This window comes from Lysobacter sp. 22409 (assembly GCF_052045105.1).
In the GTDB taxonomy this organism is placed as follows: domain Bacteria; phylum Pseudomonadota; class Gammaproteobacteria; order Xanthomonadales; family Xanthomonadaceae; genus Lysobacter; species Lysobacter antibioticus_B.
The window spans coordinates 1-57,671 of record NZ_JBQEOE010000029.1 but is presented as its reverse complement, the minus strand read 5'-3'; the positions used below and the strand labels follow the sequence as shown (position 1 = coordinate 57,671).

Annotated in this window: 44 protein-coding genes and 3 pseudogenes (1 of these 47 running past the window's edge); 25 read left to right on the top strand and 22 right to left on the bottom strand. The window is 63.4% G+C overall.

Going from position 1 to position 57,671, the window contains the following annotated elements:
• The 3 genes and pseudogenes from ACTJJK_RS15195 to coaBC all read right to left on the bottom strand — a co-directional run.
• On the bottom strand, window positions 1–1,848 hold the 5' portion of the coding sequence (locus ACTJJK_RS15195; RefSeq protein WP_440730636.1) for a phosphomannomutase/phosphoglucomutase. Its footprint begins 468 nt before the window's first position; 1,848 of the gene's 2,316 nt are visible here — the first part of the coding sequence; its start codon is at window positions 1,846–1,848; its stop codon lies beyond the left edge, outside the window.
• Window positions 1,849–1,995: 147 nt separating this feature from the next.
• A complete protein-coding gene (dut, locus tag ACTJJK_RS15190) occupies window positions 1,996–2,454 on the bottom strand; it encodes a dUTP diphosphatase (protein ID WP_031371329.1) in 459 nt (152 codons plus the stop codon).
• 47 nt (window positions 2,455–2,501) lie between these two features.
• Window positions 2,502–3,718: pseudogene (coaBC, locus tag ACTJJK_RS15185) on the bottom strand (bifunctional phosphopantothenoylcysteine decarboxylase/phosphopantothenate--cysteine ligase CoaBC).
• A 170-nt stretch (window positions 3,719–3,888) separates the two neighbouring features.
• Between coaBC and radC the strand changes: the two are divergent.
• The 4 genes from radC to ACTJJK_RS15165 all read left to right on the top strand — a co-directional run bounded on the left by radC (window position 3,889) and on the right by ACTJJK_RS15165 (window position 8,175).
• Window positions 3,889–4,563, top strand: a complete 675-nt coding sequence (gene radC / locus ACTJJK_RS15180; RefSeq protein ID WP_031371330.1) for a RadC family protein — start codon at window positions 3,889–3,891, stop codon at window positions 4,561–4,563.
• Between the two features lie 175 nt (window positions 4,564–4,738).
• Window positions 4,739–6,427, top strand: a complete 1,689-nt coding sequence (gene argS, locus ACTJJK_RS15175) for an arginine--tRNA ligase (RefSeq protein WP_440730635.1) — start codon at window positions 4,739–4,741, stop codon at window positions 6,425–6,427.
• Entirely contained in the window at window positions 6,428–7,372 is a 945-nt protein-coding gene (locus ACTJJK_RS15170) for an SPOR domain-containing protein (RefSeq protein ID WP_031371332.1), read from the top strand.
• 80 nt (window positions 7,373–7,452) lie between these two features.
• On the top strand, window positions 7,453–8,175 hold the full coding sequence (locus ACTJJK_RS15165; protein WP_152566145.1) for a hypothetical protein: 723 nt from the start codon (window positions 7,453–7,455) through the stop codon (window positions 8,173–8,175).
• Between the two features lie 174 nt (window positions 8,176–8,349).
• On the opposite strand, the gene ACTJJK_RS15160 is transcribed toward ACTJJK_RS15165, so the two are convergent.
• From ACTJJK_RS15160 to speA, 3 genes are all read right to left on the bottom strand, one after another.
• Window positions 8,350–9,264: an NAD(P)-dependent oxidoreductase gene (locus ACTJJK_RS15160; RefSeq protein ID WP_440730634.1), complete on the bottom strand. Its 915-nt coding sequence runs from the start codon at window positions 9,262–9,264 to the stop codon at window positions 8,350–8,352.
• A gap of 242 nt (window positions 9,265–9,506) precedes the next feature.
• A complete protein-coding gene (locus tag ACTJJK_RS15155; protein WP_440730633.1) occupies window positions 9,507–9,758 on the bottom strand; it encodes a YciI family protein in 252 nt (83 codons plus the stop codon).
• 9 nt (window positions 9,759–9,767) lie between these two features.
• Window positions 9,768–11,657: an arginine decarboxylase gene (gene speA, locus ACTJJK_RS15150; protein WP_440730632.1), complete on the bottom strand. Its 1,890-nt coding sequence runs from the start codon at window positions 11,655–11,657 to the stop codon at window positions 9,768–9,770.
• Window positions 11,658–11,949: 292 nt separating this feature from the next.
• Between speA and speE the strand changes: the two genes are divergently transcribed.
• Entirely contained in the window at window positions 11,950–12,801 is an 852-nt protein-coding gene (gene speE, locus ACTJJK_RS15145; RefSeq protein WP_223621513.1) for a polyamine aminopropyltransferase, read from the top strand.
• Window positions 12,802–13,018: 217 nt separating this feature from the next.
• Here the strand turns inward: speE and ACTJJK_RS15140 are convergent, their stop codons facing one another.
• Window positions 13,019–13,753: a tetratricopeptide repeat protein gene (locus ACTJJK_RS15140; protein ID WP_152566146.1), complete on the bottom strand. Its 735-nt coding sequence runs from the start codon at window positions 13,751–13,753 to the stop codon at window positions 13,019–13,021.
• On the bottom strand, window positions 13,740–14,768 hold the full coding sequence (locus tag ACTJJK_RS15135; protein ID WP_440730641.1) for a YeiH family protein: 1,029 nt from the start codon (window positions 14,766–14,768) through the stop codon (window positions 13,740–13,742). The genes ACTJJK_RS15140 and ACTJJK_RS15135 overlap by 14 nt, the downstream gene beginning before the upstream one ends.
• 145 nt (window positions 14,769–14,913) lie before the next feature.
• Between ACTJJK_RS15135 and ACTJJK_RS15130 the strand changes: the two genes are divergently transcribed.
• Window positions 14,914–15,855, top strand: a complete 942-nt coding sequence (locus tag ACTJJK_RS15130) for a LysR family transcriptional regulator (RefSeq protein WP_036148256.1) — start codon at window positions 14,914–14,916, stop codon at window positions 15,853–15,855.
• A gap of 97 nt (window positions 15,856–15,952) precedes the next feature.
• On the opposite strand, the gene ACTJJK_RS15125 is transcribed toward ACTJJK_RS15130, so the two are convergent.
• Complete coding sequence (locus ACTJJK_RS15125) at window positions 15,953–16,291, bottom strand: P-II family nitrogen regulator (RefSeq protein ID WP_031371341.1); 339 nt, start codon at window positions 16,289–16,291, stop codon at window positions 15,953–15,955.
• A gap of 276 nt (window positions 16,292–16,567) precedes the next feature.
• Between ACTJJK_RS15125 and ubiK the strand changes: the two genes are divergently transcribed.
• The 6 genes and pseudogenes from ubiK to ACTJJK_RS15095 all read left to right on the top strand — a co-directional run bounded on the left by ubiK (window position 16,568) and on the right by ACTJJK_RS15095 (window position 22,089).
• The gene (ubiK, locus tag ACTJJK_RS15120) at window positions 16,568–16,834 is read left to right on the top strand and encodes a ubiquinone biosynthesis accessory factor UbiK (RefSeq protein WP_031371342.1); all 267 of its coding nucleotides are present in this window, start codon (window positions 16,568–16,570) and stop codon (window positions 16,832–16,834) included.
• 8 nt (window positions 16,835–16,842) lie between these two features.
• Window positions 16,843–17,772: pseudogene (locus tag ACTJJK_RS15115) on the top strand (YifB family Mg chelatase-like AAA ATPase); the annotation flags it as partial.
• 308 nt (window positions 17,773–18,080) lie between these two features.
• Window positions 18,081–19,310: a tyrosine-type recombinase/integrase gene (locus ACTJJK_RS15110; RefSeq protein ID WP_440730631.1), complete on the top strand. Its 1,230-nt coding sequence runs from the start codon at window positions 18,081–18,083 to the stop codon at window positions 19,308–19,310.
• Window positions 19,307–19,687: a helix-turn-helix domain-containing protein gene (locus tag ACTJJK_RS15105; protein ID WP_440730630.1), complete on the top strand. Its 381-nt coding sequence runs from the start codon at window positions 19,307–19,309 to the stop codon at window positions 19,685–19,687. Before ACTJJK_RS15110 ends, ACTJJK_RS15105 begins: the two co-directional genes overlap by 4 nt.
• Before the next feature lie 662 nt (window positions 19,688–20,349).
• Entirely contained in the window at window positions 20,350–21,522 is a 1,173-nt protein-coding gene (locus tag ACTJJK_RS15100) for a hypothetical protein (RefSeq protein ID WP_440730629.1), read from the top strand.
• Window positions 21,523–22,089 (top strand): GIY-YIG nuclease family protein, encoded by a 567-nt coding sequence (locus tag ACTJJK_RS15095; protein ID WP_440730628.1) that lies wholly within the window; start codon window positions 21,523–21,525, stop codon window positions 22,087–22,089.
• A gap of 45 nt (window positions 22,090–22,134) precedes the next feature.
• Here ACTJJK_RS15095 and ACTJJK_RS15090 read toward each other — a convergent pair whose 3' ends face one another.
• From ACTJJK_RS15090 to ACTJJK_RS15075, 4 genes are all read right to left on the bottom strand, one after another.
• Window positions 22,135–23,517, bottom strand: a complete 1,383-nt coding sequence (locus ACTJJK_RS15090) for a matrixin family metalloprotease (RefSeq protein ID WP_440730627.1) — start codon at window positions 23,515–23,517, stop codon at window positions 22,135–22,137.
• Window positions 23,518–23,526: 9 nt separating this feature from the next.
• Window positions 23,527–24,327, bottom strand: coding sequence for a hypothetical protein (locus ACTJJK_RS15085; protein ID WP_440730626.1), 801 nt, complete (start codon window positions 24,325–24,327; stop codon window positions 23,527–23,529).
• Window positions 24,328–24,361: 34 nt separating this feature from the next.
• On the bottom strand, window positions 24,362–25,624 hold the full coding sequence (locus tag ACTJJK_RS15080; RefSeq protein ID WP_440730625.1) for a clostripain-related cysteine peptidase: 1,263 nt from the start codon (window positions 25,622–25,624) through the stop codon (window positions 24,362–24,364).
• A gap of 305 nt (window positions 25,625–25,929) precedes the next feature.
• Window positions 25,930–26,217 carry a helix-turn-helix domain-containing protein gene (locus ACTJJK_RS15075; protein WP_440730624.1) on the bottom strand — a complete coding sequence of 96 codons (288 nt, stop codon included), beginning with the start codon at window positions 26,215–26,217 and terminating at the stop codon, window positions 25,930–25,932.
• Between the two features lie 105 nt (window positions 26,218–26,322).
• Here ACTJJK_RS15075 and ACTJJK_RS15070 point away from each other — a divergent pair, with 105 nt between their 5' ends.
• The 9 genes from ACTJJK_RS15070 (at window position 26,323) to ACTJJK_RS15030 (ending at window position 41,355) form a co-directional block, all read left to right on the top strand.
• Window positions 26,323–26,874, top strand: coding sequence for a hypothetical protein (locus ACTJJK_RS15070; protein WP_440730623.1), 552 nt, complete (start codon window positions 26,323–26,325; stop codon window positions 26,872–26,874).
• A 24-nt stretch (window positions 26,875–26,898) separates the two neighbouring features.
• On the top strand, window positions 26,899–27,267 hold the full coding sequence (locus ACTJJK_RS15065) for a hypothetical protein (RefSeq protein ID WP_440730622.1): 369 nt from the start codon (window positions 26,899–26,901) through the stop codon (window positions 27,265–27,267).
• A 199-nt stretch (window positions 27,268–27,466) separates the two neighbouring features.
• The gene (locus ACTJJK_RS15060; protein ID WP_440730621.1) at window positions 27,467–27,856 is read left to right on the top strand and encodes a hypothetical protein; all 390 of its coding nucleotides are present in this window, start codon (window positions 27,467–27,469) and stop codon (window positions 27,854–27,856) included.
• 328 nt (window positions 27,857–28,184) lie between these two features.
• The gene (locus ACTJJK_RS15055) at window positions 28,185–29,810 is read left to right on the top strand and encodes a hypothetical protein (protein ID WP_440730620.1); all 1,626 of its coding nucleotides are present in this window, start codon (window positions 28,185–28,187) and stop codon (window positions 29,808–29,810) included.
• 506 nt (window positions 29,811–30,316) lie between these two features.
• Window positions 30,317–31,846 carry a hypothetical protein gene (locus tag ACTJJK_RS15050; protein ID WP_440730619.1) on the top strand — a complete coding sequence of 510 codons (1,530 nt, stop codon included), beginning with the start codon at window positions 30,317–30,319 and terminating at the stop codon, window positions 31,844–31,846.
• Window positions 31,847–31,890: 44 nt separating this feature from the next.
• Complete coding sequence (locus ACTJJK_RS15045; RefSeq protein WP_440730618.1) at window positions 31,891–32,889, top strand: hypothetical protein; 999 nt, start codon at window positions 31,891–31,893, stop codon at window positions 32,887–32,889.
• Window positions 32,889–38,861: a DEAD/DEAH box helicase gene (locus ACTJJK_RS15040; protein ID WP_440730617.1), complete on the top strand. Its 5,973-nt coding sequence runs from the start codon at window positions 32,889–32,891 to the stop codon at window positions 38,859–38,861. The genes ACTJJK_RS15045 and ACTJJK_RS15040 overlap by 1 nt, the downstream gene beginning before the upstream one ends.
• Window positions 38,861–40,609, top strand: a complete 1,749-nt coding sequence (locus tag ACTJJK_RS15035) for an NERD domain-containing protein (protein ID WP_440730616.1) — start codon at window positions 38,861–38,863, stop codon at window positions 40,607–40,609. Before ACTJJK_RS15040 ends, ACTJJK_RS15035 begins: the two co-directional genes overlap by 1 nt.
• Before the next feature lie 56 nt (window positions 40,610–40,665).
• A complete protein-coding gene (locus tag ACTJJK_RS15030; RefSeq protein ID WP_440730615.1) occupies window positions 40,666–41,355 on the top strand; it encodes a hypothetical protein in 690 nt (229 codons plus the stop codon).
• A 108-nt stretch (window positions 41,356–41,463) separates the two neighbouring features.
• Here the strand turns inward: ACTJJK_RS15030 and ACTJJK_RS15025 are convergent, their stop codons facing one another.
• Genes ACTJJK_RS15025 through ACTJJK_RS15015 form a run of 3 tightly spaced genes read right to left on the bottom strand, consistent with a single transcriptional unit; the run spans window position 41,464 to window position 43,708 of the window.
• Window positions 41,464–41,997: a hypothetical protein gene (locus ACTJJK_RS15025; protein WP_440730614.1), complete on the bottom strand. Its 534-nt coding sequence runs from the start codon at window positions 41,995–41,997 to the stop codon at window positions 41,464–41,466.
• 44 nt (window positions 41,998–42,041) lie between these two features.
• Complete coding sequence (locus ACTJJK_RS15020; protein ID WP_440730613.1) at window positions 42,042–42,503, bottom strand: YunG family protein; 462 nt, start codon at window positions 42,501–42,503, stop codon at window positions 42,042–42,044.
• Window positions 42,504–42,535: 32 nt separating this feature from the next.
• Complete coding sequence (locus ACTJJK_RS15015; protein WP_440730612.1) at window positions 42,536–43,708, bottom strand: hypothetical protein; 1,173 nt, start codon at window positions 43,706–43,708, stop codon at window positions 42,536–42,538.
• Between the two features lie 450 nt (window positions 43,709–44,158).
• Between ACTJJK_RS15015 and ACTJJK_RS15010 the strand changes: the two genes are divergently transcribed.
• The gene (locus ACTJJK_RS15010; RefSeq protein WP_440730611.1) at window positions 44,159–44,701 is read left to right on the top strand and encodes a hypothetical protein; all 543 of its coding nucleotides are present in this window, start codon (window positions 44,159–44,161) and stop codon (window positions 44,699–44,701) included.
• 100 nt (window positions 44,702–44,801) lie between these two features.
• On the top strand, window positions 44,802–46,616 hold the full coding sequence (locus ACTJJK_RS15005; protein ID WP_440730610.1) for an ATP-binding protein: 1,815 nt from the start codon (window positions 44,802–44,804) through the stop codon (window positions 46,614–46,616).
• Window positions 46,617–46,658: 42 nt separating this feature from the next.
• Here ACTJJK_RS15005 and ACTJJK_RS15000 read toward each other — a convergent pair whose 3' ends face one another.
• The 3 genes from ACTJJK_RS15000 to ACTJJK_RS14990 all read right to left on the bottom strand — a co-directional run bounded on the left by ACTJJK_RS15000 (window position 46,659) and on the right by ACTJJK_RS14990 (window position 50,543).
• On the bottom strand, window positions 46,659–48,644 hold the full coding sequence (locus ACTJJK_RS15000) for a Druantia anti-phage system protein DruA (protein WP_440730609.1): 1,986 nt from the start codon (window positions 48,642–48,644) through the stop codon (window positions 46,659–46,661).
• 71 nt (window positions 48,645–48,715) lie between these two features.
• Window positions 48,716–50,296, bottom strand: a complete 1,581-nt coding sequence (locus ACTJJK_RS14995) for an ATP-binding protein (protein WP_440730608.1) — start codon at window positions 50,294–50,296, stop codon at window positions 48,716–48,718.
• 1 nt (window position 50,297) lies between these two features.
• Window positions 50,298–50,543 carry a hypothetical protein gene (locus ACTJJK_RS14990; RefSeq protein WP_440730607.1) on the bottom strand — a complete coding sequence of 82 codons (246 nt, stop codon included), beginning with the start codon at window positions 50,541–50,543 and terminating at the stop codon, window positions 50,298–50,300.
• Between the two features lie 503 nt (window positions 50,544–51,046).
• Here ACTJJK_RS14990 and ACTJJK_RS14985 point away from each other — a divergent pair.
• On the top strand, window positions 51,047–51,592 hold the full coding sequence (locus tag ACTJJK_RS14985) for a hypothetical protein (RefSeq protein ID WP_440730606.1): 546 nt from the start codon (window positions 51,047–51,049) through the stop codon (window positions 51,590–51,592).
• On the opposite strand, the gene ACTJJK_RS14980 is transcribed toward ACTJJK_RS14985, so the two are convergent.
• Window positions 51,553–52,482 (bottom strand): hypothetical protein, encoded by a 930-nt coding sequence (locus tag ACTJJK_RS14980; RefSeq protein WP_440730605.1) that lies wholly within the window; start codon window positions 52,480–52,482, stop codon window positions 51,553–51,555. The two genes, ACTJJK_RS14985 and ACTJJK_RS14980, sit on opposite strands and share 40 nt — an antisense overlap.
• Before the next feature lie 291 nt (window positions 52,483–52,773).
• On the opposite strand from ACTJJK_RS14980, the pseudogene ACTJJK_RS14975 reads away from it, so the two are divergent.
• A pseudogene (locus tag ACTJJK_RS14975) lies at window positions 52,774–53,370 on the top strand (ATP-binding protein); the annotation flags it as partial.
• A 248-nt stretch (window positions 53,371–53,618) separates the two neighbouring features.
• On the opposite strand, the gene ACTJJK_RS14970 reads toward ACTJJK_RS14975, so the two are convergent.
• Together ACTJJK_RS14970 and ACTJJK_RS14965 are read right to left on the bottom strand one after the other, a co-directional pair.
• Window positions 53,619–54,845, bottom strand: coding sequence for a nuclear transport factor 2 family protein (locus ACTJJK_RS14970; protein WP_440730604.1), 1,227 nt, complete (start codon window positions 54,843–54,845; stop codon window positions 53,619–53,621).
• 323 nt (window positions 54,846–55,168) lie between these two features.
• Complete coding sequence (locus ACTJJK_RS14965) at window positions 55,169–57,640, bottom strand: ATP-binding cassette domain-containing protein (RefSeq protein WP_440730603.1); 2,472 nt, start codon at window positions 57,638–57,640, stop codon at window positions 55,169–55,171.
• Between the last annotated feature and the right edge of the window lie 31 nt (window positions 57,641–57,671).

Genomic DNA, 57,671 nt, shown 5'->3' with positions numbered 1-57,671 from the left:
GTGGCCGGTCTTCCACATGAGCGGGCTGCCGCCGTGGCGCAGGATGTGGCCCGGCAAGCGGCCGGTGCACTTGACGTCGTAGATGATCATCGCGCCCGGGTTGCGTTCGAGCACGTCGGCCGCGAACAGCATCAGCAGCCGGTCCGGGAAGATGTTCTGGCCGTCGCGGGTGACCACGCCGAGGCGGTCGCCGTCGCCGTCGAAGGCGATGCCGAGATCGGCGTTCAGGCGCTCGACCATCTTGATCAGGTCGACCAGGTTGTGCGGCTCGCTCGGGTCCGGGTGATGGTTCGGGAACTCGCCGTCGATCTCGCAGTACAGCGGCGTGACCTCGGCGCCGATCGCGGCGAGCACGCGCGGACCGACGTCGCCGGCGACGCCGTTGCCGGCATCGACGACCACCTTGAGCGGACGATCGATCTGGATATCGGAGGCGATGCGCTGGACGTAGTCCTCGGAGATGTCGCGCTGCGACAGCGTGCCGGGCTCGGCCGCGGTGTGCAGACGGCCTCCGACGATGCGCTGGTACAGGTCGGTGATCGTCGCGCCCGACAGGGTCTCGCCGCCGACCACGACCTTGAAGCCGTTGTAGTCCGGCGGGTTATGGCTGCCGGTGACCGAGACGCAGGAACCCGCGCGCAGGTGATAGGCACCGAAGTAGACCAGCGGGGTCGGCGCCAGGCCGATGTCGACGACGTTGCGGCCGGCCTTGCGCAGGCCGGCGATCAAGCCTTCGATCATCGCCGGGCCGGACAGGCGGCCGTCGCGGCCGACGACGATCTCGGTCAGGCCCTGGTCGTGCATCACCGAGCCGATAGCGTGGCCGATCATCTGGGCGACGCCGGGGTCCAGGGTCTGGCCGATCACGCCGCGGATGTCGTAAGCGCGGAAGATTCCGCCATCGATGGCCACGGCCTTGGGCGCGGCGGAGTTCTGGCTTTCGGTCACGTTGGCATCGGTCGCTTCGAGCGGAGAGACCGACATGGTCTCAGCCAAAGTCTGAACCGGGCCTTCGTCTTCGACCGGCACCGTGCGGTAGGCACGTTGACGCAGGCGCATCAGCACGAACGCCAGCAGGCCGAACACCACCGCGGCAATGAAGCAGCTCAGTGCCCCGAGCCCCAGCGGGCCGCCGGGCACGTCCGGCACCGCCGCGGCCAGGCGCAGGTCGCTGCCGGGGATCTTGGCCGCCATCGCCTCGGCGCCGTTGCCGAGCGAGGTGTCGCCGCGTTCGATCACGCTGAAACCGCCCTGGCGCAGGGCCAGGTAGCTGCTGCCGTCGACGTCGGCCTTTTCGATGCCGTCGCTGATGCGCTGCAAGGGCAACTGCAGATAGGCCACGCCGACCAATTGCTCGCCGGCGCGCGCCGGCGCAGCCAGCGACAGCACCGGCTTGCCGCCGTCGCGCACGATCGCCGCGGTCGGCTTGTCGGCGACGATCGCCGCTTCCATCGCCGCGAGCCGGCCGTAGCCGCTCTTCGGCAGTTGCGCGTAGTCGCCGGCCAGGTCGGGCGGCAACACCGCGCCGGCCTTGGCACCGGGCCAGCTCTGGGTCAGCAGGGTCGCGGCGCGCTGCAGGTCGCCGGCTTGCAGCGCAGCCTGCATCTCCGGAGCCGCCATGCGCTCGCGCAGGCGCTTGTGCTCGATGCCGAGGGCGTCGTGGGCGGCGCTGACCGCCTTGTCGCGCGCACTGACCAGATCGGCCCGACGCGAGGCGTCCCGATGTTGCTGGATGCCGCTCCAGCCGAACCACAGGGTCAGCAGCAGGCAGACGAACGCCGCCGGCAGCAGCACGGGCTTGATTTGCGCCAGCGACAGCTGCGGCTTTTCCATTTTCACATCGACCATTGCCAGAACCTTTCCCCTGTCTGTGCCTTGCGCGGGCGATACCCCAGTCTGCACCGGGGCCGCGGATCATTCCGTCGACTGTGCCTCGTGGCGCGGTCGCTCCCGTGGTTGTCTAGCACGATGTGTGCCATGGCACCCGTTATTCGCTCAGCGCACCCCGGTATGGCCGAAACCGCCGCCCCCGCGCGCGCTGCTTTCGAACTCGTCGACCACCTGCAGGCTGGCCCGCACGATCGGCAGGACCACCAACTGGGCGATCCGATCCCCCGGCTGCATCGTAAAAGTCTCGCGGCCCCGGTTCCACACGCTGATCAGCAGCGGGCCCTGGTAGTCGGCGTCGATCAGGCCGGTGCCGTTGCCGAGCACGATGCCGTTCTTATGGCCCAGCCCCGACCGCGGCAGGATCACCGCGCACAAGGTCGGGTCGCCGAGATGGATGGCCAGGCCCGACGGCACCAGCGCGGTGTCGCCCGAGTGCAGGATCAGCGGCTCGTCGAGCGCCGCACGCAGGTCGAGGCCGGCGCTGGCCGGGGTCGCATAGCTCGGCAAGGGCCATTCGTGGCCATGCCGCGCGTCGAGGATCTTGAGTTCGAGCGTGTGGTTCATCGATTTGGAAGTCCGGACAGGGAGGGCGCCGCCGCGGCGCGCAAGGCTTAGGCCGGCCAGCGCGCGAGGATCAGGTCGAGCAGTTCGTCGGCGAGTTGGGTCTTCGGCGCCGGGCCCAGGGCGCGGGCGCCGTCGCGCCAGTAGACGGTGAGCGCGTTGTCGTCGCTTTCGAAACCGCTGCCGGCCACGCCGACGCGATTGGCCGCGATCAGGTCGACCCGCTTCTTTTCCAGCTTGCCGCGGGCGTAGAACTCGACGTCGTGGGTCTCGGCGGCGAAGCCGACGACCAGGGTCGGGCGCTGCGGATGCGCGGCGACCTCGGCCAGGATGTCGGGCGTGCGCACCAGCTCGAGGGTGAGCTGCTCGTCTTTCTTCTTGATCTTGCCGGACGCGACCTGCGCCGGCGCGTAGTCGGCCACGGCGGCGGCGCCGACGTAGGCATCGGCCGGCAAGGCCCCGATCACCGCCTCGCGCATCTGCCGGGCCGAACGCACGTCGATCCGCTCGACCCCTGCCGGGGTCGCCAGGGCGACCGGGCCGGCGACCAGCACCACCCGGGCGCCGCGCCGCGCCGCGGCCTCGGCGATCGCGAAGCCCATCTTGCCGCTGCTGCGGTTGCCGATGAAGCGGACCGGGTCGATGTCTTCGAAGGTCGGGCCGGCGCTGACGACGAGGCGCCGGCCGGCGAGGCTGGCGCCGCTCATGCCATCGCTCCGGCGAGGGCGGCGACCAGTTCCTGCGGTTCGAGCAAACGGCCGGGGCCGGATTCGGGTTCGGCCATGCGGCCCTCGCCCGGGCCGAAGAACGCCACGCCGCGCCCGCGCAGGGTCGCGACATTGGCCTGAGTGGCGGGATGACCCCACATGCGGTGATTCATCGCCGGGGCGATCGCGACCGGCGCTTCCGAGGCCAGGCACAGCGTGCTGATCAGGTCGTCGGCGAAACCGTGGGCCAGCTTGGCGATCATGTCGGCGGTGGCCGGCGCGATCAGGATCCGCTGCGCCCAACGCGCCAGTTCGATATGCCCCATCGCCAGCTCGGCCGCCTCGTCCCACAGCGAGCTGCGGACCGGATGGCCGGACAGGGCCTGGAAGGTCGCGGCACCGACGAAGCGGGTGGCGTTCTCGGTCATGCCCACGCGCACCTGGGCGCCGGCGTCTTGCAGGCGCCGCACCAGGTCGGCCGCCTTGTAGGCGGCGATGCCGCCGCAGACGCAAAGCAGGATGCGCTGGTCGTGCAGCGGCAGGGATTTGTCTTGCGCCATGGGCGGGCCGGAGCTCGTTCGGTTCTCGATGCAGGTTCGGAGACGATGAGTGATGCGGCCGCGACGAACGCCGCGTCGGCGAATCCCTACATCCTCTCGGCGGTCTAGCTTACCCGATGCCCCGCACGCCCCCGATGCCGCCCCTGGCCGGCACCGCACAGGATGCAGCCATGAGAATCCACGAATGGCCGAGCGCGGAACGCCCGCGCGAAAAATTGCTCGCCCACGGCAGCGGCTCGCTGTCGGACGCCGAGCTGCTGGCGATCTTCCTGGGCTCGGGCCTGCGCGGCCAGGACGCGGTCGGCACCGCCCGCGGGCTGCTGACCGAGCACGGCCCCCTGCGCGACCTGCTCGACCAGCCGCCTGCCAAGCTGGTGCGCATGCGCGGCATCGGCACGGCCCGCGCCTGCGCCCTCAAGGCCGCGCTGGAACTGGCCACGCGCTGCCTGCGCGCCGAACTCGACCGCGGCACCGCCCTGACCGACCCGGAATCGGCTGGGCGCTACTTCGCCCAGCGCCTGCGCGGCCTGCAGCACGAGGTGTTCGCAGTCATGTTCCTGGACGCCCGTCACCGCGTGATCGGCTTCGAGGAAATGTTCCAGGGCACCATCAACGGTGCCGAGGTGCATCCGCGCGAGGTGGTCCGGCGCGCCCTGCAGCGCAACGCCGCGGCGGTCATCGTTGGCCACAACCACCCCAGCGGCAACGCCGAGCCCAGCCAGGACGACCGGGCGGTCACCGCCCGCCTGAAGCAGGCCCTGTCCCTGGTCGAGATTCGCCTGCTCGACCATTTCGTGGTCGGCGACGGTCTGCCGATCTCGATGGCCGCGCGCGGCTGGGTTTGAACCCCGGTCGGGACGATGGCCCGGGGGCCGACCGCTCCGCCCCGTACTCACGGCGCCTGGACGTGCCAGGCCGGAATATCCGCGGCCCGACGAAGCCGTCGATCGCCCGCGCAAGCCCGTTCGATACGGGTAAAATGCGCGGTTCCGTAATGCCCTGCGAATCGCAAAGTCCCCTGTGAAAGCCACCCTACATGCGCTCGTCGCGCAGGCCATCGACGCATTGCGCGCAGCCGGTACCGTGCCGGCCGACCTGTCCACGCCCGATTTCGTCATTGAGCGCCCCAAGAGCCGCGCCCAGGGCGACTTCTCGACCAACGCCGCGATGCTGCTGGCCAAGCCGGCGCGCAGCAATCCGCGCGAGATCGCGCAGAAGCTGATCGAGGCCCTGCCCGCCAGCGCCGATCTCGGCCGGGTCGAGATCGCCGGCCCGGGCTTCATCAACTTCCACGTCGACGAAGCGGCCTGGCGCCGCCAGTTCGGCGAGGCGCTCGCCCAGGGTGCGCAGTACGGCCGCAACGCCAGCGGCGCCGGCCGTCGCGCCGGCGTCGAATACGTTTCGGCCAATCCGACCGGCCCGCTGCACGTCGGCCATGGCCGCGCCGCGGTGATCGGCGACTGCATCGCGCGCGTGCTCGGCGCCAACGGCTGGAACGTCGCGCGCGAGTTCTACTACAACGACGCCGGCGTGCAGATCAACAACCTGGCGATCTCGGTGCAGGCGCGCGCGCAAGGGCGCACGCCCGGCGACACCGACTGGCCCGAGGACGGCTATCGCGGCGATTACATCGCCGACGTCGCCCGCGCCTATCTCGACGGCGCCACGGTCGAAGTCGACGGCCACAGCATCACCGGTGCCGGCGACGTCGACGATCTCGACGCGATCCGCCGTTTCGCCGTGGCCTATCTGCGCCGCGAGCAGAACGCCGACCTGGCTGCCTATGGCGTCGGCTTCGACGTGTACTTCCTCGAAAGCTCGCTGTACGAGCAGGAGAAAGTCGAGGAAACCGTGCGCGAGCTGATCGCCCACGGCCACACCTACGAAGAAGGCGGCGCCTTGTGGCTGCGCTCGACCGATTTCGGCGACGACAAAGACCGCGTGATGCGCAAGTCCGACGGCACCTACACCTATTTCGTGCCGGACGTCGCCTATCACCTGAGCAAGTGGCAGCGCGGCTACGAACGCGCGATCACCGAACTCGGCGCCGACCATCACGGCTCGCTGGCGCGCGTGCGTGCCGGCCTGCAGGCGCTCGACGCCGGCATTCCGCAAGGCTGGCCCGAGTACGTGCTGCACCAGATGGTCACGGTCATGCGCGGCGGCGAGGAAGTGAAGCTCTCCAAGCGCGCCGGCAGCTACCTGACCCTCCGCGACCTGATCGACGAAGCCGGCCGCGACGCGGTGCGCTGGTTCCTGATCGCGCGCAAACCCGATTCGCAGCTGACCTTCGACATCGACCTGGCGCGTTCGCAGTCGATGGACAACCCGGTCTATTACGTCCAGGTCTCGCATGCGCGCATGTGCGGCCTGATGCGCCAACTCGCCGAGCGCGGCCTGTCCTATGACGCGGCGCACGGCCTGGCCCAGCCGCTGGACCTGAACGACGCCGCCGCGCACGAGCTGATCGTGACCCTGCTGCGCTATCCGGACGTGGTCGCGGTCGCCGGCCGCGACCTCGAGCCGCACCAGATCGCCGGTTATCTGCTCGAATTGGCGCAGACCTTCCAGACGTATTACAACGACCACCAGTTCCTGGTCGACGACGACGCCCAGCGCCATGCTCGCCTGGTGCTGGCCGCGGCGACGCGCCAGGTGCTCGCGAACGGTCTCGAACTACTTGGGGTGAACGCCCCGGAGGTAATGTAAGTGGCAGCACGACGCGGAAAATCTCAGGCCAAGCGCAACCAGGGCAACGACAGCCTGCCGGGCTGGGCCTGGGGCGTGATCGGGCTGCTGCTGGGTGTCGTGTTGATCCTGGTCGCGCCCAAGTACCTCAAGTCCGACGGCGACGGCTTCTTCCGTCCGCAGCCGAACCCCGACGCCCAGCCGGCCGCGGTCACGGCCGATGAAGAGCCGGTCGCGCCCGAGGACAGCAACGCGGCGGCCAAGCCGGCGCGCAACGCCGATGCGGCCGACGCCAAGGCCAACGACGACAAGACCGGCAAGGACGGTAAGGACGGCACCGACTACGACTTCTACACCCTGCTGCCGGGCAAAGAAGTCGAGATGAGCGATGCCGAACTCGCCGCGACCGAAGCCGCCGAAGAGCAGCGCCGCGCCGCCCAGCAGCGCAGGAGCGCGCAGACTGCGGCGACCCAGCCGCAGCCGGTGCAGGCCGCGACCGCGGTGCAGACCGCGCCGCCGACGCGAACGCCGGCCGCCGCCTCGAGCACCACCGCGACCACCGTCAGCCTGCCCAAGCCGGTCGACACCATCGCCGTCGAGCCGGCCCGCACCGCCGCACCGCCGGTCCAGGTCGCCAGCGCGACCCCGCCGCCGGCCACTTCGGTCACGCCGAAGCCGCCGGCCGTCGCCGCGACCCAGGGCAACGTCGCCAAGCCCGCCGCGGCCAGCGACAACACCCGCTATCTGCTCCAAGCCGGCGCCTTTCAGGCTTCCGGACAGGCCGAGGAAATGAAGGCCAAGATCGCGATGCTCGGCCTTGGCGCGCGCGTGGAATCGGCGCAGATCAGCGGCAAGACCGTGTACCGCGTGCGTATGGGGCCCTACGGCACGGCCAGCGACCTGGCCGACGCCAAGCGCAAGCTCGCCGACGGCGGCCTGCCCGGCATGGCGATCAAGGTGCAGTAAGCCGGCGCCGCTGCGGCGGCGACAGGCGCAAAGGAAACAAGCGCAAAAGAAAAGGCCGGGCCGCAAACCCGGCCTTTTTGTTGGCCGCGATCCCCGCACAAGACCGCGATCCGGTACTCGCGCCATTGACGGCCTGCAACGCTGCATCGCCTTCCACCGCCCATTCGCCTCCGAGCGCGTGCGCATCCGGCGACCGGAGATTCGCCCGGCCCGGCATTCGCCGTACCCGAGTCGCCGACTCGCCGGGCAAAAACTGCCGCGATGCGTCACCGCGCGTCGGCGCAGCGCCACCTTCCGGCAGCGCGCCCGGCCACAGCGCGACGCCGGTCACCCTGCGTCGCACGAGCGTCGAAGTAGACTGCGCCCGCTACGTAGTCGTTGGGGATCGGATGGACAAGCGCATTCTTCTGGGCTGCCTGAGTGCGGCAGGCGTGCTGTTGTTGTTCGGCATTTTCATCAAGTTCCTGGGGTTGGACGCGAGCCAGGCGATCGAGACCGGCGTCGGCGCGATTCCGCTGCTCGACGTGTTCGGGGCCCTGATCGCCATGGGCGTCGGCGGCGCGATCGCGCGCCACGCGCATTTCCGCTGGATCGCCCTGTTGCTGATGGTGGCGATGTGGGTGCTGACCCTGTGGACGATCGTTTCGATGGCCCTCCCCGACAGCCCGCTGCCGATGCGGTCGCTGGCCGGCGCGCTGCGCTACAACGTGCTCGCCATCGTCCTGACCGTCATCGCCGCTTTCGCTGGCGCCATCCTCGGCGAACGCATCGCGCAACGACGCGGCCGGCCGGCCACGCGCTGATCCGCACCTCCACTCGGCCCTCGCGCCGCACGCTCCCAGGTTAGGGGCGGCGCAAGCCGCGACCGCGCACCGCCAGTCGAACGCAACGGTAGCGAACCGTATCCGCCACACAACAAAAAACCCGCACGCTGGCAGCGTGCGGGTTTTCGTTGTTCGCTGGAATCCGGCTAGCGCTCAGGCCTCGATGCTGGCCGCAGCCCCCGGCGCCGCATCCGATTCTTCGACCACCAGCGCCGGCCGCGCGCGCTTGAGCGCGATCAGGGCCGAGGTGTCCGACTCGCCGTAACCGCGTTCGATCAGCTCGGCGTAATCCGCCACGGCCTGGTCGATGGTCTGGGTGCGGATGCCGCTGTCGCGGGCGATGCCCTGGACGATGCGCAGATCCTTGAGCATGTGCAGGCACTTGAAGCCGGGCGCGAACTCGTCGCGCAGCATGGTCGCGCCGCGCTTGTCGAGGAACCAGTTGCTGGCCGCGCCGGCCATCAAGGTCGGCAACAGGCGTTCCGGATCCAGGCCGAGCTTCTCGCCAAGGGCCAGGCCTTCGCAGACCGCCTCGTTGATGCCGGCGACCAGGATCTGGTTGATGGCCTTGGTCGCCTGACCGGCACCGGTCGCGCCCATATGGGTGATGCGCGCGGCATAGGCGTCGATCACGTCGCGCACGCGCTCGAGCTGGGCTTCGTCGCCGCCGACCATGATCGACAGCTTGCCGTTGCGCGCGCCTTCGACACCGCCGGACACCGGCGCGTCGAGGAAGCCGATGTCGTGCACCGCCAACAGCGCGGCGGCGCGGCGTGCGGTTTCGACCGATACGGTCGAATGGTCGACCACGATCGCGCCGGGCTTGAGCACTTCGGCCAGGGCGGCGACGTTCTCCAGCACGTCGGCGTCGAGCGACACGCACAGCACGACCAGATCGCAATCGGCGAAGTTGGCCGCCGAGCGCGCCGCACGCACGTCCAGCTCCGATGCCATCGCATCGGCCTTGGCCTGCGTCCGGTTGCCCACCGCGGTCAGCACGCCCTTGCTATGCACGTAACGCGCCATCGGCGCGCCCATGGCTCCCAGACCGATTACCCCTACTTTCATTTCGACCTTCTGCCCTACGGGCGCTAAATATTTCAAAAAACCATGATGTCGCGCCGTCGGCGGACCGCCCGACCGGATGTGGACAGTACCGCGATCCCGCCCGGCCGTCGTGCGACCGGCGTTGCCGGACGATGTCGATGCGTCCCAGTCTGGGTCTACAGGCTCCCCTGCTGCCTGAACGCGCCAAGCCGCGCGCGGTGAATGCGGCGTCTTGCGCTGCTCAACCCGGGCTCAGCCCTGGCTCAGGCCTGCCATTCGTAGACGTCGAGCCGCGACGAGCCGCTGAGATGCAGCGGATCGCGGAACGCCAACACCCGGGCCTCGTCGAGATCCGACGCGCGCAGCACGTAGGCGCCGCCGCTCTTGTCGCCGAAGCCGCCGGCCAGTTCCAGCCGGCCCTGCCCGCGCAACTCGTCGAGGAAATCCCGATGCGGACCGATCTGGGCCGTGTCGAACTGCGGCAGGCGCATGGCCATCACCAGATAGCGATTCATCGTCATCGCTCAGGCCACCGGCGAGTCGTCGAGATAGGTATAACCGGTCAGACCGGTTTCCAACGCCTCGTCGAGACGGCGCGCCTCGTCAGCCGGCAGATTGGCGGCGGCGACCTTGCTGCGATACGACTCGCGCAAGTCGGCCAGCTTGTAGCCGACATAGTCCAGCATGACGTCGGTGGTGTCGCCGCGGCGCTGCTGGGCCAGGCGATAGCCGTCGCCGTCCACCCGTACTTCGACCGCATCGGTGTCGCCGAACAGGTTGTGGATGTCGCCAAGAATTTCCTGGTACGCGCCGACCAGGAAGAAACCCAGGCGATAGCTCTCGCCCGGCTTCAAGGCATGCAGCGGTAGCGAGGTGTCCAGGCCTTCGTTCTCGACGTAGGTGTCGACCTTGCCGTCGGAGTCGCAGGTCAGGTCGGCGATCACGCCGCGCCGGTCCGGCACTTCGTTGAGGCGCTCGATCGGCGCGATCGGAAACACCTGGTCGATCGCCCACACGTCCGGCATCGACTCGAACACGCTGAAATTGACGAAGTACTTGTCGACCAGGCGCTCGTTCAGCTCGTCGAGCAGATCGCGATGGCTCTTCTCGCTGCCGTCGAGGCGCGCGCGCACCGCGTGCGCGATCGCATAGAACAGATCGTCGATGCGGGCGCGATGGGTCAGGTCGATCTGGCCGAGCGCATACAGCGACAGGCCTTCGCCGTGGTGATGCTGGGCCTCGTGGAACAGCTCCACCGCCGGGCGCTGGTCGAGTTCGTCGTGGATCTCGCGCAGGTGGCGGATCACCGCCGGCTCGTCGTCGTGCGCCGGCGGCACCCGGCCTTCCGGCGCCTCTTCGATCTCCGAGACGTTGGCGACCAACACCGCGTGGTGCGCGGTCATCGCGCGGCCGCACTCGGTGACCAGGCGCGGCGGGGTCAGGCCGTACTCCTGGCAGGCCTCGGCGAGCGGCTGCACGATGTTCGAGGCGTACTGGTTGACGCCGTAGTTGATCGAGCAATAGCTGCGCGAACGCGTGCCTTCGTAGTCGATGCCGAGGCCGCCGCCGACGTCCATGTAACGCACGTTGGCGCCGAGCTTGGACAACTCGATGAAATAGCGGGTCGCCTCGCGCATGCCGTTGGCGATGTCGCGCACGTTGGAGATCTGCGAGCCCATGTGGAAATGCAGCAGGCCCAGGCAGTCCTGCAGGCCGCTGTCGCGCAATTGCTTCCACAGGTCCAGCACCTGGCGCGGGCTAAGGCCGAACTTGGCCTTGTCGCCGCCGCTGTTCTGCCATTTGCCGGCACCGAGCGAGGCCAGGCGCATGCGCACGCCGAGGCCCGGCTTCACGCCGAGGGCCTTGGCTTCCTCGAACACGACCTGCAGCTCGGACGGCTTCTCGACGACGATGTAGGTTTCCATGCCCAGCTTGCGGCCGATCAGGGCCAGGCGGATGTACTCGCGGTCCTTGTAGCCGTTGCAGACGATCAGGCCGCCGGGCCGGCTCAGCGCCAGCACCGCCATCAGCTCGGGCTTGCTGCCCGCTTCCAGGCCGAAGCCTTCGCCGGCGTGCGAGGCCAGCGTGCCGGCGACGCCCTGGTGCTGGTTGACCTTGATCGGGTAGACCGCGGTGTAGCCGCCGGCGTAGTCCCAGTCGCGCATGGCCTGGGCGAAGGCGCTCTGCAGCTTGCCGAGGCGGTCGCCGAGGATGTCCGGGAAGCGCACCAGCATCGGCAGCTTGGCGCCGGCGGCGCGGGCGGCGTCGACCACCTCGGGCAGCGCCACGGTGGGGCCGCGCTCGCCGCGCGGGCTCACCGCGATCCGGCCGGCGGCGTCGATGTCGAAATACCCTTCGGACCAGTGGGGGATCGAGTAGGTCTTGCGGGCCTGATCGAGCGACCAGTCGGACATCGGCGTGTTACCAGACAAAGTGGGGAAGGCGCATTCTACAGGCCGTACCCCCGGTGGGGACCCGCCGCGGGCGCCGGGATCGGCCGGATCGGCAAACCCGGGCCACTCGCGATATCCGTTCATACGGTCCGTTTCATATGGGTCCGCTACAATCCGCGCCCCCGGCCTCGAAAGCCTGGCCTCGAAACCCGCTGCCGGGCTCCGCACCGGCGGACCGACGCGACACCCGCGCAGCGACACCCGCCCCAGCAGCGACGCCCAACCCGCACGGCCTTTATCAGGAAGCAACGGCATGACTACCGAACCGACGTGGCACTACGAAAACTTCGAGCCGACCGGCTCGTCCATCGGCTACCGCGTCACCCGCAAGCTCGATGAAGTCCAATCGCCGTTCCAGAAGATCGAAATCTTCGAGACGACCGACTGGGGCAACCTGATGCTGATCGACGGCGCGGTGATGCTGACCACGCGCGACAACTTCCTGTACCACGAGATGATGTCGCACCCGGCGCTGTTCACCCATCGCGCGCCGAAGAACGTCGTCATCATCGGCGGCGGCGACTGCGGCACCCTGCGCGAAGTGCTCAAGCACGACGGCGTGACCGAAGCGGTGCAATGCGACATCGACGAGCAGGTCACGCGCATGGCCGAGAAGTGGTTCCCGGAACTGTGCGACCGCAACGACGACCCGCGCGCGCAGCTGCTGTTCGACGACGGCATCGCCTACATGGCCAACCGCGCGCCGAACAGCGTCGACCTGATCATCGTCGACTCTACCGACCCGGTCGGCCCGGCCGAAGGCCTGTTCAACAAGGCCTTCTACGAAAGCTGCTTCCGCGCCCTGCGCGAGGACGGCATCCTGGTGCAGCAGTCCGAATCGCCGCTGATGCTGATCGAGCTGATCAAGGAAATGCGCACCGAGATGGGCAAGGCCGGCTTCAAGACCTTCAAGACCCTGCCCTTCCCGCAGCCGTGCTACCCGACCGGCTGGTGGAGCTGCACCCTGGCGCGCAAGAGCGGCAACTTCGAGTTCCGCGAAGCCGACGCCCAGGCCAAGACCTTCGCCAGCAAGTACTACAACGCCGGCATCCACCGCGGTGCGCTGTCGACCCCGGCCTTCGTGGCCGAAGCGCTGGGCGAGTAAGCCCCGCGCGGCGCGATCGATCGCGCTCGGTGTCGGTTATAAAAAAAGCCCCGCTCACGCGGGGCTTTTTGTTGCGGCAACCGCAGGAACGTTGCTTTGCAGCGGTTTCGACTGAGCTGCGAAATCTGCCGTCGGTCGATGGCGATCTATCCACCCATCGTTGCCGTTACTTCCCGATGACCGCGCAGGCAGTAACCAACCCCGCCATCGCTCGTACTTACTCCTGCGGCTTCACCCCAAGATAAGCGCCCGCGACATATTCCGTGATCCACGGATTGTCGTTCTCCAGCTCGAACGCCCGATCGAACATGCGTTCGGCCGTCGCGCGATCGCCTTGCAACAGGTAATGCGCGCCGATTTCCGCATGCGCCTTGGCATCGTCGCGGTTGCCGGCGATGAACCGATCGAACAAGGGCTTGGCCTTCGCCCACTCCCCGGCCTCCGCGTACACGCGCGCGATGCGATACACATCGCTGTCCTCGTGCTTGCCCGAGAGAATCGCGTCGAACACCGACTGCCCTTGCGCCTTCAAGCCGCCGAGGTAATACACCCGGCCGGCGCCGATCCGCTCCCAACTGCCATTCTTGCCGGCCTGCACCAAGGCGATTTCCGTCAGCGCCTTGGCCGCCTCTTGAGGCGCTTTGTCGCGATAGGTCGCGGCGGTAGGTTGCGGCTTCTTCGTGGCGCCATAACTCGTCCCCACGCCGGCAACGAACAGGACCGCGGTGGCGGCCGCGATGATGTGTGCTTTCATGTATTCCGAACCCCCTGTGTGGACATTCGATCCTAACAGTGGAGATCGGCGGTTCGACACTGCCAAATGGATGTGCTTTTCAGCGGCATCCGCGCTTAGCGCCCTTCCGGGGCGGCCATTCGAAATACGCGAGCGCAGGAATGAAGGATGCTGCGGCGGATCGATGCCTGGCCGACTTGAGGGGTCAGCCTGCGGCACCGAACAGCTTCGCCACACCGACATTCAAGCCGTAACCGCCGATGGTCAGCACGGCGAACAGTACCGCCGCGAGCAGCATCGGCTTCGGGCCGGCCTGGCGGATCGCGCCGACATGCGTGCGCAAGCCCAATGCGGCCATCGCCATCGCCAACAACACGGTGTCGACTTGCACGATCGCCGCCTTCCACGGCGCCGGCAGCAGCTGCAGCGAGTTGAAACCGCTGACCGCGACGAACCACAGCGCGAACCACGGCACGGCGATCTTCGACTTCGCCGCGCCCGGCGCAGCACCGATCCGCGACGACAGCAGCAACAGGAACGGCGCCAACAGCATCACCCGCAGCATCTTCTCGATCACCGCCGCCGACGCGGCCGACTCGCCAACCGCACGGCCGGCGACGACGACCTGGGCGACTTCGTGGATGGTCGAGCCGGCATATACGCCGTAAGCGTGTTCGCTGAGCCCGAGATAGGGATAAAGCATCGGATAAACGAACATGCCGAGCGTGCCGAACACCACCACGGTGGCGACCGCGACCGACACCTTGTGCGCCTGTGCACGCACCACCGGCTCGGCCGCCATCACCGCGGCAGCGCCGCAGATGGCGCTGCCGGCGCCGATCAGCATCGAGGTCTCGCGATCCAGCTTGAGCCAGCGCGTGCCCAGCCAGGTGGCCAGGCCGAACACGCCGGCCACCACGACCGCATCGATCGCCAGGCCGGCCACGCCGACCCCGGCGATCTCCTGGAAAGTCACGCGAAAGCCGTACAACACGATGCCGAGCCGCAGCAGCGTGCCCTTGCTGAAGTCCACGCCGCTGCCGGCGGCGGCCGCAAACGCCGGAAAGACGGTATTGCCGACGACGATGCCGAGCACGATCGCCAAGGTCAGCGCGCTCAGGCCCCAGGCCTGCAAGGCCGGCAGCGAGGCCAGCGCCATCGCCGCGCCCGCGATCGCCGCCGCCAGCGCCAACCCCGGCCAAAACCCCGGCGAGCGGGTCAGGCCCGATTGCAGGGACGAGGCGGACGAAGACGGGTTCAGGACGGACACGGCGGGGAACTCCAGGGCAGCGGCGGATCGACAGCGGCGCCAAGGTAGGCCCGCGCACCCGGGGAGTCCAATACATATAATTCAAGTATTCATGAATTGAGCTCATGCCATGAACCTGCACCTGTTGCGCGTGTTCCTGACCGTGGTCGAACAGCAAAGCTTTTCGCGCGCCGCCGAAGCTTTGTTCGTCAGTCAGTCGGCGGTGTCCAAGGCGGTGCGCGAACTCGAACACCAACTCGACCTGCCCCTGATCGAACGCAGCGGCGCCGAAGCCAAAGCGGTGCGCGGCGTGCAACTGACCGATCACGGCAACGCGGTGTTCGAGCATGCGCGGGCGATCTTCGCCCTGGAACGCATCGCCAGCGAGGACGTGCGCGACCGCGTCGAACTGCGCCAGGGCAGCCTGCGCATCGGCGCCAGCACCACCGTCGCGGCGTATTGGCTGCCGCAGAGCCTCGGCCCGTTCGTGCGGCGCCATGCCGGGCTGACGGTGGAGCTGGTGGTCGGCAACACCGAGCAGATCAGCCGCGCGGTGATCGATTGCCGGGTCGACGTCGGTTTCGTCGAGGGCGCGGTCGAAGATGCGCGCATCCAGGCCAGCCTGTGGCGCAGCGAACCGTTGCGGCTGATCGCCGCCGCCGACAGCGCGCTAGGCGCCAAGCGCCGCCCTTCCCTCGCCGAACTTGCCCGCCAGACCTGGTTGGTGCGCGAACAGGGCTCGGGCACACGCCAGGTCGCGCAGTCGCTGTTCGCCGCGCGCGGCATCGAACCGGCGCGGGTGATCGAGATCGGCAGCAACGAAGCGATCGCGCACGCCGTCGCCGCCGACGCCGGCATCGCCTTGTTGCCGGAAACCGTGGTCGCCGACCTGGTGACGATGCAACGCGTGCGCACGATCAAGCTCGACGAAGACGCGTCGATGACGCGCCCGCTGTATCGGCTGGAATTGGTCAATCGACCGCGCGCGCCGGCGCTGCAGGCCTTTCTCGATCAGGGCGAGGCCGCCGTCTCAGCCCCGGCGCGGGCACGCGGGCCGGTTCGACGACGCTAAGGTCCGACCTGAACAATGGCCGCTTCGTTCGCGGTCGATCGGCCGTCGCAGGCGCCCATCGTATGGAGCCGCGCCGGCAGCGCCGGGCGGCGTTCGCTCACAGCGCGTCGCCGTCCATCTCACCGGTGCGGATGCGCACCGCGCGTTCGAGGTCCCAGACGAAGATCTTGCCGTCGCCGATCTTGCCGGTGCCGGCCGCCTTCATGATCGCCTCGACCACGGTGTCGACCTGATCGTCGGTCACCGCCACTTCGAGCTTGATCTTGGGCAGGAAATCGACCACGTACTCGGCCCCGCGGTACAGCTCGGTGTGCCCCTTCTGGCGCCCGAAGCCCTTGACCTCGGTCGCGGTGATGCCGGCCACGCCGGCCTCGGCCAGCGCCTCGCGCACGTCGTCGAGCTTGAACGGCTTGATCACCGCCATGACCATCTTCATCGTCGATCTCCTTGCAATACCGCGCAGGATAACGTGCCACGCGGTCGCGACCTAGGTCCGACGCGGGTCACGCCGCCCGTCGGACGCCGTTCACACCGCCTCCGCGCGCTCCGTTGGACGATGAGGACAAAGCGCTTGCGGGCCTCGCCGGCGCCGTGATGTAGTGACCGCGTCATCCACTTCGGACTTTTCCGACAACCCGCCACGGCCCCGGCCGACGGCGAGGTCCCGGTCCGGCGGTCAAGCTGACCCCATTGCCGGAGGAGCTTTCCCCACATGATCGACCTGAACTACATCGACGACCTCGCCCGCCGCCTCAGCTCTCTGCTGCCCCCGGGCCTGCGCGAAGGCCGCGAGGAAATGCAACAGAACTTCAAGTCCGTACTGCAGACCGGCCTGTCCAAGCTCGAGCTGGTCACCCGCGAGGAATTCGAAGTCCAACGCGCGGTATTGCTGCGCACCCGCGAGAAGCTCGACGAACTCCAGCGCACCGTCGCCGAGCTCGAAGCGCAACTCGACAACGCTTCCACGCCCCAGCACTGAGCCCCGCCATGAACCTGGCACTCGTGCACAGCCGTGCGCGATCGGGCGTCCGTGCGCCTGCGGTCCGGGTCGAGGTCCACCTCGGCGGCGGCCTGCCGAGCATGTCGATCGTCGGCTTGCCCGAAGCGGCGGTGCGCGAAGCCAAGGACCGCGTCCGTGCCGCGATCCAGTGCGCGCAGTTCGAATTTCCGCAGCGGCGCATCACCGTCAACCTGGCTCCGGCCGATCTGCCCAAGGACGGCGGCCGCTACGACCTCGCCATCGCCCTGGGCATCCTCGCCGCGAGCGGTCAGATCCCGCTGGAAGCGCTCAACGAGTACGAGTTCCTCGGCGAACTCGGCCTGACCGGCGAGCTGCGCGCCATCGACGGCGTGCTGCCTGCCGCGCTCGCGGTGGCCGCGCTCGGGCGCCGCCTGATCGTGCCGGCCGGCAACGGCGCCGAGGCCGCACTCGCCAGCCGCGTCGAAGCGCGCACCGGCCGCACCCTGCTCGAAGTCTGCGCCATGCTCTGCGGCCGCGCCGACTTGCCGCAGGCCCAGGCTGCGCCGCTGCTGCGCGCGCCCGGCCTGGACATGCGCGATGTGCGCGGCCAGGCGCAGGCGCGGCGCGCGCTCGAAATCGCCGCCGCTGGCGGCCACCATCTGTTGCTGATCGGCCCACCCGGCTGCGGCAAGACCCTGCTCGCCTCGCGCCTGCCCGGCCTGTTGCCCGAGGCCAGCGAGGAAGAAGCGCTGGAGACCGCGGCGATCGCCTCGGTCGCGGGTGGCGCGCACGGCCACGGCCTCGACCCGGCGCGCTGGCGCGAGCGCCCGTTCCGCTCGCCGCACCACACCGCCAGCGCGGTCGCCCTGGTCGGCGGCGGCGCCGATCCGCGCCCCGGCGAGATTTCGCTCGCACATCAAGGCGTGCTGTTTCTCGACGAACTGCCAACTATCCAGAGTAGGCTGGGCGTGCCCACATCTCTGGAAATTATCACCTAAGTGGTTTGATTTTGTTGGTGATTCACGCGCTAAAAAGGGCTTGAATCCGGTCCACACCCTTCATTGGATGAAGGGGCGCCCGAAGGTCCCTGGCGGGAGTCCTTCATCGCGCGAAAGTTTGCATAACTTTGGTCCGGAAGGATCCGTGCTGGGGTGGGTCGCATGAACACGCCCACGACGACCCGCTGCCGCCCCCCGCATTCGACCTGGGCTCGACCCGGGGCCCGGTTCGCCTTCCGCCTTGCCCTCCCTTTGAGGAGGTCGTCATGACGGCGCGCATCTACCGTTTGCCTGGGGCACTGGTCGCTCCGCCCTTGGCTCCCAGCCTGGGCACTCCGGCGCCGGCGCCGGCGGGTTCGGGCCCGGTCGCTGCGCCCAAGCCCCGCCGCAAGCCCAAGTCGCCCACCGCTCCTGCGGTGCCGACCCCAGCCCGTCCGCCGCGCGCGTTGACCGAGCAAGAACAGGCGCTGCAGGACAAGATGCTGCGCGCCTACTACGAGGGCCGGCGCCCCTCACGCAACCACGCCAAGAGTTCGATCACCAACGATCAGATCGCCGTGCGCCAGTTGCTCGCCTTCATCGGCCAGCCCCTATGGGCACTGACTGAAGCTGACTTCGAGGTGTGGTCGGCCCATCTGGGCCTGAGCAAAGGCGATGCGCCGCGCACGCAGCGCCGTAAGCAGACGGCCATAGCCACCTTGATGCGCTACCTGAGCCACAACCTGGCCTATCAAAATGAGGCACGGGCCCTGGGCGGGGAGCTACGCGAGATCGCCCACAGCGAGAATCGCGTGATCCACACCACGGACATGGCGCCCATGCGCCATCGCCGCTACCTGAGCGCCGCGGAGTTCCAGGAAGTGGTCCAGGTGCTGGACGCGGCCATCGAGTTGGCCATCCGGACCAAGCCACGCTGTGTGCGTGCCTTGCTGCGCGACAAGGCGATGTTTATTACTTACTACGTCTATGGCCTGCGCATGTCCGAAGGACACGCGATGAACCTGACCAGCTTTCGCTCCAACCCGGACATCGGCGAATTGGGCCGGTTCGGCTTTGCCGATGTCTACGGCAAGGGCAGCAACGGCAGCGGGCCCCGGTTCCGATCCATTCCGGCGATCAATCCCGCCATCCGCGAGGTCCTGGAGTGGTACCTGGCCGTGGTGCGTCCGCTGTTTCCGCCGCTGCACCCAGACGAGCCGGCCATGTGGCTGTCCGAGCAGGGCACGCGCCTGTCCCGCTCGGAAATCTCCGCACGCTTCAAACATCTATTGCGCGTGTGCGGGATCGACCCGGTCACGCTCTCGCCTCACGGTCTGCGGCACATGTCGGTCTCGCACGAGGCCGAAGCCAATGTGCCGCTGCACTTCACCCAGCAGCGGCATGGCCATGCCCACGCCGCTACGACCCAGGTCTACACCCACTTTCCCGAGACCTTCATTCGCGATCGGGCCAGGCAACTGGTTAAGCAGCAGTTGCAGAAGAAGGAGCCGACATGACCGAACTCTCTTCCCTATTGCCGCGCGTGCACTGGCGGCTGCGCGACGTCATGGCCGAGCGCGGTGTGCCCAGCGTGGCGGCGCTGCGTCGTCGTCTTAAGGACTACTACCCTTTTATCTCGGACGTGCAACTGGGCCGGGTGGTCAACCACCTGCCCGAACGGATGAACATGCCGCTGCTCATCGCGCTGTGTCATGCGCTGGAGTGCACGCCCGTCGACCTCATGCACTGGGGCACCTGCGCACCGGCCGCGCCGTGCGACAAGCCGGCCAGTTTCCGTAAGGCCGCACCTGAACTTTCACCGGAGGACATCGCACGGCTCAAGGGCCCGGCATTCAAGGTCTTCGCCCTGCCGGCCGGGGAGCACACCCCATGAACATGCCCGACCTCCCCGCCCTGTGCTGCGGGAAGTGCCAGGCCCCGTTGGCCAAGGCTCAGCGCACGCATCGGGGCGTGGTGTACTGCGGAAGCTGCTACCACAAGCATTTCATTCCCTCGACCTGCACGCGTTGCGGGCGATCCAGCCGCATCCTCAAGGACGAAGCCCCACACGCATGCCCAAATTGCACGCTTCGCTTGCGCTGGGAGGGCAAGCCGTGCGCCCGATGCAAGCGAACGCTCCGTCGCTTCGGCATCGAACTGGAGGACGGGCGCCTGTTCTGCAGTTCCTGCCGGCGCCATGCCTTGCCACCTCAGTTGTGCCCTGGCTGTAACGAATTCAAACATGGCTTGGAGCGCGACTTGCGCCGCGGCGTCATGGACCCAGTGTGTGGGCCATGTCGCCACCGCCTGGGTAAGGCAGTGTGCTGCGCTGGGTGCCGTCGCCCTCGTTTCATCGCGGGGGAACGAGATGGCAAGGGATATTGCGCCAATTGCCTGCCTACCGGCGCGCCTCCTATCGCCACGTGCACGGACTGTCACAAACCCAAGTACCACTATGGCAGCGGCCGGTGCGAAGACTGCGCCTGGCGCCGAACCCACAGCCGTCTGCTGACGAAGTTGTACGCGCAGGTGCCCGCACCCTGGGCACGGGCATTGATGACCGAGTACTACCAGACGCTGCGCGACCAGATCGCCAATGGCACCTTGAGCGTAAGCCTGCGCCGAGACGTGGCGTTCTTCGCCGCGTTGTCGCCACACTTCGACTCCGTCGATGCCTTGAGCGGGGTGATGGTCGTACGCAAGCTGGGGCACGAATTCCTGAGCCATCATCTTCGCGCGATGTCTTTTCTCAATGTGACCGGCTACATCACAACCTATCAGGATCCGGACTACGAACTTGAGTGGCACTTGAGCCGCATCCGCGCCTTAACCGCGCGTGGCCCGAGTTGGTCCCATGCGATGCTGGGTCGATTCCTGACCCACATGCTGCAAAAGCGGGAGCTTGCATCAGACAGGTCGCGGCGCAGGACCATTCCGGTCAAGCCCAAGTCGATGGAATCGGCGGTCCGCTCAGCCGTGTGGTTCCTGAATCACGCCGCCGCCGAAGGCGCCACGAGCGTACCGGAGGTGTCGCAAGAGCACTTAGACCTGTTTCTGGGACGGTACCGTAGCTACCGCCTTGGCATGCACGCCTTCATCCGCTACCTGCGCCGTCATGAGCGAAATTTCCATAAGTTGAGCGTACCCAGGGTCAAGAGAGAATTCTCACTCAAGCACGCGCTGTCTGACGATGCACGCCTGAACCTGATTCATCGTTTGGGCCAGAGCACCGAAACTGTCGATGTGCGGTGGTCCTTGGTGACACTGTTCGCACTGATCTATGCCCAGCCACCGCACAAGAGCGTTGCTATGCGCCTGGAAGGGGTGCGCATTGGTGCAGATGGTACCTACGAGGTGCGCTTCGCCAAGATCTGGCTGCCGCTGGATGAGGTCACTCATCCCCTCATGGCGCGCTGGCTGTCGATGCGGCGGGAGCATTCCTGTTTCGAGCGCAACGATGAGAGCCTGTTCCTGTTTCCGGGCCGGCAGGCCGGCTCGCACATCCGATCGGACAGCTACGGGGACTGGCTCTCACGCACGCGCAGGCGCGTTACTACACGCGCTCTGATCACTACGTCACTGGCGCAATGGGCAATCGCTGATCCGGGCTCGCCACGCATCTTGATCGATGCGCTAGGCGTGTGTCGGGTCACGGCCACCAAGTACTGCCAGCACCTAGGCATGCAGTTGCGGCCGCACACACGACACGCCTTCGATGCGAGGGCCTGAGTGGTGTGGCACATCTACCTGCTCGAATGCCTCGATGGCTCGACCTATACCGGCATTGCCAGCGATGTCGACGCACGCTACCTGCAGCACGTCAGGGGGCAGGCGGCACAGCACACGCGCGTCCACCCACCCCGGACCCTGGTTTCCGCCGTGCCGGTTGGCTCGCGCGCGCAAGCGGGCCACCTGGAGAAGCGCATCAAGCGCTGGCCCAAGGCGCGCAAGATCGCCTTCTTCCAGCCCTACACGGCGGACTGGCGGTCGTACTGCCCCAATCCATCGGCTCAAGAACGGGGCCAGGGGATGCCCGAACTGCTGGCGGTCCTGGAACAACACGCTGAAGCGATCCACGCACTCGCAGTCACAGAAGCCGAAGTCTGGACTGCTCTAAAGCAGCGCACGCCTGCGCTCGCTCAGACCCTGCTTCAGTCAGGAATGAAGGAGGCGGACGCTGCGCGCTGGATGTGCTTTCCGATTGAATCGCTGGCTGGTTCTCCTGCCCAACTCATCGCGCGTGGCGAGGCGAATCAGGTACTGGCCTACGTGTTGCAGGTGACGCAACGGTTGTAATGGCCTCGTCTACCGAATGCGAGGCCATCGACTCCAAACTCGCGGTCAGTGATGCGCAGCATCCCGCAGTGTGAAAGCGGCCGGGTATGGAGCCTCCGACCAGCGGGTCGAACCGTTTTTGGCTAGTTCGGCGACCGTTGCTGGGTCAATGCAGCGCGATCGCTCCATGGAGGCCGCCATGACGGAGTGACCAGAATCGATGTGACCCAACCCAATCCAGTGACCCATTTCATGCACGAGCGCATGCAGTAGATCGATCTCCACGGCGCCCTTGCCGATGGTCTTATCTGCTCCGTCGGACGTAAACGCGTAGTCTCGCGTGTTGTACTCTGTCAGTTCCGCATCCGCACGACAGGCAATGATGTTGGCGCTATCGCCGCACGCCGTCATTCCATCGCGAAACCGAATACGCATGTTGGCCACAAAGCGCGAGTTCAAGCGTGAACCCGGACAAATCGCCGACTGGATCTGCTCGGCCATGGTGGCACCCGCGGCGATGGGCAAGCCACAAATTGCGCTCCGGCTTTGCTCGCTCAGGTGCACGTACGACGTCATCCGCTTTGCGCCGCGGTCGTCTGTCGGCTCCGTAGAGAGTTCGTGCAACGGTTCCAGGACGTCGGCCAACTGGGCATCCGTCCAGGGTCGCACGGGCTTCTGGTCAAGCCACTTCATCAGGCCCTGTCTGCCGTAGGTTTGATCCCCGACATGAAGAACCGCCAAGTGATTGGGCCTGCACCCCACGCATCCGTTCACCCAGACTTCGGCTGCTTTGAGGATTGCGCTGTTCACCGTGGCTCGCTCACGCCCACTCACATCACCCGCGATGGCGCCCAGGTCGACATTCAGCCTGACACGGGACCCGAATGCGTGAGAGGGCTGGATGCGCCGATTTTCTTCCGGCAAATTGTCGGAACACACGTAGCCGACAGCGTGAGCCCATCCTGGCGTCCAGGTGGTCGCATCCTCGCCTAATGCGAGGGGTCGTAGCTCCAAGCGGACAGGCTCCGGTTGGCTGCTCGGGCCCCTGACCCTGATCTCCATGCGCCAGAGCAATGACGCCGACCCCAGTGGCGCGGTGGCCAGAAAAGACTGAGGGACCGCCGGCACTTGCACATCCTCACACACAGCCGTGAACTCGGCCTGGCTGTTATCGAACTTGGCATAAGCACTGACATAAGCCTCGGCACCGGCAGGCACATGGAGCGCGAAGCGCAACTGATGACCGGAGGACACGAACCGCACATAGGTGGTCCATTCATTGCTCGCAGCAAGCAGCACCTGCTTGCCTGGCACGGCCACCGGTGACGTCTCATCGACCTGCAAGCAACTGGCGGGTGGAAGCTTCACTAAACTCGACGGTAGCCGCTGCGCCGGCGTTAAGCAGGCAACGCAGAGCAGGGTCGTGCCAATGATGACTTGCTTCCACATTCCCGCAAATCAGTCGCCGTTCTTCTCGATGGCGTCCAGGATCGGCTTAAGGATCTTCTCGCGATTCTCTTTTTCCCGGAGGCTGTCGGTCATCGCCCGAATCCAATCGCGCCCCTGCCCCCGTTCGACCACCGACGCGACGACCTTGGTGGTCACGCCCGTATCCGTGGCTGCCACTTTGGGCAGTCCATAGGGACCGCTGTCCTGGCCAACGAAGCTCGTGATCTTGCCCGCACCAGCGGTGTGGGTGCCTAGATCGAACGTGGCTTGAAAGTAGGTGGCCAGTTTTCCGTCCGCGCCTAGCGCGGCAAACTGAACATCCACGACGATGCTCTTGGGCTTTTTCTTCCCCTCCTTGGCCTCTGACTGATCGAAAACGAGACTGTGCGGTTTCATATGCCAGTAGCCGCCTGAGTCGGTCGGCGCCAAAGAGAACCGCGCTTCCAGACTATTGCCACGCTTGAGGATCAGACAGCGCTTGATGTTGGGCCCCACCAGGAGGGTGTCGGTCGCAATCCCGCTAGAGGAGGCCGACAAGCCCGCTTGCTTCATGTCCAACCAGTTGATGAAGCTGTCGTATCCGTAATTGACTAACGCTGTAGCCGCCACGGCAATCAACGGTGACACGAGAGCCCGAACGTCTTTGTCATCGCAGTCCTTAGACGTCAACTTGACGTCCAGGGCATTTTCCGCTGCAGGCGGCACGTATTGACCATTCTCGTACTTGGGCGCACCGCCCATGCTGGCGCACCCACTGGCACTGACGCAGGCAACCAGAAACATCGTCTTCCCTATATGCGCAGATCGCATGGCGAACTCCTTTGGCTAAGATTTGTTTTTAGCGCTACTGGGGTTTTATGTTGAGCACGCGATAGACGAGTTCGGCCCATCGCTCGTTCTTTACGAAATCTACAGGCCGATCGGTGTTGTTCTTGAGGTAGCCGGTACGGTAGTGATCCTTGTAGAACGCCTCTGCGTCCTCAGGCAGGTAGATCGCAATACCCTCGGAACCGTATGGCATGCCGTCAGGAGGCGTGGCGCTTCGGGCACTAGCGTAGTTGCTGACGATGGTGGCTTTCAGCTTTTGGCGAAGCGCGCTTGAGCGCTGGCGTAGTTCGTGATTTTTTGACTCACCTTCGTAGAGTCGCAACAGTGCGATCAGGTCCACGGACGTGCGCAGGGGCGGCAGTTCGCTGTCCCCATAGGACCTCAGGCGCGCTCTTGCCCTCCTCAATGCCTGGAGTTCGCTCTCCTGGCTCCTGATCTGGTCAGCCAGGGTGGAAAGCTCTTGGGAAACTGCACGAATGTCCTGGAGTCGGATCGCGGACAACGTGGTTTCATACTCATCCCCGTACTGCCTTCGATACGCTTCCACCACATGCGTACCGAGCCCTTCCGCCCCCATGGCTGGGTTGGCCATTAGAGGCGCCAACCAGTAGGAATAGCGCCAGCCAGCCCCTGGCTCCAGTTCCTCACTGGCTACCATGACCTGGGTGGATGGCGCCAAACCGTAGGCGGTTTCCAGCATCGCCATCAGGCACGCATCAAAACCCAGCAGATCAAGCGGCTTGTCAGCGAACTCGGCTTGAATAACGTCCTGGACTTCTTTGTTGTAGAGGATGGATCCCGTGTCGTCATCGGCAGATACCGCCCTGAACCCTCCTACAGCCGGACCTGCGTCCGTTAGTTCTGGCGCATTGGCTGGCTGCGCGCCTTCGGTGGCGAATCTGTTGGCGTGGGTGCGAGCCAGTTGCAGACGCCATCCTTGTCCGTGATTCCAGATCACCAACATGTACCTGCGGGCGGGATAGGTCTTCTTGGCCCAGGCAATGAAGTTCCGCAGCGTGCGCGGATCCCCCATGTCAGGAATGTCGACGCCGTTGCCCGGCTTGTCCACGGCATGTTCGGGCAGCGGCTTCAGGCCCTTGGACACATGGAAGCGATACACGCCGCTCCAGTTTCCATCCGCTTTCGTGTAACGCGTCTTGGAGGGCCGGCCGAGTTCGGCCACAACGGCAACGGCAGGGCTACTGCCTATCGATGCCATGCTGTGGAAATTCTCCAGTGCGTGCGGCTCCAGGTTGTTCTTGGCATTCATGTAGACCATGACGGTCCACTCCCGCGGCGTCCCTGCGCGAGCAGGAAGTAGCACCGCTGCCAAACACAAAAACAACAGGAGTTGAAGCCTCAACGTGCGGTGTGCCATCTGGCCTCCCTGTCGATGTGCAACGTGTTACCTGCCACAACGCGGATCCACTGCATGAAAGGCCATGGCCCGTTCCCTGGCCGACGAACGGCAATTGCGCCTCATGACGACCACAGATCTGCGTAGTCAATTCGTGGTGGAACTCCGGTGTGCGGCAACGCTGTCCAAGCCTGAGCCCCGGTCGGCTTCGAGCGGTTACGTGTGTATTAGCGGATCCGTCGCGGGCGCTTTGCAGGCTTTCCGCTCAAGGGCGGACCGATCCGCGATTCCCACTCCCCTACCAGGGTGGCCAGCGGCACTCCCAGTGCCGCGCAATAGTCTCTCACCTCAACGAGATCCAGACGTTTGATCCCGAGTTCTACGTTGCTCACGTAGGTCTGGCCGCGCCCGAGACGGGCAGCGAATTGGGTTTGGGTCTGTCCCGAACCTTCCCGAATCTCCCTCAAGACGGCAGCCAGTTCGAGGTTTTCCGGGCGGTACAGGCTTTTAGCCACGTCGGGCGTCCTTGGGGGGGGCGCCCTAACGTATTCTCCGCATTCTGATACTCGGATACCCGTTATTCGGGTATTCTGATTATGACTACCACCGGGACGAAGCGAATGAACGCCAGGCGCCGCCTTCCTAATTCCCTGTTCGCGTTACTCGCGATGGCGATGTGGTTGGCCGGCTCGCCGGTTCACGCACAGACCTTGTGGAATGACATCCAGGTAGGAACGTCGCTTCGCACAATTGAGCATCGATTCCCAGCAGCGGCCCGGCCGGCCTCACCAACCAGCTTGGGCGATGGGAGCCGGGAGTTGCTACGCCTGTCTAACGTCACCGCCCAAGGGCATTCTTTTCACGCGCTGTTCTTCTTCAAACAGAACAAGCTCACACAAGTCAGCCTGGAACTGCAGGAAAAAGGGGGCGCCATCTTCGCCCTGCAGACCTTCCGAGACATGAAGGGTGCCTTTGAAGCTAAGTACGGAGCACCTGACGGGGAGCAGGATCAGAATTTCAACGCGCCCAACGGAACGGGCACCTTTCGCTCGGCGTCGTGGCGCTCGGAACGAACGCTGATCACGCTGTCCTACGCAGTGGCGGCAGGAGAGCTTGTCGTTCTTAACGTAGCGTACCGTCTGGCGGCAGAACGAAAGACCGACGATATCTAGACCGCAGAAATGCAGGGGCAACGCATGTCCATGCGTCGAAAAAAAGGAATTGTTTCGCCCGCTACGGGGAATCCCAAAGCCCTGTCACTTGGGGATTTGGCCGACTTGCTCGACATCACAGAGCGAGAGCTTTGCTCCCTATTGCGTTTGCAGCCGAGCCTGATGCGCCGTCGACCGGATGACCAACGCCTCCAGCGACAACTATGCGTACTTGCCGAAGTAAGATCCCTGTTGCTTGAACTCAAGCCCGATCCCGCTGCAGTCGCATTCCATCTGAAGAACACACCCATTCCGCTGCTAGGCCATCGAACATTGATGGAGTCCGTGCGTGATGGCGACGCGCGGAAGGCGCTGCGCTATCTGCAATCGATCTCCGGCGGACAGAACGGTTAAGCGATCCGCTTGGTCCTCACGGCGCTCTCGTTGGAGCGCTCAGACTCAGAGAGCCAGGGGCGGATTGAACAATGACGTGTGGGTGACCATGGCGAGAGCGTCGTCATGAATGAACCTATAGTCAACACTGGGCCGATGATGTTGGCAGTATTGTCCCACTGAAATTCTCTTCGTAGTATGGGACAGAAGGCGGCGACGTATGAATCACGACGACACAGTGTTTCTCAGCACACGCACACGCAACCAACTGCTGATCCGGAACATACGCACCATGGCGCAGATGCAGACGGCGATCGAGTCGGATCAATTACGCGATGTGGGACCAAAAGCCTTGGCGGAAGTCCGGCGTCTACTCGGCCTCGACCCACCCTTGGTCCCAGAGGTGATCGGTAGCACATGCCCACGCTGTGGCGGCGACAGCGGTTACCGGGTTAGCGTGCAACTGGCGCAGGTGCGTGAGTACGGTTGGCGAGGCGACCTCATCCAGGTCAGCGCAGAGCAACTCAAGACCGAGTCTCAACTGGTGTGTCGCGACTGTGACCATCGTTTAGCACTCCCGCTGCCGCATCGCCGCGGCGATTCCGCCTGAGCTCGAATCGCACACGTGCGTGCAACGAATTGATCGGCGGGCCTGCGCCATAGGTCTTGGTGACCGTTGAGATTACCAGCGATCTGCGCGGGCGGCCCTGCCCGTCTTCCCATGGCAGCGCAGAGCTCGGACTGAGCGCCCAGCGTCCATCCGCAGATCAGTTTTAGGTTTGCCACCCCCGTGGACCGACCTGGGGCGGATGGTTTACAGGGAAAACTTTCCAGAAACCAAGGCTGGCCAATTAAGACCACCCTTCGGGAACCCTTTTTGGCAGTATTCTGCGAGTGCAGGACTCAAATGGAGCAGCGGACCAAGGGAGGGGGAGCGAGTGCAACATGCAACAGATTTGCACACCGGGAAGGTGGTCGCCGCCGAAAATGCACTTTGGGGGCGAGCTTATGTCTGCCCTCGCCCTGGCTGCGGCGGTCAGGTGTACCTGCCGCATGTCTCAAAACAGACCGCGCACTTCCGTCACTACCCGGGCGAGGGAACCAAGGAATGCGACGAGTACTACCCCAGCAACGGCGGTAGTGTAACTAGTGTAGTTCCTGTAGCCGGTCGCATCGAAGACGACCCCGCAGAGTTGGGGCTGCTGCTGGTTCAAGTGGATGATCGCTGGGCGCTGGGCATACGCCTGCCTGAGATCCCGGATGCTCAGTTGGGCGCCAGTTCGCTGAAGGAGCTTTGCAACGCATTCGTCGAAATCGCTGCTGGCCCTGAATGCTCAGCGCGAGTAAGCGCACTCGATCTGCGACCCGGAGTAGGCATCGCACGCGTTGACATCGCGCCCAGCACACAGACCTTTCGCACGCAGGCCGCCGGTACTTGGCCTGCTGCCATCGACAAGAGCCTCTGGAAGCTTGAGTGCAAAGGACTTGATGCCAAGGGTGCCTTGTTCCGCCTGCGCAGCGGCGAATGGATGCGCCTGCTCGCCGGTTCCGGTGTCTATCCGGAAGAAACGGTTCTCCTGATTGCCGATGCGCGACACGCCCCTCCCGAGTCTGTGGTGTCTGCCCGCCACGCTCAGATCTCCACCGGAACGATCGACTGGGCTATTTGGGAGATTTGCGTCTCAGATCAGCCAAACCGAACAGAAGAAGCCTGGCTTGCGCGACTAGGCCATGGCCTCATTCCGCGGCGGTGGCGTGTTGAGCTTGTCACGCCGCCTCGCATGATCGGCGAGCACGGTGAACCGGTGTTCTGGATTGGCGATGCGGCCATGCTGCTCGTCCATGCACCTGGCGACGCCGCTCAGGCACAAGCTACCTACAAGTTCGGCACCAACTGCTACTGCCACACGATTGCCGTTTCCGACGATCGTCAGATCTATGTTGCGGTCGATCTTCGACATCTCGGCTCTACCCGGTTCTCTATCTCGGGCGAGAAAACTGCAAGCGTAGAGCTTTCGGTTCGCTTCAGACCCTCAGACGCCAAGTCCCTTAAGGCGCTCGAACAGACGCCGCGACTGCGCATCTGGATTGGAGACATGAGCTTCGAATCCTGGCAGCGCACCGTCAACGAAGTGCCTGCGGTACGCCGATCGTTGCCTGAGGTCCGTGTTGAACTTGGGACCGAGTGCGCCCGCGCTCAAGTAAAGGCCTGGGAGCGGGGAAAGCAGCGGATTAGCTCAGGGCTAGATGGCCCTGGAACGGCCAAGTTTATCCAAGAATTTCTTTCTACGGCCTCCCGTATAGAAGTGGATGCAGGCAACTTCGGGAAGATCGTGCTGACGCCACTCGCTGCCTCTCATGGCGCGGCCCGGTCAGCGACCGACTCGGATCGACTGCGTCTCTATGATCGCGTTCTGCAATCGGCAAGTCGTCCTGGTGATATCGCGGTTCAGGCAGAAGCGATGCATGGATCGGGGCCCGCCAGACACGTCGGCAACGCCGTACTTGTTCGAGAAAGGCTGGCACAACGACGCCGCCAAAAGGCTAGGGGGGATTTCAAGTGAAGGTTCTGGGTGTCGTTCAGTGGACCAATCGGGACAAGTTGGGGCAACCGGTGGCGGGGGTACGGCCCCTGTTTGAGGTGGAGGGATCTCAGTGGCGACCGATCTCATCTACCGAAGAGTTTCCGACGAATGGCCAGGTCTTCTGGCCGAACTCTCAGTCTGCTGTGGAAGGGGCACTCGTTACCTTTCGTGCCGAGCCCAACCCTGGTCAAAAGGATGAGTTCAGGGTCGTAGACCCAAAGGGCGCCCATGAAGTGCTCGACCTCAGAGGCATAGGGACTGCGCCAGACGTCCGTACCGTGCTGTCTGACGGGATACGTCTGCCTGCCTACACAGGCACGATACGGATTGCGATCTGGTGTGCACCTGACCTGCTGGTAGGGCCTGTGGATTTGATCCCCGAGGGGCCTGGCAGATGGAAACTCCCCGGAACGAATCTGCATAGCCTTCCTACTTGTGTAGGCGCACACGTCCAGGCCGTTCTCGTGGATCGGCATGAGCGGTTGGTGAGGGTTGATGACGCTCCGGCTTCAGGCTTTGTCGACTGGGATGATGATGCAACCGTCCTGCGACGCGCGATTGAGCTCACTGGCAAGGTGGCCAAGCATGCAGGTCACAATGCTGCCTTGACCAAGCGTCAAATCCAGGAGGCCGCGGGCGCGTTCGCCGACCTAGGCCTTGGCCCAAAGCAAAAGCTCGAGCTCTATCGACTCGATCGCGCGAATGCGTTGCTGGCAGATGCGGAGGAGGTCGCGCGACGAGCTGGCGAGTTGGCGGATTGGCTTCAAGCGCATCCGGCCGTGCAAGTTGCCCTCGATGATCTGCGCAAGCAGGTGCGTTCGGATGCAGAGCAGCGCGCACGCACCGAGCTTGAAATACTGCTCGCCAAGGAAAAGACCTCGCTCCAGTCGGTAACCGAGCGTAACGCGGCGGCCTTAGTTGACCTTGAGTCCCGACGCCGGGAGATTGACCTGGCGGAGCAACAGCTTGCCGGCTTGCGGGAAGACCTGGCCAAGACCGCCAGCGATGCTGAAGCGGCCATCGGTGCTCGAGCCCTCGCCGCTTTCAACCATCCCTTGGAACTTCTCGCTGAAGTGAGCGTGCTGCGGCCCTTTCTTGGCGCCATCGGCAGCGGAGCCGGAGCCGGCTCGCCTAAAAGTCAGGTGCAGCGCCCCGCCTGGTCCAGCGCTCAAGGCGAAACGATCAAGGATCGAGCATCGCTCAGGCGTATGCTCACCGGCGCAGCGCGTGCCAAGGGCGTGGCTCCCTCCCAGATGCTACGGATCCACGCGGCCATCTCAGCCGGCGTGATGCCCATTACGGTGGGGTCCGGAGGACTGGCTGCCCTTGCCGCGTATGCACAGGCGGCGTGCGGCAATCGTCTGCTCGTCACGCACGTTTCCCCGGGAGCAATTTCACCACGGGATCTTTACGAGATTCCGGACGGCGGACTTTCGGCAGGAGTGGAAGCTGCGCAAGGGGTGGACGGCATATCGGTTGTCGTTCTCGAAGGCGCGAACCGATCACCCCTTGAATCGTCAGTGCTCCCGATACTCCAACTGGCGGAACTGGGAACATCGCTGACTTCCCCGGTTCCCGGCCTGCGACTGGCGGCGACAAACGTCTTAGGCGCGACCACGGTCCCGATCACCCCGCAACTGTGGCATCACGCCATTGCCATTCATCCCCAACCCAACGCGGTGCCCACAACAACGCCAGAGAGTTTGGGGGATTTGCCGCTCTCCAGTGAGTTCTTCGCTATCGGCGATGCTCCCACGGAAGTGGTAGATGCACTCCTTGAGGCGTGGCCCGAATGCCGTGAATTGCGCCCGGCCCTCAATCGCGTCGGTGCTGCCATGCGCCGGCTGCAGGAAGACGAAGAGCGTTTGAGGTATGAGTTACTCCACGCCATCGTACTGCCATACACAGCTACCGCGCTGAGCGAAGAAGAGCAGGTCGAGGCACTCAATGCCGCAGGCGATGTCGACGGCGCGATAGCGCTCGAGCTTCGCCGCTTGCGACGCTGGTTGTGCTGATGAGCTTTACAGTTCTCAGTTCGCAAGCACAGGTTGTCAGCGCCATGGATAACTTCCTTGGCCTGGAGCCGGACCAGTCGGCAGACCGGCAGTTCGAGCTCTTGCGCTCGACGGTCTGGAGTCTGGCCACCCCAACGGGAAGGGTACACATCAACCGGATCCTCTCGGTCGCGCTGCCAGCTTGGCGAGTGCAGTCAGAAGACAAGCATGCCAGTGACGAGGGCCTTCGGGCCGAGTTGCGTTCCGGACTTTCGGCACTCCAAGATGCTGGCGACTTGATTGAATTGCGGGGCGGCTACTGGGTGCCAGCGACGGTACGGCTGGTCGAACTGCCCCAAGGCGCCGGGCATCTGCTGATCGGCGGTATGCCGTCCGATCTGCTTCCCATCGGGCAGGATCGCATTCGCGTCCAGGGCCTGTACCGCCATCTGTCCGCGCCGCCGGCGTCGCTCACGAGGTTGCTACCCTGCGAAAGCCTCGCATCGTGGTCGCGGCTGCCGACCTATGCTTCGCTTCTAGATTGGGGCAGGGGCGTCATCGACTCCATTGAGCGACAGCCCTACTCGCCCAGCGCACAAGACAGCTTCGAGTTTTACCTTCCGGGGCGCGCTCGCAAGGCAACTCCCCAGTTCAAACGGTGGTTCACCGACACCGAGGCCGCAACCGGCACCCTGCTCGCTCGTAGAACACGCGCCTACGGCGCCCGTGAGTATCGACTGATTGACGTCGATTCCGGACGCCTTGTGGGATCGAGCACATTGCCCGGTATCGACGTGCGTCGGCTGATGTATTGCCTTGATCTGGAGGCACAGAACCCCGTTTCGGCGCAGCACACGCTGGGTGAAGATGGGCCGTTCTGGCTTTTGACCAGCGAGTTGCCTCGTCCCGAACAGCGCCTGTTCTCCGTGTTCGGAGGCTTGACCGTGCCTGAGGACCGGCCGTTCGAGCGGAGATGGGTATTTGAACGAAGTGAAGAGGTTGCGCTGGAAGCGATGCGATCGCTTGGCATCGTAGTTGACACGGGATCCCAAAGGACACGTTGATGAAGAAGCAGACCGAGTTAGGCGTCAACGAAGTTGCCAAGAGGATTCACCTGCGACTGCGTCGATATCTTGAGGCCCAGTATCACATTCGGAACTCTGCACTCATCGAGGAGCGACGTCTGTTTCTCGAGGAGCCCGAAGGGATCTATCAACCGCCATTCGTGGAGGTAACGCCCTCGTATGCTCTTGCCGGCGGGTTCTCTGCGTTGAAGGCGCCTGCCGTTGTGAGCGGGTTCCTGCAGGAACTGGCCGGGTGGGATCCAGGTGTTGGCATCTACCCGCCCTATCGCCATCAAGCTGATGCGCTGGAACATTTCTTCAGCAAGGAAAGCGATGGCGAGGATCTTGTCGTCGCCACCGGTACCGGTTCGGGCAAGACGGAAACCTTTCTGTACGCCATTCTCGGCGCATTGGCACTCGAGGGTGTGCAGAGGCGGGAATCATTCGCCAAGCACGGCGTCCGCGCTCTCTTGCTGTATCCCATGAATGCCTTGGTGAGCGACCAGACCTCGCGCATGCGACGAATGCTTGGAGATGAGCGGTTGGCTACCTTGATGGAGGAGCGCTGGGGAAGGAGAGTGCGCTTTGGCATGTATACCAGCCGCACGCCTTATCCCGGCGTCCGCTCAAGCGCCAAGGATCAACGCCATCTCGACACCCTATTTGGTTACTACGAACAGCTAGAGAGTTCGACGGAAGCTTCTGAGCGGTTGCTGGTAGAGCAGCTCAAGAGCCGTGGCCGTTGGCCTGCGAAGGACATTCTCGGCTTCTACGGCAAGGACGCTGAAGAGCAGGTCACGGTTAAGAGCGGGAAGCGCGCCGGATCGCAGCGAACGCTTCACCACTGGGATCGGCGTTTTATGACGCAGCCCGGGGATCGAGAACTACTGACGCGGCACGAAATGCGGGAACAGGCTCCCGACCTGCTCATTACCAACTACTCCATGTTGGAGTACATGTTGCTCAGGCCCATAGAGCGGCCCATCTTCGAACAGACGAAGGCCTGGCTGGCCGCAGATCCGAAGAATCAGTTACTGCTGGTCCTCGACGAAGCTCACATGTACCGCGGTGTCGCTGGCGCGGAAGTGGGCCTGCTGATTCGACGCCTGTTGGCACGTCTGGGCATCGGCCGTGATCGGCTTCGTTGCATTCTTACCAGCGCGAGCCTGGGCTCAGGCGCAGAGGCGGAGGAAGCAGGTCGCGCGTTCGCTCGTGACTTGACGGGTCATGCCAGCACGCGGGGCTTCAGCATCGTGCGCGGCACTACCGAAGCACGCACCGGCGACCGAGCCGGTACCGCTGCCGAAGCGGATGCGCTCGCCTCCGTAAACCCATCGATTCTGGCAGCGGCTGCATTTGCGCCATCCGACGTCGACGCAACGCTTCAGGACCTCGCCACCCGATTCCAATGGGATCCGCCACCGAGCATCGGCGACCAGGGCGAACTGGCGTCCCGTCAGTACGTCTGCCGGTCGCTCACCGGCTTCGGACCGCTGGAACGGCTCATCGCGCGGGCGTCGGGCAATGCGACGGAGTTCGGCGCACTCGCTCGCACATTGTTCCCGGACAGCGATCAACTGCAGGCCGAGAAGGCCACGGACGGACTGCTCGCACTGGGCACGTTCGCGCGGCGTACTGAAGCGGGGCGCGCGGAGCAGCCGCTGCTTCCCACGCGTGTACACCTGCTGTTCCGAGGCCTGCCCTCCTTGTACGCGTGCGTGGATGGATCGTGCAGTGCGCGACGCAGCACCGCCAGCGAGTCCCTGCTCGGCCGCCTTTACACCCAGCCCCGCGCGCAGTGCGAGTGCGGTGGTCGTGTCTTTGAGGTGCTCACGCACCGGGATTGCGGTGCGGCCTACCTTCGCGTCTTTGCGACTGCTCCGGACGCCGGCTTCTATTGGCATGAGCGAGGGGGCATGCTGACCGAGTACGGCAAACCCTTGCACGAGATTCATCTGTTCCTGGAGGAGCCCCACCCTAATCAACGGGGCGCCGTCCGGCCGTTACTGCTGGACATCCGGACCGGCCGCATCCTGTCGGCAACAGGCAATAGCACTGCGGATACCCGACTCGTTTATCGCGCCACTACGGGAGCCGACAACATCGCGAACACGACCACGTTCGGGGTATGCCCTGCGTGCACCCGCAGGACGCAGACGGGTGGCTCTCTCAAGATCATGGATCTGGCCACTAAGGGAGAGCAACCGTTCGCAAACCTGGTGCGCGAACAGTTCGTGTCGCAGTTGGCGACCAAGGAAAGAAGCAGTCAGCACCCCAACGAAGGTCGCAAAACATTGCTGTTCAGTGACGGGCGACAGAAGGCTGCGCGGCTCGCGCGCGATCTGCCCCGGGAAGTCGAGCGAGACACCTTCCGTGAGGCCATCGTCCTGGCCTGCCAGCAGATCAATCAATTGCCGGTGCCCCAGCCGGTCACGCTGGACGAGATCCTTTACGCGGCGTTCGTCGCGGTTTGTGCGCATCACCACCTGAACTTCTTCGACGGCCACCACCAGAAAGCGCTTCTCGAGGAGTGCACCCGTTTCCGTGAAGACTACGGCGACCTGGACACCGCGTTGTCAGACAAGTGGCGGCCATTGCCGCCACCCCGCTTCCGGACGGCACTCCTGCGCCAGATCGGTGACCCGTACTACTCCCTGGTGGCTGCCTGCGCCGCTGTCGTCGAAGCCGCTCCCCCCAAACTGCGCATACTCAAGAAGCGCCTAGGAGCCCTGGGCACCTCCGCGGTTGTCGACGAGATAGCCAATGCATGGCTTCGTGAAATGCTGGGGCTCTATGCGTTCGATCCTGCGCTGGGCAAGGACTCACGGCTGGATCAGTTCGGATACTTCCAGCCGATTCGAGCGGCGGATGGACTGAAGAAGTTCTTTGAACGCATCGGGTCGCGCGCCGGCCTGAGCGTGGCCGACATCGGCCTGCTTCGCACCCACTTGTTCGACGTCTTCACGCGCGAAGCCACCACGGGTGACGACTCCGGTCGGCTGATTGTTGCCGACGGCGTTGTCATGCGACTGGCGATCGAGTCGGTTTGGCTTCAGTGTTTCGTTTGCGGCCACCTACAGGAAAAGCCCTTCCTGGGCGGGTGCGAGAACTGCCAGGACACCAGGCTTGAGCCGCGAGCCCCCGATCACGAATACATGCGCTCACGCAAGGGCTTTTTTCGTGAACCCTTGCTTGCCGTGCTCCGCGGCGAGCAGCCCGTTCACATTACGGCTGAAGAGCACACTGCGCAGTTGTCGCAACGTGACGCCGGAGTGGTCTATGCCACGACGGAGGAGTTCGAGCTTCGATTCCAAGACGTTCCGTTGGGACCTGACAAGCCTCCGGTCGACGTACTCAGTTGCACCACGACCATGGAAGTGGGCATCGATATTGGCTCGCTTACTGCGGTCGGATTGAGAACCGTCCCACCGCAACGCGAGAACTACCAGCAGCGTGCCGGCCGCGCGGGTCGACGTGGCACGTCAATCTCCTCGGTTCTTATGTTCGCCCAAGGCGGCGCTCATGACGCCCACTACTTCTCCCATCCGCAGTCGATTATTAGTGGACCTCCTCGGGAACCCCGGCTGAAGGCAGACAACCCGCGTTTGGCCCGACGTCATGTCAATGCACATTTGTTGCAAACGTTCTTCCACTCACGATTCGAGGCACTTACACCGGATCAACAGTTGGAGATCGCAAAGGAACGCCCAAGCATCATGAGCGCGTTCGGTGACGCTGACGACTTCTTCAACGGCACAAGTGAGTTTTCCTTCGCCGCGTTCCGGGCGTGGATGCTGGACGCTGTCCTGACGCCTCAGAGCGAGGTCGTTGATGAAGTGGCGGCTTGGCTTCCTGATGCCATCTTCAAGGGTCAGCCTGCCGAGGAGAGGAGGAAGTTTGTCCGCCATATCGCCGACGATTTCCTCAGCGAGTTGTCTGTCATTGGGGACGAGCGACGCGGCACCACCGGCAACGAAGACAATAGCGATGAAGCCCAGGGCCTGCTGGATCTCTGCTTTGATCGAGGCTTGCTACCGTCTTATGCGTTCCCCACCGATCTGTGCAGCTTCGTCATTCAAGAATGGGACAAGCGCAATTCGTCTTGGCGGGTGGGCATCTCCGAGCGACCTCAACTGGCGAAATCGCAGGCCTTGAGTGAGTACGCGCCTGGCCGCCTGCTGGTGGTGAACAAGCTCACCTATCGTGTCGGCGGCATTTTCGTAGACGGATCGCCTTCCGCAGCGCCCGCAGCTTCTCTTTTCTCGCGTCCACTGAGCCGTTACGTCGGGTGCCCACGCTGCTCCTTCATTTCGATCGAAGGCGGTAGCGCCTCCTCTCGGACAGTCGAGGGAGCGCCTTGCCCCGTATGCGGCGCGCCGCTGTTCGTGCGTGAGTACCTAAATCCTCCGGCTTTTTCACCTGAGGAAGGCCGAGCCCTCCGGGAGGGCGATCGAGAGCAAGACATCACCTTTGCCTCCTCAGCCCAGTTGCCCGAGATTGCTGGCAGAGACGAGTTTGTTTGGACTGACGGGCCAGGCGAGCATCTGAGTCACTCGTATGGCGAGGATGTCCTGTTGGTCGTTGCCAACAAGGGCAAGGATGCCACCGGGTTTAGCGTTTGCGAGAGTTGCGGTGCCGCGTGGGTCGATGGCGACGAGCCCGATGGTGCGCATGGGCGGCCATTCCTGGTTCCGAGACATGTGCTGGAGCGAGATGGCGCTGGAAGTCGCTGCAGCGGAGAGATTCGACGTGGGGTCTTCCTGGTCCACGACTTCCGGACCGATCTGCTGCTCCTGAGAGGCTCATTCCGGCATCCACTGGATTTTCAACCCGAGCAGCCCTGGCTGTACGACGCCTTGGCCACACTGTCCGAGGCCCTGTCTCTGGGCACAAGTCTGCACCTGGACATTGATCCGGGCGAGGTGTCAGCTGGCTTCAGATTGCTGCCCGCCCTGGCAGAAGAGGCCGGGCTTGCTGAGATATACCTCTTCGACACCTCCTCGGGGGGCGCAGGCTATGCGGCGGAGGCGGGGGAGAAGCTATCGCAGGTCTTGGATCGCACCGAAGTATTGCTACGCCACTGCCCCAATCCTGATTGCGAGCGCTCCTGCACCAATTGTCTTCGCCATTACGGAAATCGCTTTTTGCACGGCCGCCTAGATCGCCGGCTCGCACTTAAGTTGCTTCGATACTTCCGGTTTGGTGAGGTCCCGGAACTGCCACGGCCGGCGCAGCAGGCCCGCACGCTGAGTCCGTTGGCGCGCTTCCTTGAGTTGGAAGGTTGGACAACCACGGTGGACGATGTCGGTGCGCTGCACTGCCGTGGACCTCGCGAAATGATCATCGGTGTCTACCCGGCCTTGCTGTCGTTGGAGGCTGCCGAATCCATTCACCCCATCGTGGCTGAGGCGGGTGTCCAGCGTGTCATCTTGCCCGACTACCTGGTCGATCATGACCTCCCATCGGCATACCAGCGATCGGTTGATGCGGCCAGTTCGGCTTCCTCGACGACGCCCACGAGTACGCGAGTGTCCCTTACCGGCAGTCCGATCATTGAACTACGCGCGAGAGACCTTAAGGACGCAAGCGGCGCCGGCACATCTCCGACGGTCCGCCTCAGATCCGCCGTTGATCCAGGCGCGGAAGCCTTCGCGGTACGCGTACCTGCCCCTGGCCTCACAAGCACGGGGTTCGCCAGTGGCAAGTGGCTCGTGGTTCGTCCGCCACGCCCAGAGGACCTTGGCTCGGACGCGTGGCAGATCGTCCTTAGGTTGCAAGGCACGTTCGGTGCCACCGCGACGGACTGGACGATAGCGCATGTGAAGGAACTGCTCAGTACTGACGAAGAGCCGATCCGGTTTCAAGTGTCTTATGGCAGCGCTACGGAGAAGAAGTTCCGGCCCGAACGGCTCAATCGATCGGAAGCTCTCCTTGTCGCCACGATCGTGTGCCACGCCGAAGAGGCTCCCTGATGGCACGGTTCATTCCCGATATCGATCCTGACGAGATCAGTCATGACTCTGAGCGATTGGTGTATGAGGCCTTGCGGGCTCTGCCCAAGGGCTACGTCGTGCTGCACTCATTTCCTTGGCTGCGTCCTCTAAGGGCTCATAAGAGTGAGCCGCTGCGCGAAGGCGAGGCGGATTTCGTCGTAATGCACCCGGAGCGTGGACTCCTTGTACTTGAAGTCAAGGGCGGCGCACCAGAATTGGTGGGGCGGACCTGGCGCAGAGGCGGGAAAGAACTGCGCGACCCATTCGATCAAGCGCGGCGCAGTCGCTACGCGCTCCTTGAAGCGATTGAGGAACGCACCTCAAGACGCGTGAACAGAGCCATGTTCGCGCATGGTGATGTGGTTGTTTTCCCCCACACGCTCTTCTCGACGCCTTTGCCCGTCAATAGTGATCCTCGGATCCTTGTCGACGCATCCGGACTCGCCGACCTCTCTGAGAGGATTGAAGGAGCATTTGCGGCTTGGTCTAGAGCCCCTACCAACCTGCAACTTGCTCAGTTCAATGAACTGCTTGATGCGCTGATGCCCAAGCTTCGCCTTGTGCGCTGCGTCGGGGCGGAGATCGGTGCCGATCATCAGCGGATCGTGCAGATCACACTCGATCAGCGCGCCACGCTGATGGGCATGCTCGAGACCGAACGTATGCTTATCGACGGTACTGCTGGGTCTGGCAAGACACTGTTGGCCGTTGAGTTCGCGCTCACATTGGCCGAGCGCGGCGACGGCGTCCAGCTTCTTTGCTACAACCGACATCTAGCAACGTGGCTTCAAGAACAGGTGGCGCGCGACCCGCGCACTCGACGTAGCGTGGGGCGCTTGCAGATATCGACCTTCCACTCCTTTGCTCACAGCTTGGCTAAACGCGCAGGCGTGGACTTCGACGTCCCCACCAGCGGAACTCAGGAGTTCTGGGATGATGAAGTACCACTGATCATGGAGCAGGCGCTGGAGGTGCTGAGGGCGCGGGGAAATCCCGAGACCTTCAATGCAGTCGTCGTTGATGAGGCGCAGGACTTTGCGCCTGACTGGTGGGTGACGATCGAGTCGCTCATAAGCAAGCAACCGTCAGGTCGGCTCTATGCATTTTTGGATCTGAATCAAAGCCTCCGTGGCAACGCCAAGCTGCCAACCATTCCGCTTTCAGCCAGGTTTCCGCTGACGACCAACTGCAGGAACACCAAGGCGATCGCGCGAAGTGGATCCGCGCTGGCTCGGATTGATGTTCGCCTATTGCCCGGCTCACCTGCTGGGGAAGCCCCTGCTGTTCGACGTGCGGCATCCTCCGCCGTTGAAGCCGGGCTAGTTCTCGCCGAGATTCGCCAGTTGATTAAACATAGCGTCAAGCCGCTCCAACTAGCACTTATCGGCCCGGCCGCCTATGAACACAGCCCACTTGCACGGCACGCAGCAGTCGACGGCATACCGCTGATCTCCGATCCTGTTGACTGGCGACGCGGCGCCGGCGTCTTGGTTACAACAGCCCGGGCATTCAAGGGACTTGAAGCCGACATTGTGATCGCATACGGGCTTGATGCGTTCAGCACATTGTTCACCCGGACAGACCTTTATGTCGCATGGACCAGGGCACGACATCGGCTCATTCTGGTTTGCCAATCTGGCGAAGCGCGCATGGCGGTAGAAGAGGCGCTATCGAATGCTGAGCGTGCGGCACGCACCCATAGCGAATCAGCGGAACAGATGCTTTGACTGGACCGTTACCACTCGAAGCACAACTAGCAAACGAGACCGACCCCGGCGTCCGGATGCAGATCATTGACGACGCTTTGCGCCCGCCCGAGCCACAGTTGTTAGATACCTCGGTCCTTCAAAACCTGGATTGGGTCGACCGCAAAATTGACGCCGGAGAGGGGCAATGGACCGAACAAGCAGAGCAGGAACTTCAGCATCGATTCGGTGTTGACCATGCCACCGACCTACTCAACCTAGGATCGTTGTACGAGCGATTCAAATGGGATGGCTCTTACCCTTGGACAGTTTGTAAAGTGGCCTTCGACGAAGCCCTCCCACTTGGCGGTGAAAAGGGCGCAGGACTGTCGCAAATTGTTCAGTTCCTGTACGACCACCAATGTGACTGGGATGGCGATGCCTATCCGGGGATTGCTAAGGGCGTACTTCAGAACATGTATCAAGCGAGAGTCTCGCCGCTTGTCCTCAAGAGCCTGGGCGTAGAAAGTGCGGAGGAGGTGGCTTTCCCGCAAGGCCCATTGTCATTTCTTCCCGACCTGGGCGATCGGCTGATGGCAGCTCATGCCCTGCTAGCAAACATTCCTGCCATTCTCACGACGGATCGCAGAACCTTCTGGAAGCATCGGAGTAGGTTGCGTGACCTTGGCGTCCAGGTCATGCGCCCCAGCGAATTGCTGAATCTTTATGAGCCCTACTGGGCCGCTCTCGACGCGGAGTTTGAGAGGAGGAGGAGACATCAGCGGTGAAGGCATTGCCCTACCTGCAGACGATCTCCAGCGGGTCAGAACGCATAACGCCTGAATAAAGCGGAGCCGCGAAGGGGCGTCGGCTTGGATGAATTGTCAAGCACCATGCTAGAGGACCTTGGCCTTACGGACCTCATAAACAAATTCCGGCCCGTTTACGTACTGCATGGCCTTGTCCCACAGTGGGTCCGTGCGGTCTTGAAGGTTGTTTGCTAGGGCCTTTATTTCAGGCGGCGCATCATCACGGAAGAAGCTCTTGTTGTCTCGGTTCCTGTCGTAACTCACGCCAGTTACCTCGAATTTCAACGGTTGGACCTTCTTGGCTTTTTGTTGCTCTATGTCTGTGTGCGCGGTTTCCCATGTTACGGCGCGCGTCATCAGGTAGTACCCGCGCTCATCGAATTTGCCATTGATGGTGTAGGCAGATCTCGGCGGATAATGCGGTCGTATTTTTCTCCTATACAACCCACCAACGACGAATCTGAAGTGCATATTTTCAGGCGACATCTCATAGCGTCGGAAATTGACAACATCTATCCAATGTCCTTTCGCCTGAGTTAGATGCTGCTTCACGAAGAGAACGGCGAAGGCCTCTTCCGTGTTGGCATATTCCCGGTATCTCTTGAGTAGCCTGTCATCCATAAGTCGGGAACTCTTGAAGTCTTAGCCTAGCGTCTAACAACCGTTTAGCGTCGCTCCATTGCACGTTCCACAATGTCGCGCAGCACATGCAAAGTGACGCCTTCCGCTAATGCTTTCCGCTTCAGAAGGTTCGACCGGCGCCGCGTTTCATCTCGTACTTCGCTGTCGTTACGCAAGCGGGTTCCGGGGTAAAGCTCGCCAGCTCGCGAAATTCGTATGGGCGGCAGACCGAACTGATCTGCTGTGGTGTCGACATCGATTTGGCCGTTACCCGTTTGCAGCCGATTGAACCAGTGGCTGACGCCTTCTACCGTCGCGCTGACCAACTGCCCCCCTAATAACTCGTGCATGACGAGTGCGACCGCGGCGCACTGACCGGCGCTCAGCCTTCCTGGGGTATGCCCCGGCAACGAGGTCTCGGCAGAGAATCCCTTCTCTAGTTGCGTGCGCAGTTGCCGCAGCATGCCCACGAATTCCTCGTTGGACAGGAAAAGGTCTTGGTTCATTGGGCCACTATAGCGTCCGGCTTCCCAGGGACCTAGCCGCCTTGCGGCTTCATGCCCAACAGCAAGGCAATCAGGGCAGCGATGAGGATCAAGCCTGCCTTGAGCAGGACCAGTTCCTTGTGCTCGGTGAATTGGTCCACATCAAAGGCATGGGCCGCAACCGCCAACGCGATCAGTCCGGCGGCCAGAAGCCGCGAAGCTGGACGTCCTACCAGGATCGGCAGTTCCACGATGACCTGGTCCACCGGTTTCAGAGGAACGGCCGCAGGCGGTGCCGCCCCCTCGGTATTCGGAGCCTCGGCTGGAGCGGCCGGGGTGGTAGTGGCCAGTTCATCGCTGCGACGAGCCGTGACGACAATGGCGCCGTACGCGGGACGCAGACTTACGCTAGTCGCCATTCGCGCGATCAACAGGTTTCGTGTCGTATCGATGGGCAGGCGTGTTCCGGACGACAGCCGACATTCGGGATGGTCGACCCGAAGCTCCAAACAACCAATGGGCGTCTGGATGATCGATCCATACGAGGATTTGTCCGCCAGGGTACGGACGTGAATCTCCAGTTCCGCAACCGCCGGTGCGATCAACATGCCATTGCGCAGCGGCACTAATCTGTGCCGCCGTCGTCGAATGACTTCTATATGAAACAGGAATGGAAAGTCGGCATTCGAACCATCGATCGCCGCCAGGAAGTTGGTGGCGATCCGCTCCCAGCACAATGTGTTCGAACTGCGGATCAGCGCGGGGCCGGCTTTGAGGCGTTGGCAAAAATAGCCGATCGGCTTGTGCGCTCCTGGTGACTTGTGAGGCAGGGCGAGCGCGGCCAGCGGTAAAAGGCTCTGCACGAATTCGGTGCCTTGGGGCTGCTCCACAAAGTCACGCAACCCAATCTCGAGAAACGTCGCTGACCCTTCTGTTCGCAGTTCGACGACTTCGCCGATACGAAGCGGCAAGAACTTCGCTTGCCCATCCTTTTCTTCGAAACGCACGTGGGCAATCAGGGCGATGGTCCCCTTGGGCACCTCCTCGCAGACCTCACCCAGACGCCGCACCTCCGGATCACAGACATCGTCGCCGTAACGCAGCCGAACCCGACTTCCATTGGGCAGGGCCATGATGCTGACCAAGTCATCGATGAAGCGTCGGTGGCGGGTCGAACTGCAGCACAGGAGCACGCCTTGTCCCTGATCGAACGCCCACTGCCTCATGCTGAGCTTCCCCCGTAGTGACTGATCGGTGCCTTTGTGGAGGCGCCCTCCGCCGTGGCGACGCCTCGCATCCCCTCGCAGAGTAATTGGGCAGCAAGCTGTTGCCCAAATTAGGACGCTATGACCGGGTTCCGAGCGGACGGCTTGGTGCAGTCGGGATCTCGCATCGACGGCTCCGGACCTCGACGTAACCCATTGATTCACAAGCCACAGCCATTTGCACCGGCGTACAGACAGATAGCTAAAAAAGAGCCGCCCCCCCTGCCTAACCGGGTCCCGGCCGCACGGGGCATTTATCGAATCGCACTGTGCACGGGTATATTCAGTAATAGCAGGCGGAGTTCTTGCCCTGCCGGGCCTCCAAAAGTGGGGTCTGGTAAAGGTCGTGAACACCAGCCGGGAAAGTCTCCTCCTGCTCGATTTTCATCGAGCACACAACGAGGAGGCCTTATGGCTGATGTCGACCTTTATGGCGAGCGGGACGAGACTGCGTGTCCACCCCTGGCCACATCCGAAGCTCAGTTCCTGCAGATCTGGGACCCTGAAATCAAACGCGCCGCCAAGGCCCGGGCACGGGGACGTATCAACCCCGGCTACGAAGCCGACGAACTGGCGCAGCGCGCCCGCATCAAGCTCATGCACCTGTATCGCGCCGGCAAAAGCCAAGCGGTCGGCTATGTGCGTACCGCGATCGCCAATGCGATGAGCGCCCCCGTGCCCCAGGACCGTGCGCTGGCCCAGGCGCAGGAGATCACGGTCGAACTGCCCGCGGCTCCGGAGGCCGAGCATGACCACTATGCATCTGCGGTGGTGACCCGCTGGGTCCGCACCCTGCCGTCGCAATTCCAGTCCACCTACCGTCTGCTCTATGTCCAGGACATGACGCAGCGCGAGGTCGCCGTGCGCATGCGCCGAACGCAGCCGCGCGTGGCCCAACTGCATCGCTCCCTGATCCTGATGGCGGCCAACGATCTTCGCCGACTGGCTGCCTGATCGATGCTGTAGGTGCGTCGGCTCCCCGCACCGCTAAATGGGAGCCCAACCCTGCCGAGTCCAAAAAATGGAATTGGCCAAAACTGAAAAGGTGATTGATATGAATAAGGTGATGACGCTGGATACGATCGATCGGCAGCGCAAGTATGTCGAAACCCAGAAGGCCAAGACGAAGGGACTGGGGGTAGTGTTCGCGGACGCATTCCTGCGCGGCATGCGTGATATCGGCTACAAGAACCCGGCGTGGGCGATCTGCGAACTGGTGGACAACTCGTTGCAGGCTGCCGCAACCTCGGTCTCCGTACGCTTCGGCTACGACGCCGGCAACAAAGCGAAGGTGAAGCCGGACAAGATCGCCATCTGCGACGACGGCAACGGCATGATCCCGGAGATGATCAGCTATGCCGTGCGCTGGGGCGGTACGGATCGCGAAGGCGATCGCACCGGGTTTGGGCGTTATGGCTATGGACTGCCCAGTTCCTCGGTCAGCTTGGCAAAGCGCTACACCGTCTACGCGAAGGCCCCCGAGTCCGACTGGCATGCCGTGACAGTGGACATCGACGAGTTGTCCGCCGCAGCTGGCGATCCTGAGAAGACCCAGGAACTGCTCTCGCCCAAACCGACACCAGTGCCTGAATGGGTGATCAAAGCGGCCAAGGGTGACGACAAGTACGACTTGGCAAAGGCAGAGTCCGGCCTGGTCATCGTGCTCGAGGACCTGGACCGGCTCAACCGCCTCAACGGGTGGATCAGAACGGACACCCTCAAGGCCAAGCTTCTGCAGCATCTTGGCGTGATCTACCGGCACTTCATTCCCGAGAAACGTCTGGCTGTGGATGGCACCGTCGCGCAAGCGGTGGACCCGCTGTTCCTGATGGAACATGCCCGTCTTTACGACGAAACCAGCGTACGCGCAGAGCGCGTGGAGAGTCGTACCTTTGAGGTTGAGAGTTCGACCGGGGAGGTGGGGAAAATCCGGATCAGGGCCTCGATGTTACCGCCGAACTTCCAAGGCGAAGACCCTAACGCCTACAGCGAAGATTCCCGCGGCAGGAAACTGAACAAGCGCTACGAGATCATGCGCGACTACAACGGCCTGTTGATCTGCCGGGCGGGTAGGCAGATCGACACGATCTCGCCGCGATGGACCAAGTTCCAGAACAACGACACCAATATCAAGATCGAGATCGATTTTGATCCGGCACTCGATGAGTTCTTCAACGTCACAACGGCCAAGCAGCAGATCGTCATCGAAGATGAGATGTGGGAGAAACTCAGAAACGATGGCAAGAAAGGAGGGGCTCTCGAGAAACTGGTCCAGGACATGCGCAATCGCTTGGATGACCTCCGAGCCCAGCACAAGGCAGTGTCCAAGAATCAGGAAAATCCCGAGTCGCCGCGGCCCAGCGCCTTGGCAATGGAGCACACCGAGAAGTTCAAGTCGAACGTCTCGGACCCTACGCCGTCACAACGTGAGGAAGGGGTTCGCAACTTCGAGCAGGCAGTGAACGACCAAGCCCAGGCGACAGGCCGTCACCGGGACAGCGTGCGCGAGGAATTGGCCGAACGGCTTGCCAAGAAGAAATGGGAGGTCGAGTTCCAAGCCATACCCGAAGGGCCGTTCTTCCGCCCGTTCCGGCTTGGAGAGCAGAAGCGACTGGTGATCAATACGGATCACCCGTTCTACTCTCGAATCTACCAGGCTGCGCCGGAGGCGCAATACGCCTTGGAAGTACTCCTGTTCGTGCTTGCCGAACGGGAGTTGGACAGCGTCGGCGATGCCGAGATGTTCTATAAGTCAGAGCGGAACAAGTGGTCCGAGCGCCTGCGACATGCATTGGCGCAATTGATTTCCGAGGATAGCCTTAAGGACAAGGCCTCCTCGGTAGCCGAGTACATGCACGTCGTGCAGTAAATCCGACTTGACGATGCCCGCGGGACATCCCGCGGGCATTTTCTATTCCGGCTGTGTTTGCTGGAACAACGGCTCTTGATCGACCACGCCTGGAATCGACACGCGAGCACCGTGTCGCATGGGCTGAACCAGCCCATGACGACGCACCTCTGCTAGCACATCGTCTGAGTCAATCCGATTGATCAGCCAACGCTCTCGCCACCAGTCCGAAATGCCACTACTAGCCACTGAGCCAGAGCGAAGTGGGTACAGATAGTGCGGGGCGCTGTCTGCACCAATCAGATAGTCCGAAAGATTGCTAATCAGCGGAATGCCGTACACGATGCGACGGCGATGGTGCTGCAGCAGTAGTGACGAAGGCAGGTTCAGCAGATCCAGGCCTTGTCGCACCTTCCTCAGCTTCGGGCTGACACCCTCGCCGAAGATACTGTTGACCCGAACCCCATCGCCAGATTGCTGGACGAAGCTGGCCAAGGCCGTAATGGTTTCTTCCGAGTACTGGGAGGTTCCGAAGGACTCCGAATGACCTAATTCCCAGTACTTGATCTGCGCGCCAGGAACACCATCGAGCCTCTCACAAGGAATCTTGATGCGGTTGTATTGGCTGGATCCGACGCCGTAAAGCGATGTGGTTCCCAACAGGACAAGGTGAGGGCTGCGGACGATGGGACGGCCCGCCATTGATGAGGCGATCTCACTCTCGGCATTCTTGTAACGCCTGCGATACTCAGCGACCACCTCCGGACTCGTGGCCAGCATGGCCACCAATTTGCCGCCCAGGATCGCGTTGTAAGGTTGCACAGCGCCACAGACACTGATGTCCGCCACTGAAATACCCACGCGATCTGCCTTGGCCTTGCGGAGAACGGCGCGGATGGCGTCTTGCCCATCTTTGGAGTCGACCAATCTCTTGAGCGCTTCACGGGACGGCTTGCGACCGAACGCCGATCGAACCCTGAGCCGCGCACGAAGCAGCGCGGCCAGCGTCAAGGCACGTTTGCTCCGGAACAGGTGGGTGCGCGCCCGTGCTTGCCAGTGCGCGTCGCCATCGACATCACCCACCGACTTGCGCGACTTGTGATCTTTGCGCTGGACGAAGCGGTGATGCATACCACGGCGCTTGTTGCCTTCCTTCTCGAGGCTGGCAATGACCTCATCGTTGGGGAACGCAATTTCGCGCCCGGTTAGCACCGCATCTTCCACCAGATCGGCCACGTAAATCTGGCTGATGGCCTCATCCAGGCTCTTTTTTAGCCAACGTGCCAGTTTGGCAGTAGGCGCCGTCTTGACGCGTGCAAGGAACACGTCGGGATTCCACCCGATCCAGTCGTCGCGCTCGCGGATCTGCATGATAGGGCTGCTCAGCGCACAGATGCCCATGACGGGATGATTTGGCGCAGCGCGATCCCTGACCAGGAATTGCATGCTCCTTCCGGGCACGCTCATGTACTGGTTAGACCAGGTGTGACGGAAATAGCGCCAGATGTCCATCAGGCGCAGCCCCGTCTGCGTACAGGTCGCCGACCCTGTGGGAATGAATTCCAAGTACGGATCGACCACTTGATCGAGCAGCGCTTTGCGCTCATCGCCGGCGACCGCGCGAGCTTCCTCGAGTGCACGGGCCAGATCACGCCCGTCACGCATCACCGAGAAGATTGATACGAAACGCCCTTGGTGCAGGCGAATTTTCTCCATGGACTTGAGGAAACGAACCACCGAATGTTGCTTCAATTGGGAGTTGCGCTTTACCAGTTCCTGCTGGCGGATGCGCTCCTTTTCCTGAGCATGCCCCTCCGTAGATACAGAGGGTGGGTGGACCTCGATACCTCCCTCCTTGACGCGCAGGCTCCATCCTTGAATGGCTACGTCGGCCACGACTAGGCCTGCCGCCAGCAATGCCGCAGATTCTTGGTATCGACTCTTTTCTACGGCACTGATGAATTCCTGCCGGATCTGATCAAAACGTTCACTTTTCTCTTCTGCTGTCGCCAACTTCGACGCGCGCACAAGGTCCTTTGCGAGTTGCACAAGCATTTTCTTCGACTGCGCGCTTCGAAGAGGGGGGGTTAGCGCAGTCCAATGGGGGCGAGGGCTTGGTGTCATTTGTCGTTGAAGAATGTCGCGATAGTATTGCTCCAGTCATGGCGATACTTGGAGACAGGCAAGGACTTTCCTGCGCTTGCAGCTTCGCTTCTGGCTGCCGCGAGCAAAAAAAGCTCTATGTAAGTGCGTAATTGTTGATCGCGGGGCAATTCGCTTTCGACCAACGGTTTGTATATTTCCCGGTAGAACGGGTGCTCGGGATTCAGCACCAGGATCAACTTATTCTGGTCTCGTGCATAGGAAAAGAATGGGGTCTCATGTATTGCCGACTCCACGATCATGTACTTGGATGCCTGGGAACTCTTACGCAAACCGGGGTGATCGTGCTCCAGGCGAGTGAGTAAGGCCTTGGCATCGGCCTCTATCCTTTTGGGAAGAGGTTTGAGCAATTTGTCCTGCCGGGTTGCGACATTGGCGGCCTCCGAGAACCGCTCATTTTGCTTGATGGCTTGGTGTGCCTTGCGGGCCCGGGCACTTAGCGCTCGAGCGATCGCCTCGATGTCAGAGGTCAACGCTTCCAGGAGATGAGCGCTAGGACGAACCTGCTGCTTGGTGTGCGTGATGCCAAAAGCTTCATCCAGTACGGGGTCGAAGTGAACTTCGCACCGCCACCAGTCGTCGTAGTTCTCGCGATGCTTGGCGCCCATGAAAAACCAGCCATAGTCGACCTCACGGCCTGCCCTAACGATCGAAACGCCTGATCCCTTGGATATGCCGCGCTTTCGCTTCGCGTCATTGGAGAGCGATTGCCACTCGTGGACGGGGAGTTCCGAGAATCTCACCCGCACAACCCCTATCACCGCAGGATTGTTGTGATCTACACACACCTCGTAGCGCAGTTCGTCTCCGAACTGCTGCGCACCGGTGATGGCCGCCGCCGGGTGCAGATACAGGGGATCGAACGCGCGGACTGACTCGCCATTGATGGTAATTCGCAGGCCCGCCCAGAGGTAATGCCGAAAACGGCGGGCCAACTCCGTTTCCAGCTTGCGGGCTATCGTCGAGACCCGGCGGTTATCCAGCCGATCACACCGACTCCAAACCACCAGCGTCCCGGAGGGACTGCTGCAGGTCATGGGGGTCGACTTGGCCAGTTCAGGCCGCGGTACTTCCTCCATACGTTTCTGGGCGATTTCGTCCACGTCGAGGTAGGACGTGAAGACAGCCGGTCCATCACCGGCCGGACGCGGGGTGGCAGGACTTTGCCGCCAGGTGTAGACGGCAACATGCCGCGCCTGGCTTAGGGAAGCGTTGGGCAACCCCATCCCATACCGGCCTAAACCGGTGCGATCACCGAATCGGGTACTTCCGCCAAAGCGCAGCGCCTGGCGTAGGGTGAATGGGTCCATCCCGACGCCATCGTCCCGCACCGACACTTCAATCGCGCCCTCAGTGGTTCCGCCGTCGACAGCGGTGATGAGGATCTCGATGCGCCTAGCTTCGGCCTGGATGGAGTTGTCCACCAGTTCGGAGATGGCGCTGGCGGTCCCTTTGTAGCCGGAGTCGCGCGTCGCCTGGATGAATCTATCGAGCGCAATAATCGGACATGCGCTGTCGGCCGTCTGAAGAGATTTCATGTCAGGACCTGCTCTGGCGCTGACGTTGGCGGACGGTGCCTTCGGATGGCGGCTCCAGTCGATTCGCGAAGTCGCGGATCTGCGCCATCTCCTCTTCCGTGAAGACGATCTGATAGTCCCGATAGCGGCGCCCCTGGGGAATTTTGGACGCCCGGCGCCAGCGCCAAAGCGTTTGGCGCGCGATCCCCAGTTCCTCATGAACATCTGTGGCGGAGTAGTACTGGATTCCTTCTATTTCGATCGCCATGTCCGTCCCCGCGCCAGAGGTACCATATTGTTGCAACCGTATCACTATGTTGCAACATGTCTCCTCGCAAAGCCGATCGCCACCCAAGCGGGCCGCCTGCAGATCCAGACGACCGTCCTTCCAGGAGCGGGGCGCGGCCGGACTGATCCTCCCTCGTGCCGGATATCGGCAGAAGATCGTTCTGTGTCCACTAGTCCGAGTCCGAGCCGCAGACCTACAGTGCCTGGACACCGTCGAAACACCTATCGGACCTGAAAGCCCGGCAGAGCACCCACAAGGGAGCGTTAGGAATGCGACACAGCCACATCCTGCCTCCGGCCTGGGCCGGCGCCCCACCAGCATCGATCCATTTCTATCGGCGTCCATCCGTGTCCTCGACTTGACCATTGAAGATCAGATGATCGAAGCCCACGCGCCAGCTGGGAAGTGGACACGTTACGTGACCGCGGCGAGATCAAGTCCGACGCGTGGAAGCCCCAAATTTGCTCAGCGCGAGTCAACCGATGAATAAAACATGGCGCCTGTACCACGACATTGCGTTCTCGCTTGAACAGGCGAACGAGCCCAGGTCAAGCGGACAGATCCAGTGCGTTGAACCAGATACGGGAGAGATCGCCCCGAGTCGTGAGCTGTCAGTTCAGCGACTGCTCAAAGCACCTAGGGACTTCGATCACTGGATCAACGTCTACCAGGGCCAGGAGCCGGAACGAGTCCGTTACGCGCATCTTTTTTATGACATCGGAAAGTCCGGAGGAAGTCCTCTACTTGGAGACCCCCGTATCTACCAAGGCAAGATCAGCCACATAGAGAACACAGATGGCCTACGCGTGTGGCTTCAGCATCCCCCTCGCGTTCACCGGGTGTACTTTGACATTCCGCACTACCACAACGATCTTCTGCGGGAATGGAATCCCGATGAATGGCAGGCCTTGTTGGATGAACTGAGGCGCCCCGATGCAGCGCTGTTCGTAGTCGGCAACTACTATCGAGAGGAGTGGCATACGCTGCGTTATCTTGCATCGAGTCCATCTTTGATTCGAACAAGGTAACTCGCCTCACCTTCTCCGTAGCACATCCTGACGCTGCGTATATTGAGTCGCTCCCCGAGCGCGCACAGGAACGCCCACGCCTCGGCCCACGTCAGGAGATAAAGTCCAGAACTCTGCCAGTCCTCCGATGAGCCCTTCCAATTCGTGGGGTCCAGCATCTTCCGGTAGGCCTTCCCGCTGTCGAAACTGGCACCGAAGTGGGCGCCGATACAAGTGCGACGACTTCCTCGTGTGACTTCGATGACCATCGCGACATGGTCGATCCATGTCGCCTCAGGTGGGGTGAAGAATCGAACATCCATTCCCGCGCCGGTAAAGTAGGTCCACTGGCGAAGCACCTCCACACATGCAAAACCAACGAAGGAAGGATCAAATCCTTTTGGTTCGCCGGCGCCAACAGAACACGATTGAAAGCACGCCGCTTTCTCTCTGTGTTGCTTTGCTTCCTCTGCGTCGCGCAACCTGTCCGGATTGCCATAGACGAACCTGGCGTCCCGCACCTCAAGCAACCGCCCTAATGCGCAAAGAAGGGCTAGGGTTTCTTCTGCATTCGCGAGCCAGATTCCAGCGCTATTCCATTGCGTCGGCGCCTCTCGCCACGCGTCCGCATCAAAACCATGGCGGATCGCTCCTTGCCCATAATCTCTGGCAGCGAAGTTGACGCCAATCCGGGTTTTAGCCGGACCTAGTTCCAGTTCTAACACTAGCGCACCGTGGTCTGCGCCCAGCGCACCATCGGGTGTGAATCCATAAACCGTCAGCCTTGCTCCAATGAAGTCCTCAAGCTGGACCATCAAGTCGGCCGCGATGGCAGACAGTGACTTCGATCCATATCCTTTGGGATTCCATGAGATGCGCGCGATGCCAAAGCAGGAAGGTTCGTTGCTCATTCCCTCGAATCGGGCGATCACGCGTCAGATCCTTCGGCCAGCGCTTCCAGGCGGAGCCATCCGTCATTAGATGAAGGCCGCTCTAGTCGGCATCTGTCCGTTACGGACAAGCGCCCAAACCGCTTTCGTGTCCACTGGCCCTCTGTCCTCTTGCAGGCGTAGATTCTTGAACAGAGGCGCCTCGTGCGCCCCACCCCTCGCAGTTCAGGCAAACGAGGTTGCCGACATGGCCGCAGAACCCGCCCAGAGCCAGGGGCAGACCCTTCACCGATCTCTGGATAGTTCCAGTCCGAGTGGGAACGGCGCGCGCTGGAAGTCCTGCGCGAGCCGCTCGAATCCGGCGTGGTCACGGTGTCGCGCGCGGCGCGCAGCGCCGAGTTCCCGGCGCGCTTCCAACTGGTCGCGGCGATGAACCCCTGCCCTTGCGGCTGGGCCGGCGACTGCAGCGGGCGTTGCCGTTGCGCCGGCGAAGCTATCCGCCGTTACCGCGCGCGCATTTCCGGGCCCCTGCTCGACCGCATCGATCTGCACATCGAGGTGCCTCGCCTGCCCTCCTCGGCGCTGCGTCCCGACCAACCCAGCGGCGAAAGCAGCGCCGCCATCCGCGAGCGCGTCGTCGCCGCGCGCCAATGCCAGCTGGCGCGCAGCGGCAAGACCAACGCGCAACTCAGCCAGGCCGAGACCACCGCGACCTGCGGCCTCAGCCAATCCGACCACGCTCTGCTCGAACGCGCCGTCGACGCCTTGCAACTGTCGGCGCGCTCGATGCACCGCATCCAGCGGGTCGCGCGCACCATCGCCGACCTCGCCGAAAGCCCGCAGATCGCCACGGCGCATTTGACCGAGGCGATCGGGTATCGACGTGGCGAGCGCGAGGCCGCGGCCTAGAGCAGCTTGGCACTCATGGGGCGATCGGCGACTCAAAGAAAGCACGCCGCCGTTCTAGTGACGGAAGCTTCAAGCGTTCGATCTGAGTGGCTCGATGCGACGCGAGACCGTAAGCGCGCGGTCGCGACTCGCATCGCTCCTAGCCACGGAGCCAACGCCTCGGCGTTCGATCTGATCGTCCCCAATCGATGCGACTCACTCCGCTGGAGGTTTGCCGGCAAGCGTGGACTCGGCTTCGATGAGATCGGCTAGCGGCTCGAACCTTGCGATGTCGCTGCCGGCGATATCGCTGCCGGCGCGCCCGAGGCATCCAACTGCTGGAGGATGGCCTTGACGACGTCGCGGGTGGATTGCCAGTTCATGCCGGTGATGAGCCGGCCATCGATTTCCACGTGCGAGGTGTTGCGGGCACCGTAACGGAACAGACCCTTGCGCTCCTGCAGGCGCTGCTCGAGCGAGAACGGCAAGGCCTTGTAGTACGGCGCTTGCTTGTCTTCGAAGGCATCGGGATAGCCGGTGACGCGCTTGCCGCTGACCAGCGCCGTGCCGTCGGACAAGGTCAGGTTCGCAAGACCAGCGCTGCCGTGACAGACCGCCGAGACGATGCCCTGCTGCTGTTCATAGATGCGGGCCGCCAGGGCCTTGAGGCCGGGGTGATCGACGACGCCGTACATCGCGGCGCTGCCGCCGATGTACATCAGCGCGGCATAGTCGACCGCATTCACCTCCTCGGGTTTGCGCGTATTGGCCAAGGCCCACATGAAGTCGCCGTCGTAGATCCTGGCCGTGTGCTCCGGATCGCGGGTGTCGATATAGGCCAGCGGCACAGCCCCGCCTTCGGGGCTGACGAACTGCACGCCGTAGCCGGCTTCGCGGAAGGCGGTGTAGGCGTGGATCAGCTCCGCAAAGCTGTTGCCGGCGCTGAGGCGGGTGCCGGGTATCGTGCCGACATTGGACACGACCAGCAGCACCTGGCGGCCATGAGCCGGCGCCTGGTAGCGCGTCGCGGTCTTGCTGATGACCTGCCACGCGTCGCCGAGCTTCTTCAGCAGGAACAGGTCGACGTAGCGCGCCTGATCCTTGCCGACCAGGATCTCCGCCTTCGCGGTCGCGATGTTGCCGTCGACCTGCACGCTGATCAGACGGCCGGATCGCCCATTGAACTGGTCCGGGTTCTTGCTGAACCAGCCGACATACTCCTCGACTCCCACCTCCCGCATGCCGCTCGCCCCCTGGCTCAGGTACAGGCGTGCACTGGGATGGAACGCGCGTCGAAGCTGCTCGGTCCGGTTGTAGGAACTCCCCTGCAGGTAGTCCTGGATCACCGCGGCGACCTGGCGGTCATCGGCAGGCGGCCCGGCATGCGCCACGCCGCCGGACAACAGAAGCACGAAGGCGCAAGCCAGCAGTCGGACGAGGATCGCGCGTAGCGGTGCGGCACGGATGGTAGCTGGCGTGAACGGCAGGTTTGCCATGGCGGGTTCCTGTTTGAGAAGCCCGCATGCTGCCGATTTTCCTTTTGCCACAATATCTTGGATGGCGTTCGCGGAGTCCGGAAACGTGTTTCAGGAGGCGGCGTTCGGCCGCGGCTGCGCCTGCCGCCCAGCGTCCGGCGTCGTGCCCTCGGTCTTTTTGAAGCTCGACGTTTTTGGAACTCGGTCTTTTTGAAGCTCGACCTTTTTGGTGCTCGACCTTTTCGAAGCCCGGTGTAGAACGTGGGCACGGACAGGAACCGCAGGCCACTGCCCGCGCTTGCCTCGATGGCTCGGCGCCGCGACGACGATCCGAGCCAACCGTCCTAGGACTTCTTCGACGGCTTCCCTCGAGCGCCGACGTAGTCCGCGAGATGCTTGCCAGTCAGCGTGGACTTGGCCTTGACCAGCTCGGCCGGGGTGCCTTCGAAGACGACGCGGCCGCCGTCGTGGCCGGCGCCGGGGCCGAGGTCGATGAGCCAGTCGGCGTGCGCCATCACCGCCTGGTGGTGCTCGATCACGATCACCGACTTGCCGGAGTCGACCAGGCGGTCGAGCAGGCCGAGCAGTTGTTCGACGTCGGCGAGGTGCAGGCCGGTGGTCGGTTCGTCGAGTATGTAGATACCGCCCTTCTCGGCCATGTGAGTGGCGAGCTTGAGGCGCTGGCGCTCGCCGCCCGACAAGGTGGTGAGCGGCTGGCCCAGGCTGAGGTAGCCCAGACCGACATCCACGAGCCGCTGCAGGATGGCGTGCGCGGCCGGGGTGTGCGCCTTGCCGGCGCCGAAGAAGGCTTCGGCCTCGCTGACCGGCATCGCCAGCACTTCGCTGATGTCGCGGCCGCCGAATTTGTACTTCAGCACCGAGGCCTCGAAGCGCTTGCCCTCGCAATCCTCGCAGGTGGTCGCCACGCCGGCCATCGTCGCCAGGTCGGTGTAGATCACGCCGGCGCCGTTGCAGGTCGGGCAGGCGCCTTCGGAGTTGGCGCTGAACAAGGCCGGCTTGACCCCGTTGGCCTTGGCGAAGGCCTTACGGATCGGTTCGAGCAGATCGGTGTAGGTGGCCGGGTTGCTGCGGCGCGAGCCGCGGATCGCACCCTGGTCGACCGACACCACCGTCTCGTCGGCCGGCAGCGAGCCGTGCACCAGCGAACTCTTGCCCGAACCCGCCACGCCGGTGATCACGCACAGCACGCCGAGCGGAATATCCACATCGACCTTGCGCAGGTTGTGCTTGCTGGCGCCGCGGATCTTCAGCTGGCCCTTGGCCTTGCGCACGCTCGGCTTGAGCGAGGCGCGGTCGTCGAGGTGGCGGCCGGTCAGGGTGTCGCTGGCGCGCAGGCCTTCGACGGTACCCTCGTAGCAGACCGTGCCGCCGGCCGAGCCGGCGCCGGGGCCGAGGTCGACGACGTGGTCGGCGATCGCGATCGCTTCTGGCTTGTGCTCGACCACCAGCACGGTATTGCCCTTGTCGCGCAGTTGCAGCAGCAACTCGTTCATGCGCTGGATGTCGTGCGGGTGCAGGCCGATGGTCGGTTCGTCGAAGACATAGGTGACGTCGGTCAGCGACGAGCCGAGGTGGCGGATCATCTTGGTGCGTTGCGCTTCGCCGCCCGACAAGGTGCCCGACGGCCGTTCCAACGACAGATAACCCAGCCCGATTTCGACGAACGAATCCAGGGTGTGCAGCAGCTTGGCGAGCAAGGGCGCGACCGAGGGCTCCTTGAGCCCGCGCACCCAGTCGGCGAGGTCGCTGATCTGCATCGCGCAGGCGTCGGCGATGTTGATCTTGCCGATCTTCGACGAGCGCGCCGCTTCGCTGAGGCGGGTGCCGCCGCAGTCGGGACAGGCGCTGAAGGTGGTCGCGCGTTCGACGAAGGCGCGGATGTGCGGCTGCAGGGCATCGACGTCCTTGGACAGGAACGACTTCTGGATCTGCGGAATCAAGCCGGCGTAGGTCAGGTTGATGCCGTCGACCTTGATCTTGGTCGGCTCCTTGTGCAGCAGATCGTGCAGTTCTTTCTTGTTGAATTTGCGGATCGGCTTGTCCGGGTCGAAGAAACCGCAACCGTTGTAGATGCGGCCGTACCAACCGTCCATGCTGTAGCCCGGGATGGTGATCGCGCCGTCGTTGATCGACTTGCTGTCGTCGTACAACTGAGTCAGGTCGATGTCGGAGATCCGGCCCATGCCTTCGCAACGCGGGCACATGCCGCCGGTGCGGTTGAAGGTCTGGCGCTTGGTCTCGCCCTTGACCGTGATCGCGCCGACCGCCTGCACCGAGGCGACGTTGAAGGAGTAGGCGTTGGGCGAACCGATGTGCGGCTTGCCGAGGCGGCTGAACAGGATGCGCAGCATCGCATTGGCATCGGTGGCGGTGCCGACGGTGGAGCGGGCGTTGGCGCCCATGCGTTCCTGGTCGACGATGATCGCCGTGGTCAGGCCGTCGAGCACGTCGACCTCCGGCCGCGCCATCGATGGCATGAAACCCTGCACGAAGGAACTGTAGGTCTCGTTGATCAGCCGCTGCGATTCGGCGGCGATGGTGCCGAACACCAGCGAGCTCTTGCCGGACCCGGACACACCGGTGAACACGGTCAGGCGGCGCTTCGGCAACTCGACGCTGAGGTCCTTGAGGTTGTTCACGCGCGCACCCTGCACGCGGATCAGGTCATGGCGGTCGGCGGCGTGCGGCGCGGACGACTGCGTGTTCTTCCTCGTGGCCTTGCTCATCGTGTCTCCATCGGTGGGGCGGAACGCCTGCGCGGTCTGCGTCGGCGCGGTCGGGCTCGTGGGGTTCATCGCTGGATGCATTGCCCGCCGCATCGCCGCG

What these genes read in the sequence shown, in the direction of transcription:
- ACTJJK_RS15160 (WP_440730634.1), bottom strand. Translation starts at nt 9,264, where the DNA reads ATGAAAGTAGGGGTAATCGGTCTGGGAGCCATGGGCGCGCCGATGGCG.
- radC (WP_031371330.1), top strand. Translation starts at nt 3,889, where the DNA reads ATGAGAATCCACGAATGGCCGAGCGCGGAACGCCCGCGCGAAAAATTG.
- ACTJJK_RS15035 (WP_440730616.1), top strand. Translation starts at nt 38,861, where the DNA reads ATGGCACGGTTCATTCCCGATATCGATCCTGACGAGATCAGTCATGAC.
- ACTJJK_RS15065 (WP_440730622.1), top strand. Translation starts at nt 26,899, where the DNA reads ATGTCCATGCGTCGAAAAAAAGGAATTGTTTCGCCCGCTACGGGGAAT.
- ACTJJK_RS15030 (WP_440730615.1), top strand. Translation starts at nt 40,666, where the DNA reads ATGCAGATCATTGACGACGCTTTGCGCCCGCCCGAGCCACAGTTGTTA.
- dut (WP_031371329.1), bottom strand. Translation starts at nt 2,454, where the DNA reads ATGAACCACACGCTCGAACTCAAGATCCTCGACGCGCGGCATGGCCAC.
- ACTJJK_RS15100 (WP_440730629.1), top strand. Translation starts at nt 20,350, where the DNA reads ATGACCGAGTACTACCAGACGCTGCGCGACCAGATCGCCAATGGCACC.
- ACTJJK_RS14980 (WP_440730605.1), bottom strand. Translation starts at nt 52,482, where the DNA reads ATGAGCAACGAACCTTCCTGCTTTGGCATCGCGCGCATCTCATGGAAT.
- ACTJJK_RS15125 (WP_031371341.1), bottom strand. Translation starts at nt 16,291, where the DNA reads ATGAAGATGGTCATGGCGGTGATCAAGCCGTTCAAGCTCGACGACGTG.
- ACTJJK_RS15005 (WP_440730610.1), top strand. Translation starts at nt 44,802, where the DNA reads ATGAATAAGGTGATGACGCTGGATACGATCGATCGGCAGCGCAAGTAT.
- ACTJJK_RS15130 (WP_036148256.1), top strand. Translation starts at nt 14,914, where the DNA reads ATGAACCTGCACCTGTTGCGCGTGTTCCTGACCGTGGTCGAACAGCAA.
- ACTJJK_RS15025 (WP_440730614.1), bottom strand. Translation starts at nt 41,997, where the DNA reads ATGGATGACAGGCTACTCAAGAGATACCGGGAATATGCCAACACGGAA.
- ACTJJK_RS14990 (WP_440730607.1), bottom strand. Translation starts at nt 50,543, where the DNA reads ATGGCGATCGAAATAGAAGGAATCCAGTACTACTCCGCCACAGATGTT.
- ACTJJK_RS15070 (WP_440730623.1), top strand. Translation starts at nt 26,323, where the DNA reads ATGAACGCCAGGCGCCGCCTTCCTAATTCCCTGTTCGCGTTACTCGCG.
- speE (WP_223621513.1), top strand. Translation starts at nt 11,950, where the DNA reads ATGACTACCGAACCGACGTGGCACTACGAAAACTTCGAGCCGACCGGC.
- ACTJJK_RS15060 (WP_440730621.1), top strand. Translation starts at nt 27,467, where the DNA reads ATGAATCACGACGACACAGTGTTTCTCAGCACACGCACACGCAACCAA.
- speA (WP_440730632.1), bottom strand. Translation starts at nt 11,657, where the DNA reads ATGTCCGACTGGTCGCTCGATCAGGCCCGCAAGACCTACTCGATCCCC.
- ACTJJK_RS15110 (WP_440730631.1), top strand. Translation starts at nt 18,081, where the DNA reads ATGACGGCGCGCATCTACCGTTTGCCTGGGGCACTGGTCGCTCCGCCC.
- ACTJJK_RS14970 (WP_440730604.1), bottom strand. Translation starts at nt 54,845, where the DNA reads ATGGCAAACCTGCCGTTCACGCCAGCTACCATCCGTGCCGCACCGCTA.
- ACTJJK_RS14995 (WP_440730608.1), bottom strand. Translation starts at nt 50,296, where the DNA reads ATGAAATCTCTTCAGACGGCCGACAGCGCATGTCCGATTATTGCGCTC.
- ACTJJK_RS15040 (WP_440730617.1), top strand. Translation starts at nt 32,889, where the DNA reads ATGAAGAAGCAGACCGAGTTAGGCGTCAACGAAGTTGCCAAGAGGATT.
- ACTJJK_RS15015 (WP_440730612.1), bottom strand. Translation starts at nt 43,708, where the DNA reads ATGAGGCAGTGGGCGTTCGATCAGGGACAAGGCGTGCTCCTGTGCTGC.
- ACTJJK_RS15045 (WP_440730618.1), top strand. Translation starts at nt 31,891, where the DNA reads ATGGATAACTTCCTTGGCCTGGAGCCGGACCAGTCGGCAGACCGGCAG.
- ACTJJK_RS14965 (WP_440730603.1), bottom strand. Translation starts at nt 57,640, where the DNA reads ATGAACCCCACGAGCCCGACCGCGCCGACGCAGACCGCGCAGGCGTTC.
- ACTJJK_RS15105 (WP_440730630.1), top strand. Translation starts at nt 19,307, where the DNA reads ATGACCGAACTCTCTTCCCTATTGCCGCGCGTGCACTGGCGGCTGCGC.
- ACTJJK_RS14985 (WP_440730606.1), top strand. Translation starts at nt 51,047, where the DNA reads ATGAATAAAACATGGCGCCTGTACCACGACATTGCGTTCTCGCTTGAA.
- ACTJJK_RS15010 (WP_440730611.1), top strand. Translation starts at nt 44,159, where the DNA reads ATGGCTGATGTCGACCTTTATGGCGAGCGGGACGAGACTGCGTGTCCA.
- ACTJJK_RS15155 (WP_440730633.1), bottom strand. Translation starts at nt 9,758, where the DNA reads ATGAATCGCTATCTGGTGATGGCCATGCGCCTGCCGCAGTTCGACACG.
- ACTJJK_RS15085 (WP_440730626.1), bottom strand. Translation starts at nt 24,327, where the DNA reads ATGCGATCTGCGCATATAGGGAAGACGATGTTTCTGGTTGCCTGCGTC.
- ACTJJK_RS15090 (WP_440730627.1), bottom strand. Translation starts at nt 23,517, where the DNA reads ATGTGGAAGCAAGTCATCATTGGCACGACCCTGCTCTGCGTTGCCTGC.
- ACTJJK_RS15080 (WP_440730625.1), bottom strand. Translation starts at nt 25,624, where the DNA reads ATGGTCTACATGAATGCCAAGAACAACCTGGAGCCGCACGCACTGGAG.
- ubiK (WP_031371342.1), top strand. Translation starts at nt 16,568, where the DNA reads ATGATCGACCTGAACTACATCGACGACCTCGCCCGCCGCCTCAGCTCT.
- ACTJJK_RS15020 (WP_440730613.1), bottom strand. Translation starts at nt 42,503, where the DNA reads ATGAACCAAGACCTTTTCCTGTCCAACGAGGAATTCGTGGGCATGCTG.